This window comes from Aliiglaciecola sp. SL4 (genome assembly GCF_041538045.1).
Classification (GTDB): Bacteria; Pseudomonadota; Gammaproteobacteria; order Enterobacterales; family Alteromonadaceae; genus Aliiglaciecola.
Window position 1 is genome coordinate 1 of sequence record NZ_JBGOSE010000007.1, and the last position, 57671, is coordinate 57671.

Annotated in this window: 48 protein-coding genes (1 of these 48 running past the window's edge); 23 read left to right on the forward strand and 25 right to left on the reverse strand. The window is 40.8% G+C overall.

What is annotated here, in order from left to right:
- The coding region (locus AB6T38_RS11565) for a GGDEF domain-containing protein (RefSeq protein WP_372547464.1) at positions 1-741 on the forward strand (741 nt) is incomplete at its 5' end.
- A 217-nt stretch (positions 742-958) separates the two neighbouring features.
- Here the strand turns inward: AB6T38_RS11565 and AB6T38_RS11570 are convergent.
- From AB6T38_RS11570 to AB6T38_RS11580, 3 genes are all read right to left on the reverse strand, one after another.
- Positions 959-1429 (reverse strand): Dps family protein, encoded by a 471-nt coding sequence (locus AB6T38_RS11570; RefSeq protein WP_348491670.1) that lies wholly within the window; start codon positions 1427-1429, stop codon positions 959-961.
- A gap of 135 nt (positions 1430-1564) precedes the next feature.
- Positions 1565-1951, reverse strand: a complete 387-nt coding sequence (locus tag AB6T38_RS11575; protein ID WP_372547465.1) for a DUF6768 family protein — start codon at positions 1949-1951, stop codon at positions 1565-1567.
- 1 nt (position 1952) lies between these two features.
- The gene (locus AB6T38_RS11580; RefSeq protein ID WP_372547466.1) at positions 1953-2489 is read right to left on the reverse strand and encodes an RNA polymerase sigma factor; all 537 of its coding nucleotides are present in this window, start codon (positions 2487-2489) and stop codon (positions 1953-1955) included.
- A 266-nt stretch (positions 2490-2755) separates the two neighbouring features.
- On the opposite strand from AB6T38_RS11580, the gene AB6T38_RS11585 reads away from it, so the two are divergent.
- A complete protein-coding gene (locus AB6T38_RS11585; protein ID WP_372547467.1) occupies positions 2756-3577 on the forward strand; it encodes a spondin domain-containing protein in 822 nt (273 codons plus the stop codon).
- Positions 3578-3809: 232 nt separating this feature from the next.
- A complete protein-coding gene (locus AB6T38_RS11590; protein ID WP_372547468.1) occupies positions 3810-4637 on the forward strand; it encodes a LytR/AlgR family response regulator transcription factor in 828 nt (275 codons plus the stop codon).
- Between the two features lie 23 nt (positions 4638-4660).
- Here AB6T38_RS11590 and AB6T38_RS11595 read toward each other — a convergent pair whose 3' ends face one another.
- Both AB6T38_RS11595 and AB6T38_RS11600 read right to left on the reverse strand, forming a co-directional pair.
- Entirely contained in the window at positions 4661-5134 is a 474-nt protein-coding gene (locus AB6T38_RS11595) for a 3TM-type holin (RefSeq protein WP_372547469.1), read from the reverse strand.
- Positions 5135-5305: 171 nt separating this feature from the next.
- Positions 5306-5887 (reverse strand): paraquat-inducible protein A, encoded by a 582-nt coding sequence (locus tag AB6T38_RS11600; protein WP_372547470.1) that lies wholly within the window; start codon positions 5885-5887, stop codon positions 5306-5308.
- A gap of 193 nt (positions 5888-6080) precedes the next feature.
- Between AB6T38_RS11600 and AB6T38_RS11605 the strand changes: the two genes are divergently transcribed.
- The 3 genes from AB6T38_RS11605 to AB6T38_RS11615 are packed head-to-tail and all read left to right on the forward strand — an operon-like array spanning position 6081 to position 6836.
- The gene (locus AB6T38_RS11605; protein ID WP_348491456.1) at positions 6081-6326 is read left to right on the forward strand and encodes a DUF6868 family protein; all 246 of its coding nucleotides are present in this window, start codon (positions 6081-6083) and stop codon (positions 6324-6326) included.
- A 7-nt stretch (positions 6327-6333) separates the two neighbouring features.
- Positions 6334-6636, forward strand: a complete 303-nt coding sequence (locus AB6T38_RS11610) for a hypothetical protein (protein ID WP_372547471.1) — start codon at positions 6334-6336, stop codon at positions 6634-6636.
- 17 nt (positions 6637-6653) lie between these two features.
- Complete coding sequence (locus AB6T38_RS11615; protein WP_372547472.1) at positions 6654-6836, forward strand: hypothetical protein; 183 nt, start codon at positions 6654-6656, stop codon at positions 6834-6836.
- A gap of 442 nt (positions 6837-7278) precedes the next feature.
- On the opposite strand, the gene AB6T38_RS11620 is transcribed toward AB6T38_RS11615, so the two are convergent.
- The 3 genes from AB6T38_RS11620 to AB6T38_RS11630 form a co-directional block, all read right to left on the reverse strand.
- Positions 7279-7773 (reverse strand): hypothetical protein, encoded by a 495-nt coding sequence (locus tag AB6T38_RS11620; protein ID WP_372547473.1) that lies wholly within the window; start codon positions 7771-7773, stop codon positions 7279-7281.
- 11 nt (positions 7774-7784) lie between these two features.
- Entirely contained in the window at positions 7785-10313 is a 2529-nt protein-coding gene (locus AB6T38_RS11625; protein WP_372547474.1) for a hypothetical protein, read from the reverse strand.
- Between the two features lie 554 nt (positions 10314-10867).
- The gene (locus AB6T38_RS11630; protein ID WP_372547475.1) at positions 10868-13036 is read right to left on the reverse strand and encodes a M3 family metallopeptidase; all 2169 of its coding nucleotides are present in this window, start codon (positions 13034-13036) and stop codon (positions 10868-10870) included.
- Positions 13037-13404: 368 nt separating this feature from the next.
- Between AB6T38_RS11630 and AB6T38_RS11635 the strand changes: the two genes are divergently transcribed.
- On the forward strand, positions 13405-13974 hold the full coding sequence (locus tag AB6T38_RS11635; protein WP_372547476.1) for a hypothetical protein: 570 nt from the start codon (positions 13405-13407) through the stop codon (positions 13972-13974).
- A 14-nt stretch (positions 13975-13988) separates the two neighbouring features.
- Here AB6T38_RS11635 and AB6T38_RS11640 read toward each other — a convergent pair whose 3' ends face one another.
- From AB6T38_RS11640 to thpR, 3 genes are all read right to left on the reverse strand, one after another.
- Positions 13989-14591, reverse strand: a complete 603-nt coding sequence (locus AB6T38_RS11640) for a histidine phosphatase family protein (RefSeq protein WP_372547477.1) — start codon at positions 14589-14591, stop codon at positions 13989-13991.
- A 15-nt stretch (positions 14592-14606) separates the two neighbouring features.
- Positions 14607-15461: a formyltetrahydrofolate deformylase gene (gene purU / locus AB6T38_RS11645; RefSeq protein WP_372547478.1), complete on the reverse strand. Its 855-nt coding sequence runs from the start codon at positions 15459-15461 to the stop codon at positions 14607-14609.
- 99 nt (positions 15462-15560) lie between these two features.
- Positions 15561-16091 (reverse strand): RNA 2',3'-cyclic phosphodiesterase, encoded by a 531-nt coding sequence (gene thpR / locus AB6T38_RS11650; protein WP_372547479.1) that lies wholly within the window; start codon positions 16089-16091, stop codon positions 15561-15563.
- Positions 16092-16147: 56 nt separating this feature from the next.
- Between thpR and hrpB the strand changes: the two genes are divergently transcribed.
- The 3 genes from hrpB to mrcB all read left to right on the forward strand — a co-directional run bounded on the left by hrpB (position 16148) and on the right by mrcB (position 24057).
- The gene (gene hrpB / locus AB6T38_RS11655) at positions 16148-18619 is read left to right on the forward strand and encodes an ATP-dependent helicase HrpB (RefSeq protein WP_372547480.1); all 2472 of its coding nucleotides are present in this window, start codon (positions 16148-16150) and stop codon (positions 18617-18619) included.
- A gap of 174 nt (positions 18620-18793) precedes the next feature.
- Positions 18794-21589, forward strand: coding sequence for a M12 family metallo-peptidase (locus AB6T38_RS11660; protein WP_372547481.1), 2796 nt, complete (start codon positions 18794-18796; stop codon positions 21587-21589).
- A 167-nt stretch (positions 21590-21756) separates the two neighbouring features.
- Positions 21757-24057: a penicillin-binding protein 1B gene (mrcB, locus tag AB6T38_RS11665; protein ID WP_372547482.1), complete on the forward strand. Its 2301-nt coding sequence runs from the start codon at positions 21757-21759 to the stop codon at positions 24055-24057.
- Between the two features lie 33 nt (positions 24058-24090).
- Here the strand turns inward: mrcB and AB6T38_RS11670 are convergent, their stop codons facing one another.
- Entirely contained in the window at positions 24091-24906 is an 816-nt protein-coding gene (locus AB6T38_RS11670; RefSeq protein ID WP_372547483.1) for a hypothetical protein, read from the reverse strand.
- Between the two features lie 283 nt (positions 24907-25189).
- Between AB6T38_RS11670 and glnK the strand changes: the two genes are divergently transcribed.
- The 5 genes from glnK to AB6T38_RS11695 all read left to right on the forward strand — a co-directional run bounded on the left by glnK (position 25190) and on the right by AB6T38_RS11695 (position 29894).
- On the forward strand, positions 25190-25528 hold the full coding sequence (gene glnK, locus AB6T38_RS11675) for a P-II family nitrogen regulator (protein ID WP_216048856.1): 339 nt from the start codon (positions 25190-25192) through the stop codon (positions 25526-25528).
- A 21-nt stretch (positions 25529-25549) separates the two neighbouring features.
- The gene (locus tag AB6T38_RS11680; RefSeq protein WP_372547484.1) at positions 25550-26794 is read left to right on the forward strand and encodes an ammonium transporter; all 1245 of its coding nucleotides are present in this window, start codon (positions 25550-25552) and stop codon (positions 26792-26794) included.
- A 201-nt stretch (positions 26795-26995) separates the two neighbouring features.
- Entirely contained in the window at positions 26996-27127 is a 132-nt protein-coding gene (locus tag AB6T38_RS11685; protein ID WP_372547485.1) for a hypothetical protein, read from the forward strand.
- Between the two features lie 108 nt (positions 27128-27235).
- Positions 27236-28924, forward strand: a complete 1689-nt coding sequence (gene ggt / locus AB6T38_RS11690; protein ID WP_372547486.1) for a gamma-glutamyltransferase — start codon at positions 27236-27238, stop codon at positions 28922-28924.
- 46 nt (positions 28925-28970) lie between these two features.
- Positions 28971-29894 (forward strand): Dyp-type peroxidase, encoded by a 924-nt coding sequence (locus tag AB6T38_RS11695; protein WP_372547487.1) that lies wholly within the window; start codon positions 28971-28973, stop codon positions 29892-29894.
- Between the two features lie 149 nt (positions 29895-30043).
- Here the strand turns inward: AB6T38_RS11695 and AB6T38_RS11700 are convergent, their stop codons facing one another.
- The 10 genes from AB6T38_RS11700 to AB6T38_RS11745 form a co-directional block, all read right to left on the reverse strand.
- The gene (locus tag AB6T38_RS11700; RefSeq protein WP_372547488.1) at positions 30044-30397 is read right to left on the reverse strand and encodes a hypothetical protein; all 354 of its coding nucleotides are present in this window, start codon (positions 30395-30397) and stop codon (positions 30044-30046) included.
- Between the two features lie 578 nt (positions 30398-30975).
- Complete coding sequence (locus tag AB6T38_RS11705) at positions 30976-31533, reverse strand: hypothetical protein (RefSeq protein WP_372547489.1); 558 nt, start codon at positions 31531-31533, stop codon at positions 30976-30978.
- The gene (locus AB6T38_RS11710; RefSeq protein WP_372547490.1) at positions 31530-32543 is read right to left on the reverse strand and encodes a substrate-binding periplasmic protein; all 1014 of its coding nucleotides are present in this window, start codon (positions 32541-32543) and stop codon (positions 31530-31532) included. Before AB6T38_RS11710 ends, AB6T38_RS11705 begins: the two co-directional genes overlap by 4 nt.
- A 2-nt stretch (positions 32544-32545) precedes the next feature.
- Positions 32546-33835: a hypothetical protein gene (locus AB6T38_RS11715; RefSeq protein ID WP_372547491.1), complete on the reverse strand. Its 1290-nt coding sequence runs from the start codon at positions 33833-33835 to the stop codon at positions 32546-32548.
- Positions 33836-33853: 18 nt separating this feature from the next.
- Complete coding sequence (locus AB6T38_RS11720; protein WP_372547492.1) at positions 33854-34084, reverse strand: hypothetical protein; 231 nt, start codon at positions 34082-34084, stop codon at positions 33854-33856.
- A gap of 331 nt (positions 34085-34415) precedes the next feature.
- Positions 34416-35516 (reverse strand): adenylate/guanylate cyclase domain-containing protein, encoded by a 1101-nt coding sequence (locus tag AB6T38_RS11725; protein WP_372547493.1) that lies wholly within the window; start codon positions 35514-35516, stop codon positions 34416-34418.
- A gap of 66 nt (positions 35517-35582) precedes the next feature.
- Positions 35583-36872 (reverse strand): glutamate-1-semialdehyde 2,1-aminomutase, encoded by a 1290-nt coding sequence (gene hemL / locus AB6T38_RS11730; RefSeq protein WP_372547494.1) that lies wholly within the window; start codon positions 36870-36872, stop codon positions 35583-35585.
- A gap of 5 nt (positions 36873-36877) precedes the next feature.
- Complete coding sequence (locus AB6T38_RS11735; protein ID WP_372547495.1) at positions 36878-37888, reverse strand: aspartate carbamoyltransferase; 1011 nt, start codon at positions 37886-37888, stop codon at positions 36878-36880.
- 103 nt (positions 37889-37991) lie between these two features.
- Positions 37992-38417 carry a hypothetical protein gene (locus AB6T38_RS11740; RefSeq protein WP_372547496.1) on the reverse strand — a complete coding sequence of 142 codons (426 nt, stop codon included), beginning with the start codon at positions 38415-38417 and terminating at the stop codon, positions 37992-37994.
- Positions 38414-41065 (reverse strand): reprolysin-like metallopeptidase, encoded by a 2652-nt coding sequence (locus AB6T38_RS11745; protein ID WP_372547497.1) that lies wholly within the window; start codon positions 41063-41065, stop codon positions 38414-38416. Before AB6T38_RS11745 ends, AB6T38_RS11740 begins: the two co-directional genes overlap by 4 nt.
- 450 nt (positions 41066-41515) lie before the next feature.
- On the opposite strand from AB6T38_RS11745, the gene AB6T38_RS11750 reads away from it, so the two are divergent.
- Entirely contained in the window at positions 41516-41953 is a 438-nt protein-coding gene (locus tag AB6T38_RS11750) for a RidA family protein (protein WP_372547498.1), read from the forward strand.
- On the opposite strand, the gene AB6T38_RS11755 is transcribed toward AB6T38_RS11750, so the two are convergent.
- Positions 41950-42612: a TetR/AcrR family transcriptional regulator gene (locus AB6T38_RS11755; RefSeq protein WP_372547499.1), complete on the reverse strand. Its 663-nt coding sequence runs from the start codon at positions 42610-42612 to the stop codon at positions 41950-41952. The two genes, AB6T38_RS11750 and AB6T38_RS11755, sit on opposite strands and share 4 nt — an antisense overlap.
- Positions 42613-42736: 124 nt before the next feature.
- Here AB6T38_RS11755 and AB6T38_RS11760 point away from each other — a divergent pair, with 124 nt between their 5' ends.
- From AB6T38_RS11760 to AB6T38_RS11770, 3 genes are all read left to right on the forward strand, one after another.
- A complete protein-coding gene (locus tag AB6T38_RS11760; protein ID WP_372547500.1) occupies positions 42737-43900 on the forward strand; it encodes an efflux RND transporter periplasmic adaptor subunit in 1164 nt (387 codons plus the stop codon).
- Positions 43901-43902: 2 nt separating this feature from the next.
- Positions 43903-47064 (forward strand): efflux RND transporter permease subunit, encoded by a 3162-nt coding sequence (locus AB6T38_RS11765; protein WP_372547666.1) that lies wholly within the window; start codon positions 43903-43905, stop codon positions 47062-47064.
- A 263-nt stretch (positions 47065-47327) separates the two neighbouring features.
- Positions 47328-48065, forward strand: coding sequence for a DUF2982 domain-containing protein (locus AB6T38_RS11770; protein WP_372547501.1), 738 nt, complete (start codon positions 47328-47330; stop codon positions 48063-48065).
- Positions 48066-48073: 8 nt separating this feature from the next.
- Here AB6T38_RS11770 and AB6T38_RS11775 read toward each other — a convergent pair whose 3' ends face one another.
- Complete coding sequence (locus tag AB6T38_RS11775) at positions 48074-51136, reverse strand: 7TM diverse intracellular signaling domain-containing protein (protein ID WP_372547502.1); 3063 nt, start codon at positions 51134-51136, stop codon at positions 48074-48076.
- 308 nt (positions 51137-51444) lie between these two features.
- Between AB6T38_RS11775 and AB6T38_RS11780 the strand changes: the two genes are divergently transcribed.
- The 4 genes from AB6T38_RS11780 to AB6T38_RS11795 all read left to right on the forward strand — a co-directional run bounded on the left by AB6T38_RS11780 (position 51445) and on the right by AB6T38_RS11795 (position 57598).
- On the forward strand, positions 51445-52566 hold the full coding sequence (locus AB6T38_RS11780; protein ID WP_372547503.1) for a sorbosone dehydrogenase family protein: 1122 nt from the start codon (positions 51445-51447) through the stop codon (positions 52564-52566).
- A gap of 151 nt (positions 52567-52717) precedes the next feature.
- Entirely contained in the window at positions 52718-55024 is a 2307-nt protein-coding gene (gene parC, locus AB6T38_RS11785; RefSeq protein ID WP_372547504.1) for a DNA topoisomerase IV subunit A, read from the forward strand.
- 18 nt (positions 55025-55042) lie between these two features.
- Complete coding sequence (locus tag AB6T38_RS11790) at positions 55043-55480, forward strand: hypothetical protein (protein ID WP_372547505.1); 438 nt, start codon at positions 55043-55045, stop codon at positions 55478-55480.
- A 156-nt stretch (positions 55481-55636) separates the two neighbouring features.
- Complete coding sequence (locus AB6T38_RS11795; RefSeq protein ID WP_372547506.1) at positions 55637-57598, forward strand: ATP-dependent DNA helicase RecQ; 1962 nt, start codon at positions 55637-55639, stop codon at positions 57596-57598.
- A gap of 50 nt (positions 57599-57648) precedes the next feature.
- Here the strand turns inward: AB6T38_RS11795 and AB6T38_RS11800 are convergent, their stop codons facing one another.
- Positions 57649-57671 carry the 3' portion of a DUF1338 domain-containing protein gene (locus AB6T38_RS11800; protein WP_372547507.1) on the reverse strand. Its footprint extends 790 nt past the window's final position, so the window shows 23 of its 813 coding nt (coding positions 791-813); the start codon falls outside the window, past its right edge — the gene reads right to left on this strand; the stop codon is at positions 57649-57651.

The window sequence follows — 57671 nt, forward strand, 5'->3', positions numbered from 1 at the left end:
AGTCAATCCGCAAGATTAAACAGTGAGTTTAATTTAGCCCAACAACAATTGGAAAATCAGTTCTTAGATGAAAAGAATAATTTATTACAGACACAATTAGAGCAACAACGACAATTACAAGAAAGGCAACAATGGATAGTGTTTGGGCTTATTGTTTTTACTATTCTAATAATGCTCTTCCTCGGCATTATATTTAATCTCTACCGTAAAAATAAACGTCTAGCAATTTTAGACAACCTGACCGGATTGCGTAATCGCAGAAGTATATTAGATGCGGGTGAACAAGTATTTACAATTAGTCAACGTTACAAACAAAACTTGTGCGTTCTTATGTTAGACGTGGATAATTTCAAATTAGTGAATGACAATTATGGTCATGGTGAAGGGGACAAGGTACTCAAGTTCGTTGCATCAGTTTGTGAAGGAGCGCTAAGGGCCTCAGATTACGTGGGACGAGTTGGTGGAGAAGAGTTTATTTTTATTCTACCTAATAGCGGCGAAAACGAAGGTAACCAATTAGCAAAACGACTTTTTCAGAGCATACAGTCAAACTTCCCCAAAGCAGGTTTAAAAGTAGAAGGTGTCACGTTTAGTATTGGTTTAGCAGCAAATCTGGAGCAATGTAACGATTTTAACGAGTTGGCTAGTTTTGCAGATACCGCACTATATGTGGCAAAAGCCCAAGGCAAAAATCAAGTGCAAACTTATAGCGCTGAAATGCAGTTTAATAACCAAGGCTAGACACACTTTAGATATCTAACTTCAATCCCAGTGAAAATTATATCTTTAACTTGGAGGTATTGCTGATAATTGAGGATTCTACTTTTAACGCCTCGCATAACGACCTATAAAAAATCCGCCTTGTCAGCTTAAACCATAAGTTCAAGTTGGCAAGGCGGCCTTTACAATGTTCGATAGTTTAATTGATACTAGAGGCTACTCTAGGGAATGCACTCTCTTATCTAAGAGTTGCTCTAAGCATCCAAGCTGTTTTTTCATGCTCACGCATTCTATCAGATACTAAAGCTGCAGAAGATTCATCGTCGGCGTCTTGAGCTAATTTAAGAGCATCTCTACAGGTTTTCACTACCTGCTCGTGCCCTTGAAGTAAGATTTTAACCATTTCTTCTGAAGCAGGAACACCATCAACTTCTTTGATTGCACTTAATTTAGCAAATTCTTTATACGTTCCAGGAGCAACTAACCCTAATGTACGAATTCGCTCAGCAATATCATCTACCGCTACTGCTAATTCGGTGTAGTGCTCTTCAAACATCAAATGTAATTCTCTGAATTGAGGACCCGTTACATTCCAGTGGAAATTGTGAGTTTGCAGATACAAAGTGTAACTATCTGCAAGTAACTTTTTCAAACCATCCGCTATTTGATTACGATCTGTTTCATTAATACCAATGTCAATTTTCATAATATTTCCTTGTTATCTAAAGAATCTTTTAATCAGTATAGTTGATTAGCATATTTTTTATAATTAGTTTTATCGATTGAGTATATCGCTTCGCTATATCAACCTATAAGAATATAAACGTGTGAAGCCGAAAAAAGTTCAATCATTAACAGTATCTTTTGAATGGAGTTGATTGGCTATCAATGATAATTGGAGTTCAACACGTTTGACTTCTCTGAGTACAGATAACCGATTTAATTCCATAAACAACCATAAACGCATCGATGCAAAAATGATAAAGGAAATTAGGGTGCCTAATAGCCAATGTAATTTAGTATCAGTGCGTTCTTCATCAAATAAATTGATCCCAAAGTAAATAGCTAAACCAATAAAGATTAATTGCATGACTATGATGGCTATAGCAGTGAACTTGAAAGTTCCTCTGAAACTCCGACCTATGAGTTGAAATGTATTTGCTTGTTGTTCTGATACTTTTTCAGTTTCTTGTTGCATGGCCGCTAAAATTTTTTGATTAATATCGCTCATTTTATTGTCCTTTGTTGTTTATTTTAAGTTTCTGCCGAATCCCATGGAGCCTAGATTTCAAGGTACCCACTGGAAGTCCGACCATATGACTAATTTCGGCTAGGGAAAACTCTTCAAAATAGTGTAAATAAAGCAACTGGTATGAATTAGTATCCAAATTAGACAAATTTAGTTCTGGTTTACTTTCCGTTGTTTCAACACTATTGGTTGTGGTTACTAAATTAGCTTCTAGAGCACTAATTTTTACTCGCTCTTTTTGAATATGTTTGATGGAATCTGCACACTTATTTTGTAAAACTCTAAACATCCATTTAGGAAAGGCTGCAGGATCTTCAACGCTTTTAATTTTTTTACACATATCCAATAATGCGCTTTGAGTGGCATCATTTGCTAAGTGTTCGTCTTTTAATAGTTTCGTGGCATAGCCAATTAATTTCGGGTACCAAATACGAAGCAACTGATCGAGGGCTTTTTCATCGCCCATTTGAATGTTGACAACTAACCATTCTGTTAAAATTGTTTCGCTATTTCTTTTCATACTTTATAGGTCTGCTTTTACGCTTAAGCGGTTCACTCTTTTTTAATCTTTCGTGATTAGACTGTGATACTTCTGTGATAAACCAACTTTAATCTTTCCCATGCTAGTAGTTATCCCATTTTGCTTTATGTGTAGTAATGATTTTATGCATGTGACTGCCTCTAATTTTAATATTGATAATGCAAACGCAAGGGATATAAGCCGCGGGAGCGTTTTCAGCTTAATGTTGATATCGCGTTTACTCAGAATATTGGAAGATCATAATTATGAAAACATTTAACAAAGGCATTATTACTATTGCTTTAGGAACGTGCTTAACCTTCTCGGCCAATGCTACCAAGATTGAAGTGCAGGTCAGTAGTTTATTTGACGATGGGGGCTTGGCTATAACACCAGTGTGGTTAGGCTTTCACGACGGTACTTTTGATTCATTTGATGCTGGCTCGACAGCCTCATCATCATTACAAAACTTGGCAGAGAATGGCATGACTGCAGGCATTGAATCCGATTTCTCAATGGAAAATCCTATGGGGGTTCAAACTGTTTTAACTGCACCTTCTGGGTCTGCCCCTGTGTTCGAACCTGGAGAAACAGCCACATCAAGTTTGCTAGAAATTGATGCCATGAGCAGTGGTTATTTTAGTTTCTTATCAATGCTCATTCCCACTAATGACGCTTTTATTGGAAACGAAGACCCTTTGGCGTATTCGTTATTTAATGCTGATGGAGATTTTGTTGGCTTAGATATTTTAGTTTTGGGATCTTCGGTTTGGGATTCTGGTACTGAACTTAACAGAGGGTACGGGGCGCCTTTTCTTCAAGGAGCTAACGCTGAAGCTCGTCAAAATGAAAACGGGGTCGTCACTTTCCACAACGGGTTGGAAGTACTTCCTGGTGGTTTAGCCATTATTGGTGGAACGGCTGCAACGGGCTATACGATAGATCAAGCTGCCGCTGATTTCACCGCAAATGGGTTTGAAGTTGCGCGCATTACGGTATCTCAAGTTCCAGAACCAGCTACTTTAGGCTTTTTTGCTATTGGTATTTTAGGGTTAATCGCTCGCCTAAAACGCAAAACAACGCATTAATTGGACTCGCCTTATTAGTCACCACGTTTCTCGGTGGTGGCTGTTACACTCATAGTAACGAACGACCTTTCGCTTCACACATGAGTTGAATTTACACTACTCCCTAACAGAATCATCACTTAGCCTATCAAATACTCGTAAATATGTATCAACACCTTGTTACATATAGAAGTTGCAGGTTATCAGTAAAGCTCCACAATAACATTATAGGTAATTGACACGAGAAAATGGGATGGAAAGTATTTCAGCAATGGTCATTGAGGACGTCCTAGATACTGATAATTGCTTGACGACAAGACTAAAAAATTTAGACAATTTGAAGATGTTATTCAGTGGTGAAGAGGAAATTTGCAGTGTTACTGCGGTGCTAAATAATCAACCTGACGTATTATTTGTTGATATGCAAATGTTAGGAACCCACGTATTAGGGTTGCTTAAAGAGTTAAGCAAGGCAATGGAAGCCCTGCCTAAAATAGTATTTTTGGCAGATTCTAGTGATTTCGCTATGCAAGCTTTTGAACACAATGCTTTTGACTACCTCATCAAGCCTGTTTCTGATGGCCGTCTAACGACTTGCCTAGATCGGCTTCGAAATGCGGTGTTAGAAAACCAAGCTTTGTTAGCACAGAGTAAACTCAATCAATTATTGTGCACTAAAACCGGAAAATCATTGGATGGTTTTATGCAATGTTTAGAACATTCAAAGCAGGCCAATATAACGGATTTGCAACAAACTATTTCCATTAAGAGTGGGACTCAATGGTTACGAATAAAACTAGAATGTATTTTGTGGATCCAAGCTGCTGGAGATTATATGTGCATCCACACCGAAGATGAAACACACATTGTGCGTAAAACCCTACGTCAATTTGAAGTTGAATTGGATAAGACGTGTTTTCCAAGAATTAATCGTTCAACTATCATAAACCTGAGCAGAATTACCCACCTCACTCCTAATTCAAATGGCGAATATATCGCAAGACTAGACTCTGGGGTTGAGCTCAAAGTAAGTAGAAGGTACAAATTGAAAATGGGGAGGGAACTCAAGACCACATTATAAACTAACGTGGCCTTGCTTAGTGACTATTTATGCACGGATTCTACGCCAGGCTGTTTGCGCATTGATTGTGCAATTTTTTCACCGCTTCTGCCCACAACATATCCGCCTACGCCAACGGTTAATAACGTAAATAGCTCCTCTGGAAGTTCCAACATCTTAATTTTGTCTGTAAATAGACTAAGATAAGGAAACAGAATGTAATTGTTCGCAACGATGAAAATGATGACCATCATTAATACTGGTCGCCAATTTCGCTGTATCCAACTCTTACCTTGGGCTTCAGCTATTATCACAGCTTGTTGCGCTTGAAGCAGTTTAGTTTCGTATTCAAGAACCTTATGTTCCAACTCAATCATCTTAAGTTGCACACCTGAACTAATTTCATCCAATTGTTTTTTTAATATTAAACGCTCTTCGTCTGAAGTATGTACATTATCAATTAGATCCGCTGCTGGTTTAAATATACCACCAATAAATTCCATAATTCCAATAGCCATAATGACTCCTTTCCATAGTAATGGGGAAATTTACGGGTTATTTACTGCGACAATTTATTTATTTTACAAAGGTAAATTGTCTTAACCTGTTTTGTTATGCGAACCCCTTTTAAATTCGCATTGCTGTATTTTCATACAATTTTGGGTTTTGTGAAAGGTAAAAGTGAATATTCAGCTAACAAAACTGTCGCGGCTTTTGCTCTTTACGCCCTTAATAGAAAAATGAGTGCCTAATAATGACAACAAACAATACCCTGCAAAATAGTAAAAACCTTGGCCTGCGTTAGACAGAGTTTGGGTACTAATTTCTAGAGACATTTTAAATCCGAAGACTGCAAAAGTATGGGAGTCTGTTGTTTCTGCATGATTTGTGGATAAGATGGCTAAAAAAATGGCGACTACAAATACATCGGCCATGGACCACTTTCCGATATTAGAAACCACGCTCAAAAAAATACGTTCTAGTTTGTGTCCAGGAAGAAAATAAGCAATACAAACCATAGTTGTTTTCAGAAGTGGGATCCCCACTGAAAAAAGTAAAATGAGACTTGCCACTAAAATTCTTTGGTCGTGCCATAATTCGTCAATAGTGGCCATTATGGAAAGTTCTTTGTCGACAATATCAGAACTCAAAACAGAGCCTCCTAGGGATGCTGCTAAATCCATATCTAATGAAAACATAGGTAGCAATATACCCGGAAAAAACAGACCTATAGCAAGAATATTTAGAGCAAAACCAATGTGACGTTTCAAAACATAATCCTGTGATTTTTTAATGTGGGACAAATATACCTTAATCGTTCTTGAAGCTGGAGTATCTTAAATAATGTTAGATACTGTCCAAAACCAAGAGGTCTGAAAGCCGTGTAAAATATCCGGTCATTGGGCTTTTCAGCTATTAATGAGCCATACTGACTAAAAGACTAAAAAATTAGAGTAATTCCATATGAGTATTATACAAATAACCGAGCTATTTGGTTGGGCTTCAATAATTAATATTGTCTATTTAATGCTTGCTACATTAATTGTTACACTCAAACCTGAAGTCATATCTTCAATCCATAGTAAAGTGTTTCAAGTTGAAAAAAGTACGCTGCCGCCTTTATATATTAACTTTCTGAGTATTTATAAAGCCATGACGTTGGTTTTTATCGTTTCTCCGTACCTTGCATTAAAAATAATGGGGAGTTGAGCGCTAAATGAAGAAGTCTGTTTGCATGTTGTTAGCATGTGGGGCATTTTTTATTATTAAAAATGGTTTAGGGGACGTTGCCGTTCAATTGGCAAATCAGGAAGATTTATTGGTTGCCAAAGGTGAGCCCGATTCCCAGCATGAATTTGAAGATCAAGGGCAGCTTTTTGTTCAGTACTACTATCAAGCTGAGAATGAGTCCTTTCTGGTAGATGTTGAAACCGGTAATGTTTGCAATGCTTATAAAGGCAAACAAGTTCGCAGTTGCTTTCCTTGTACTGAGAATGAAGTTTCTCCCCAATGTCCTTAATAAAGGAAGAAATTGTTATGACGAAAATAACTAAATATTTATTATTAGCTGCTTTATTTTGTTTAGCTGTAGTTTGCTACTATGTAGGAAATGTTATCGGGGCCATTGCATTTATAGCCTTGGGTTTGCTTTTGGAAATAGCATTATGGGTAGGCATTTTTCAGTCTTCTAAAAAACACATCTCCAAAAATCTCAAATAAACAAACTCAAAACGTTAAAGCAAAGTAAGCGTCTAGTAAACCTCATTCTTCCAAGTTAATTCCAACGTTGCAATCCCATGTAAATTCAAAGGTATTAAACTTGTTTGAAGACAAGTTATGTGGGTTTTAGGAAGTCCATTGTTGGTCTTATTAGCATTGTTGAAAACAAGTTTGCTCGACCTATATATGCATGAAGGCACTATATGCCATGCTAAATGAGATTATAATCAAGCAACCTATGATTGCGGCTGATGAAGTCACGCTAAACGTGACGAAAGAAGACAAAGCTACGAAATATATGTGGCAGTTTTGCCCAGCAAGTGTCTCGCTTAAAAATAAGCCAGTTGACACTGACATTTCTGATATTGTGTTACAGGGATGCAACACTATCTGAGTGAGACAAAACTTTTTTGTAAATTATCAATAGGGATGTCAAAAGGATTCAAAAACTTACGAAGCTCGATACTAAAACGAATAAGTGCAAAACAATAAATACCATGGGGACATACATTTCCACATGAGTGAAGGGTAAATAAAGTTTGCTATCTTCGCCTCTGCCCACAGCTTCCCATTCTGCGTCGAAAGGAGATAAGGGTAAACTCTTTTCTATCTCATGAATCACTTTAAATTTAGCCGTGTTGAGGTCGCGGTATGAGCGCACTAAGCGATACCACATGTAGCATATTGCTATTCCAGCAATAGATACTAACCAGAATATGTTTGTGGTTTCTGTGTGACCTATGTTGAGATAGGAGATGAGTGACACCAGCACAGTATTGAGGGTGACAAAAAAACTATTGGCGCTTTGTCGACGACTACTAATAGTATCGGCTGAGGCTAAATAAATTTTATACTGTTCAAATAACTGCTCATTGTAATTATCCACACCAGTTTTACTACCCGCGTATAATGTTTTGTGTATTCGATTCGTCTGCATCTTAATATCCGCTATCTACGCTCAACGGGGATGTTGTTGGCATAGAATGGTACACGAACTTCAAGCATATTAGCTAGCTGTATGATTTCCAAGCTTATGTTTTTGACTGAACCAACGGAGAACGTTTTATTGAAGGACCGCTTTTTATTCGCTCCGGACCCCATTGAAACACTACTACTAGATGTCGCACTAATGCGGGTGCCATCGGAATCTAGGAAAAATATTTTGCTATTTTGAGGGAGCGGATTTTCAAATGAAACTAATAGGGACTTGGCGTCGGGATAATATTTATAAGTACATAATCCGAGCGACTCAAAGCCTTTAATAGTAAATGATTGTGAAACTTGAATGTTTTTTAATTCAATTTGTACTACCTGAGCTGGGTTAGGAAGTTTTAACAGCAGTTCGCCGTCTATATTGTTTACGATATTAACCGATTTACTATCCTCGAACTTCAGCCAAATTCGAATTTGGCCTTTGGGATGCGTTTTTGTGGAAGTGGTAGTTCCATCCGATGATACATTTGTAATTGATCCCCGTTTAACTGGAATTATTGCGGTTAACAAGTTCGGGCTAAACAAGCCTGTATTGATTTCGCTTATGTTTATTGCTTGATTGTCAGCAATCGACTCAAACACCTTTACCAAGCCCATCTCCATAGCGCTATCTGCATAAGGTGTATTAATATCTAATCGAACAGACAAACCTTTCCAATTGGTAAATGCGTAATGGTCCAATACTTCGACGGATTCTGTCGGTCGTTCAAAATCTACGGGGGAACTAATGGGCTTGTTTATAATAGGTTGTGGTAAGGGTTCTAGGTCTGTCTGGTTTTGAGTCAGATGATTGGTTTGTGTGGGTAAGGAATTTAGTACAGCCATAATCCGGACGCTAAATAGACTTATCACTATCAAAAATATAGCAGGTATCACCGCGTAAGCTAAAGGAGGTCGCGAAATAATCATGTCAATATATTCGCTAATTACGCGCCACATTTGCATGGGTTTTGCCATGATAATTTTGAAGCGTTGCCATACACTTAAGGTGTCAATGATATAGGAGAAGTGTCCCGGGCCTGGCTTTGCGGTAGCGCTTGCGAGCATTGCAAGTAGTCGTTCCGTGTCGCGAATCTCGTAACGACTTGGCTGATATATATTTAGGTTAATCTCGCTGACATCGCGATTCGGAGAGTTCGCTGACGCTAACGCTACTCGTTCTCTAATTAAATCTGTAAGTTGATGTTGTTCTGCTTCGTCATTGATCAAAAAAACCACGTTATGCAGCGCCACACTGTGAATAATTAAATCCAACTCATATAAGCTGCCCGCTCTGTCTGGCGTGAGTCCTCTTAAATCCATCAGGATTACTGTACTTATATCAAGCAGGCTACTAATAGCTGGTTTCCAAGCATTGCTGTGGCAATATAATGAGATATCTTGATACACACCGTCGATTGATACAGCTTCGTTATTGATCATCGTTAAATTGGTGTTCAGATCATCTTGACTAGCTATAAAACGGCGCTTCAAAATAAAAATTAATGGCAACAAGGCTAATGGAATAAGTATTAGCCATGCGAACATACCCAGTAATTCGATTCTGACCTGATGTGAAATTCCCCCCAATCCAGTAACTTGTCCATTTAAAAGACTTATTCCACCAATAGCTAAACTGATTAAGGTTAAGAGCCCTGATACGACAAACACAATTCGCATGAATCGTAACTTACTGCGAGGGTAAGAAAGCGAATACCGAAAGCGCAAATAAGAAGGGTCGACAACGGTGATCGTGGAACCAATAAAGCGCCAAAAATGACTGATATCACCAAACGTAAAGGCGGTATTTTTATCTGAGTCAAACACCCGTAAAATCAATAATCGATTGTTTTCATCTTCGCAGTTTTTAAACCGTTGCCTTCTGTATGCTGTGAAATAATATAACAAACTAAGCACGCCGGGTAAGGCACATACAAACCAATTTAACTCATATACTGGGGCAACTAAAAGCGCACACAATGAGATCATTAATAGCCACAAAAAACTACTGACAAAAGGCACATAACCCAATAAATAACGTTTTGCGCCATTGAGTACTATGACAATTAATAGCAGGAAACCGAAAACAAAGGGTAACATTCCGGCAAGTATGGGGTATCGGGCTAAATCTGGAGGATGTTTGACCCCATAAAATATTAAAAATGACAGAATAACCGTAAACAATGCCCAAGCTTTAACGAATCGCCACCAACTGCTACTTCCTGATTTAAGTGCTTTTTGCCATCTATCATATTGCAAGGTGTCAGTGGGGGAAATGCTGAAACGTGAATTATAAACTCGACTGTTCAACGAAGTTCTATGTGCGTTACCTCTTGTAAACTCGCACGGTTGCGACAGCTCTGACTTTGCTTTTTGCATCATAAAATATAACACAGCCCGCACCGCAGCGGTTCGCAGTAACAAATACGCCAAAAAAGCCGGTAACCAGACAATAGCATAGTCCAGCATTTGCAAGATAAGATCAGGATCAGTGTCAGAATACATTCTTCAACTCCATGTTGTAAGAATCATTATGATAGGGACATACACACTATTTAAAGAGTCAGACTTAAAAGAATGTAATAGATTTGACGAGAAATGCTGTTAGCGCCGTTTTATTTACCTTAGTTCAATTAAAAAATTAATCAAATCCAAATTGGCAAAACAGGTGAGTTGCTGAGGTGAGAATAAAAGGTTTGCATTGAGTGTGGTAAAGAACAGTTTGCTTGTGCCAATACATGGCCCAGGCTCTTAAATTGTGTTGTCATTGTTTATGTATGTCTAGTCATTGAGGGGGCTCGCTGGTTGACAACCATATTTCAGACTTTTGAGAAACGAGTTGTTGTCCTGTTACTCACAAAGTGAACGGGCTAACACCATATGGCTACGAGAATAATATGCTAGAGAAAATCTCTCAAGTTGATGATTATTAGAAGAAACCGTTATCATGGCATGGTTCTGGTTCATCGGTGGTGTCGATGAATACTTGCAAAACCAAGACAAAAAAATAGCACTTAAAAAGTGCTATTTTTGATGACTAAATTAGGCTTAGGTGCCGTTTATTTCACTGGAAATCCACGGTCGCGCATCAAGGCTTCAACATTTGCATCTCTACCTCTAAACAAACGATAAGCTTCTGCAGGATCCATTGCGTTACGAATGGCGAATAAGTGCTTAACTAACTTTTCACTTAGTTCTTTGTCGTAGAAACCTCCAGGTGCTTCAGCAAAAGCTTCAGCTGCATCCGAGGTTAAAACTTCAGCCCACATGTATCCATAATAACTAGAGGCATAACCTTCACTACTAAAGATGTGACCAAATTGAGTGCTGCGATGACGCATTACCATTTCTTCCGGCATACCCATTTTCACAAGTTGTTCTTGTTCAAATTTCTGAGGGTCAATAGTGGCTGGATCTGTTGTGTGGTACAACAAATCCATAATTGCCGATGCCATATACTCAGTTGTTTTGAAACCTTCATTGAAAGTAGATGCTTTTTTAATTTTAGCAACTAGCTCTTGAGGAATAGGCTCACCAGTTTTGTAATGAACAAGATAGTTGTTGATAACTTCATCTGTAATCAACCAACGCTCTAATAATTGTGACTGGAACTCAGTGTAATCGCGCACCCCTGAATGTGAGGTGGGGTAGGCTACTTTAGCTGACAAGAAATGCAAAGCATGACCAAATTCATGGAAGTAGGTTTCTGCATCATCCCAAGAAATTAGAGTCGGTTCGCCTTCAGGGCCTTTCACGAAGTTTGAGTTATTCGAAGAAAGTACGGTTTTCTTACCATCAAACGTGGTGTAACTGCGGTACGTTGTTGCCCAAGCGCCAGAGCGTTTACCTTTGCGAGAAAATGGGTCTAAATACCATAAACCAATATGTTTTCCAGAAGTGAGGTCGGTTACTTCCCAAACTTTAACATCTGGGTGAAAAACAGGAACTTTGCCTTCTTCAATAGGAGTAAACTTGAAGTTGAACAAACGACCGGCAACGTAAAACATTGCTTCGCGAAGTTTGTCTAGTTGCAAGTATTGTTTCACTTGGTCAGAGTCTAGATCGTATTTTTGTTTACGCACTTTTTCAGCGTAAAAACGGTAATCCCAAGGCTCAATAGTGATATTTGCATTTTCTGCATCTGCCACGGCTTGCATGTCTTTAACTTCTTCATCAACACGAGCAATGGCTGCTGGCCAAACTTTTTTCATTAACCCCATGGCATTTTCAGGGTTTTTTGCCATGCGATCTTCGAGTCTCCACTGAGAGTAGTTGTCATAGCCCAATAGTTGAACGCGTTCGTGACGCAACATTAAAATTTGTTTAATCAGCTCATTGTTGTCAAACTCGTCGCCATTATTCCCGCGGCTATAATAGGTTTCCCATACTTTCTTACGTAACTCACGCTCTTCAGAGTAAGTAAGGAACGGATCCATTGAAGAACGCGTGTTAGTAATCGCATACTTACCTTCATGACCACGTTGAGCTGCTGCTGATGCTGCTGCTGTAACAAATGATTCAGGTAGGCCAGAGAGTTGATCGGCATCGATGTAAAGCACATAATTTTCTTCATCTGCCAAAACATTGTTGGCAAATTTAGTTTGTAAGCTTGCAACTTCTTGATTGATCTCTGCGTAACGTTTTTTAGCTTCACCTACCAAGGTTGCGCCATTGCGTGCAAAACTATTGTAAGTTAGCCAAGTTATACGTTGTTGTTCCGAATTAAGCTGTTTATATTCTTCACTTTCGTATACCGCTTTAACACGAGCAAAAAGATCTTGGTTTTGATTTATTTTAGAGCTAAATGCTGAGATTTTAGGAACCATTTCTTTTTGAATTTCACGAAATTCAGGGCTGTTTCTATTTGAACTCCAAATACCCCAATAAGTGAATACTCGCCCTAATGCTGCACCAGATTTTTCTAATGGAACGATGGTATTTTCGAATGTTGCTGCTGCAGGGTTATTCGTAATCGCTTCTATTTCGGCCAAATTAATTTCCATTCCTTTTTCTAATGCGGGAATGAGCAAGGCTAAGTCCATTTTATCAAAGGCAGGTACACCGCCATAAGGACCTGAATATTCAGCAAGGAGAGGATTGGTTTGTTGTTGGACTTGATCAGCCATAGAGATATTGTCTTCAGTTTGTGAGGAGCTCGTACTTTGCGAGCACCCACTTAGCGTGGCAATTAGCATTGCACTTGTTAGTGTCAGAGCAAATTTTTTCATTTAATTTTTACCAATTATTTAAGAGACGGTTCTGCTGTTATTTTTATTGTTATACGTTTTATACTCGTATGCGAGTATTGTTATTAATACTAATCCTTAGTAAGAAAACTACAAGCATCAGCGCTAAATCAACTTTTAGTAATCGTCTACAAACCCTTACAGAACATAGTCCTTGATTCTTTTTCAACAAATTTTTTGAATTGCTATTCACTCACTTTTTACCTAAGTGGTTGAAAAGTTTCATTTAGCATTTAGAAAAACCGATAACAGGTATTTAATTAAATACTTAATGTCAGTTAATGTACGTTATAGACAGCCTTTTTTGAGTAATATTTAAACACGTTAAATCACTCCTAAGAGTTCACATCATGTTCAAGTGCCTATGTTTGTTTATGTTGCTATTTGGCAGTACTTGCCAAGCACAAGAGCACATCATCTCTAAAGGAGTGAGTTGGCTAAATAGTATAATACCTGAAACGACCAAAATTGAGTTTAATAAACTACGTATAAAATTTGATGGGTGTCGACATCGAGAATATGAGTTGAGCTTTGTGCATCCCGTTAATCAGCGTTTATCATTTGAAGGGGGCATGAGCTATGCAAATGGTCGATTAGAATGGGGTATCAATAATCAAAAAATTAGTCTCAAACGATACGCATTATTGCCCCGTTATAGCCTGAGCCGAGAAATGAGTTTCAGTGCTGGTGTGATATTGCAATCTGCTCCTGAATTTAGAACGTCCCAAGGGCTGGAATTAGCTTTACCTAAAAGTAAAATCTTCAAAATAAGCAGCCGTTTTAAAGGCGTAAGAGATGACCACCAATTGGATATAGCATTGAGTAGTCATCATTGGGAGGCGACGGGCGAGTTTGGGACGCTATTTAACCGAGATATGATCGACAATCAGGTTAACGTTAATTATTCAGCGTTTTTCTAACTTTAAGAATGGGATTAAATCACTGCTCCTTTGACCACTTCTTGACGTAAATGTGCAATATCACATAATAACTTAATGTTACTGAAATCCTGTTTGTCGATTTGAGTTACACAGGTATTTTCAATTCCAGCACGTTCTAAACTAGCCTCATCAATCTGCAAAATATGTTGCAGAATATAGCGCAATACTAAACCATGGGTGATTACCATTAAACTCTTTTCTAGTTCGTTAGCCTGCTTAACAATTTGTTGCCATGCAAGCTCCACACGCTGGCCAAATTGTGGCTGACTCTCACCATTTTCAGGATGATAATCGGCGGCTAAAAAGTCAAAATCAATTTGTTTCCAAGGCGTTCCCCTGAGCGCACCTAAATTCCGTTCCTGTAATAGTTCAGTTAAAACCAATTCGCAGCCTAACAGCTGCTGCAAAGGTTTTGCGGTTTGTTGGGTACGAGTATGATCACTGCACAATATTCTTGAAATTTCATGATTTTGATAAGCATCAGCCAATTCTTGTGCTTGCAGATGACCATGGGCAGATAATGGCGTTTCCGGTGTTTGTACAATGCGATTCCGGTTACCGTCTGTTTCACCGTGGCGAACTAGATAAATAGACATTAGTTAGCCCTTACCTTATGCAAAAACAACGGTTTTGTTTTTGTGAATGAGCACTCTGTCTTGCAAGTGATAACGAACGCCATTGGCTAACGCGGCTTTCTCACAGTTTTTTCCTTTACGAACCATATCTTCGGCAGAGTCACTGTGGCTAATACGGATTACCTCTTGCTCAATGATGGGCCCTTCATCTAAATCTTTGGTTACATAGTGACAGGTTGCACCAATCAATTTTACGCCTCGATCATAGGCTTGTTGATAGGGTTTAGCGCCAGCAAATGAGGGTAAAAAGCTATGGTGAATATTAATGGCTTTGCCCGCTAACTTTTGACATAGGTGGTCGGGAACAATTTGCATAAATCGCGCAAGGACAGTGAGGTCCGCCTGATACTCTTCCAATAAAGCTTCAACTTGAGCAAATGCGACTGCTTTGTCTTGATTTTTAAAATCCACCCAATGGAAAGGTACTCGATACCAATCAGCAAATTGTTTCATCTGAGGGTGGTTGGCTATGATGCAGGGGATTTCACATTCCAATTCGCCACTATGCCAGCGGTGCAAGATATCGATGAGACAGTGGGATTCATGGCTAGCAAGCAAGGCTACTTTTTGCTTTTGCAATGAGTCAGAAACTTTCCATTTCATTGAAAATTGTTGTGCAATAGGTTCAAACGCTTGTTTGAAACTTTCCAACGTCAGTTTTAAGGTGTCAGTTTTTATTTCGTGGCGCATAAAAAAGCGACCAAGTTTAGCATCTGTATGATGGCTTGCTTCGACAATAGTGGCTTGCTGATCAGCTAAGAACTGACTTACAGCGGCGACTAATCCCACTTGATCTGGACAATCAATTACCAGTCTAAAGGTTTGTTGCATGAATAAATTACCCTCTTAAAATCGAACTCACTACTAATCTTCTTATTGTGCTGCCGGAATAGGCCCGAGGTAAAGCATTTATTGGAATTACATAAAAGTTTATCGAGGGCGAATGGAAGGCGAAAGGAACCAACTCTGCCGAATAGGATATTGCACACCATTTTTTCCACTTACTGACTCAAATAAATGTAATTGTCCGATCTTCAACTCAAAGTCCGGAGCAAACAGTGGAGCCGGAGGATTACTTTTAGCGTTTCGGACTAACGTAACATGAGGAATATACTCTCTAATTGGTAAATTTAGTCCTGCTTGTTGGGAAAATTCAGTTAAGTGTTTGTTGATCTGCAACATTTGTTGCGGTATTCGCGTTCCGCCCAACCATAAAATCTTGGGTTTCGACCAATAACCTAAGGTATTAATTTGCAGGTTAAAGTTATGAAACTCGCTGTCCTGTATGGCACCACAAAGGTGATCTAATTGCTGCTCTTTAACTTGTCCTAAAAATACACTGGTGATGTGAAAGTTTTTAGCAGGAACAGCACGTTCAAACTTAGGCAAGGCTTTGTCACGCCAATCATCTAATGCAATTTTTGATTTGGCATCTAAATCAAATCCTAAAAAGTAGCGCATTGAAACTCCAGCAGCGATAGAATGAGCTGATTATAGAGGATTTTTGGTTTGACTGCGTGTTACCTGTAGAAACTTGCTGGCCAGCATTAGAAAAAGAGATAGAAGATCAAGATGTGATATTAGTCGCTCCTCCTGGCGCGGGTAAATCCACCTACTTGCCATTAAAACTGCTTCAACACCCTAAATTTGCAGCTCAAAAAATTATTATGCTACAACCACGGCAAATCGCCGTTACCTCGATTGCTGCCTATTTATCTGAGCAGTTAGGTGAACCTGTAGGTCAAACTATTGGTTATCGCATGCGAGGCGAATCGAAAGTAAGTGCTAACACTAGGCTAGAGATTGTGACCGAAGGTTTGCTTACCCGTCTGTTGCAAAACGATCCTGAATTAGCCAATGTGGGATTGATTATTTTTGATGAGTTTCATGAACGCAATATACATTCTGATTTTGCCTTAGCTCTATGTTTAGAAGTGAAACAGGCAATCCGTGATGACTTACGATTGTTAGTTATGTCTGCGACTTTAGATGCGGCTGCGGTGACAAAGTTATTACCGGATGCCAAACAGCTAGAAAGCCTTGGCCGCAGCTTTCCGGTCGCCGACCATTATCGACCAAGAACGAAAAGCCCTTTGGAACAAGATGTTTTTCAGGTAATTCGAGAGGCTGTGGATAGCCATGAAGGCGACCTATTAGTCTTTTTGCCCGGGGCCAGACAAATACTGGCTACACAGCAACTTTGTACAGATTATTTCGCTAAATATCATGCGCCAGAGATTGAAACTCATACTTTGTTTGGTCAACTGGATAAACACAAACAACGTTTAGCAATTCAACCCGCTAAACAAGGGCGACGTAAAATTGTGCTAGCTACGAATATTGCCGAAACCAGCTTAACCATTGACGGTATTAAAGTGGTAATCGATTCGGGTCTAGAGAATGTTGCCAACTTTAATTGGCAGCGACGTATACAACAACTGTCCATGAAGCAAATTTCTAAAGCCTCTGCGATTCAACGGGCTGGACGAGCCGGGCGATTGTCGCCAGGTGATTGTTATCGATTGTGGTCGAAGGAGACTCAGCAACGTTTGATTGCTCAGCGTGCGCCGGAAATATTAGAAACGGATATTAGTGGTTTGTATTTGGATGCAAAAGTTTGGGGCAGCGAGTTATCTGAATTACCTTTATTGGATCATCCAACGTCATCACAACTTGATTACGCAAAATCAGTGTTGTTGTTGTTAGGTGCTATTGATTCTTCCAACAAACTAACAGCTCATGGTAGAGCACTGAACAGTTTTGGTTGTCACCCAAGATTAGCCGGACTATTGGCGCTTAGTCAACAAGGAGATAGCTTCCAAAAAACACTCGCCTGTTTATTGGTAGCTTTACTCGAATTTAGACCCATCAACGAGCTACGAAGGGAAACAGAATTACGACAACATTTAGTATTCCTTATTTCTAACCCTTCGCATCCCATTTGGGTCCAAGGGAAACGTTGGGCAAAACGCATTGGATGTTCTTGTGATAGTCGTTCAGTGAATCTAGAAAAGGGTAAGTTAAGTCAATTACTAAGTTCAGCTTATCCGGATCAAATCGCTCGATTGCGGGATAATGGTGCTTATCAACTCGTCAATGGAACTGGGGCAAAATACTATAATCCTAATGCGCAATCCGCTGCTATGTTGAGTAAATGGATTATAGTGACCAAATTAACCGTAGGTGAGCAAGCCGATGCCATTATTCAATTAGCCGAACCCATTGATGAAGCGCTGGTTTTTGGTCTATTCAAAGACCATTTTGAACAGCAGTGTGAATACACTTGGTCGCAAACCTTAAATAAAGTTGTGGCGCGAGAAAAACAGAGCTTCGGCGCAATAATTTTACGAGAAAAACAAGTCGAAGCCGCCGACCCCGCAAAATGCGAAGAAATAGTGCTCGACCAAGTCAGACAACAAGGGCTGTCGTTTTTAACTTGGCACGATAGGATATGGACATTCATTCATCGAGCAAGTTTAGCCCGTAAAGTCGAAGGAGATTGTTGGCCTGATTTTTCCGAATCCACTTTATTAGCAGAGCTTGAACAATGGTTGCAACCCTTTCTTGATGGCATAGAGAATGCCACTAAGCTACAACAACTGGATTGGTCAACAATTTTGAAAACGCGATTAACTTGGGATCAGCAGCAATATTTACAAAAGCATTATCCGGTTAAAATAAAGGATGCAACTGGACAAGAATGTAAACTAGTATATTCAGCTGATGGTCAAGTTGAAATGCAAGTGAAAATGCAGCACATGTACGGCTACGATAGTTCTCCCAGTGTCGCCAATGGCAAAGTGCCAATCACCCTAACTTTATTATCACCAGCCGGCAGACCATTGCAGAAAACCCAAGATCTTACTGGATTTTGGCAAGGTAGTTACGCCGATGTTCAAAAAGAAATGAAGGGGCGTTATCCCAAGCACTTTTGGCCTGACAATCCCGCAACAGCGCAAGCAACCACCCGAGTTAAGAAGTATATGTAGTTTTAACTTGTTCTGGCGATGATTTGCGGAAATTAATTTATCTGTAAATTCATCTGTTTAACATTTTACTCACATATAATGCTGGAGGTGCGTATAAATTAACCGATACAATAGAATGATGTTGAACACGGCTTGCCCTTTCTGGGCTGTGTTGGTCACTAATAGGTAGCAAACATGCAAACTATCCACTTTTTCCAGCGCTCAATCTTAACCATTTTTTATATTCTAATTACCTTTAGCCTTTCGAATGCAGATGCCAAGTCTAAGCATGATCTAACTATTTCCCACGTAAGCGAAGCGCAGTTTAATTTTTTAAAAATAGACAGTGAGAATTCTCAAACTAGGTTGGCTTTAAATACCAACTCAGAGGAACGAACATTTAGTTTAGTCGAGAATAATCAACTTTTATCAGCAAGTTTGAGGCTCAAATTACATTCTACGATTGCTTTGTATAAAGGAAAGCTGGACGGTTCTGAAAATTCTTGGGCCAGATTCAGTTTTGTTGAAGGAAAACTTAGTGGGGCATTTTATGATGGTCATGATTTATATTTCGTGAATTATAAAAAGCAACTCGAGGCTGAATTAAATTTGGTCGACACCCTTAGTGAACGCACTAATGATTTGGTGGTTTACAACGCAAAAGACGTGAGTCATAGCGCTACTTGTGCTCTTGACAATCATGCAATTCAATCTGCTTTTAATTATTCCAGTTACATCGACGAACTAGCTGAAATGGCAAGTGAAATGGCTTCTAAGGAAATTTTAGTCTCACTGGTAGCGGATGCCGAGTTCGAAGCTGGAGATCCCCTGGACGCGGCGACGGAAATGCTCATCGAAATGAATGTAGTTGATGGTATTTTTTCAGAACAAGTAGGCGTTCAGGTTACCGTGGATGATATCCGCGTATTAGAGGATAACGGCACATTAACCATGACGGATGCCGAAGATTTAATCGTGGCTTATCGCACCTACGTTGCCGTGAGTTATAATAATCCAGGTCTAAGTCACTTATTTACAGGAAAGGATTTAGATGGAGGGACAATTGGTATCGCCTATGTTGGCGCTATTTGTAATAGCTACTCAGTGGGTGTAACTCAACGTTTCGGCTCTAATACTGCACTAATTACTGCCCATGAAATAGGGCATAACTTTGGTGCTCCCCATGATAATCAATCGGGTTCGGCCTGCGCCGCAACTAATGGGGGCTTTTTAATGAACCCAAGTATTAATGGCAGTGATCAGTTTTCAGATTGTAGTTTGTCGCAAATGGATGCATTGGTCAGTTCTGGAGTCTGTCTTGCTGATATATCCCCTCCATTAATTATTTCTACTCCTAATACAACTGCAACCTCTGGAATAGCTTATCAATACGATGCCGATAATCGAGTTGATGCAGAAGGTTCTGAGCTCTTAACATTTAATTTGGATTATGGTCCAGAGGGAATGACTCTCTCTGAAGATGGGCTAGTTGCATGGACGCCTACGTCCAGTCAGCTAGGAGTTAACTTAATTCAATTTAGTGCAAGCAATGATTATGGAACAGATATACAAAACTTTGAAGTTGAAGTGACAGAAAATCCTTCAGGTGAATTTTTAAACTTCAATGATTTACCTTACTCTTCATTCACTAGTGATCAAGATATAGAGGGGGTTGTGACTATTGATGACGCTGGTTCGAGTATAACCCTTCAAGGTAATCGATGGATTAAAGTAAGTTTAAACTATGAAATTCAACCAGATACAGTATTAGAGTTCGATTTCATCAGTACATCATTGGGTGAAATTCATGGTATTGGATTAGATAATGATAATCATATGGAAGAAGCTAGAACATTTTCATTGGCGGGCTCGCAAACGTGGGGAATAAATAGTACAAGTTATACAGAGCTTGGTGAAGTACAGCATATATCTATTCCGGTTGGGCAGTTTTATACTGGTAATGTTCAGTATCTCTATTTTGTCATGGATAATGATGTAGAAAACTCCACAGCCAACGGAACCTATTCAAATGTCACAGTATACAACTCTGCCGACGATGATGCTCCACCCACTGAATTCCTTGATTTAAGTCAGTTCACCATCTCCGATTTTGACCCTACACAAAATCCCGTTGGTTCAAGCTTTAGTGATGTGCTCGATGGGGGAGAGACGTTGCAGCTGCAAGGTAATTTATGGAGGAAAATTGATATAAATCAAGTTATTACGGAAAATACAATGATGGTCTTTGATTTCAAATCTACTTCACAAGGGGAAATTCACGGAATTGGCTTCTATTCTGATAACTTAGCAGATGGCACTAAAGCCTTTCAATTGTATGGAACTCAAACCTGGGGGGTAAGTGACTTTAGTTATTCAGGCAGTGGTGAGTATCAGTCATTTACTATTCCTGTAGGCCAATATTTTGAGGAGGGTATATATCCGTATTTAGTATTTGCAATGGATAACGACATACCAGACTCTGTTGCTAACAGTCATTTTAGTCGTATTTCTATTTTTGAAAATACCGATGAAGAGCCCATCCCAAGTGAAGGGTTAAATTTCAATGAATTAGGTATTTTTGATTTTGATCCCAGTCAAAATCCAGAAGGTGATGGTACGCTGACGATTTTAGATTCTGGTTATACATTGCAACTTCAAGGAAACTTATGGCAGAAAGTAGCAAGCCCTACAATTATAACTGAAGACACTGTTTTAGAGTTTGAGTTTAAATCAACAGCAGAGGGAGAAGTTCATGGTATTGCTTTTACCAGTGATGAAGTCGTAGATGAAAGTTTAACCTTTCGTTTGTTTGGAACCCAAATTTGGGCAAATCACGACTTTCAATATACTGGAGATGGGGAATATCAAACCTTCGTCATCCCCATTGGGGAATACTATACCGGTGCCTTTTCTTATATCGTTTTTGGAATGGATAATGATGTAGAAAATCCAAATTCAAATTCGGTTTTTAAGAATGTTGTGATTCGGTAAGTTAACTGAGTGTTGGTCAGTCACTATTTGTTGATAGAGCATCGGCAAGTAGTGACAACAATATCCAAATATTGTCATATTTTTGGAATACTGGTTTGAGCCAACTCGTCGGCACTGATAGACTGCTTATCTAAAAACAACCCCAACAAAGATCCTCTTAATCAACCATGTCAGTAGCTCAAAAATTGAACCCCTTACCTTGGTTTCGCAAATATTTCTGGAAAATGTTTCTGGTGTGTATCGTTGCTATGACCGCATACATGGTTTACTTAGACGCAGTGATTGCCCATCAGTTTTCTGGCAATAAATGGCAAGTGCCGGCGCAAATTTATGCGCGCCCATTAGTGTTAAGTTTAAAAGAGGAAATTACCAGTAAAGAAATTATTGAAGAGTTAACACTGTTGGGATATCGACGGGTAGCTAACGCCAGCCGAACAGGGGAGTATCAATACAGTAACAATCATTTTGAAGTGTATCGTCGGGCTTTTCATTTTCCCGATGGTTTTCAAGGGGAAACAGCTCTTTCGTTAACCGTAAAATCAGGCCGTGTAGCAAGCATTGTTAACCTTAACAGCGGTAAACAAATCAGTAGCTTTAGGTTAGAACCATGGCTAGTGACACGCTTGATTAGTGACGGCAAAGAAGACCGTATGTTGGTATCTCTTGGACAAGTTCCTAAAGAGTTGGTTGAAGCGCTGGTCTTGGTTGAGGATAAGGATTTTTATGAGCATCATGGAATTGCTCCCCTTTCCATTTTAAGAGCCTTGATAGCAAATATTTCAGCCGGGCGCGCTGTGCAAGGTGGTAGTACCCTAACTCAGCAATTGGTCAAGAATATGTACTTAACCAATGAAAAGTCCATAACCAGAAAAATCAAAGAAGCCTTTATGTCCATACTAATCGATGCTCGATATAGCAAAGATCAGATAATGGAAGCTTATTTAAATGAAGTGTTTTTAGGACAAAGTGGGAATACCGGTGTACACGGCTTTGGTTTAGCAAGCTACTTTTATTTTGACCGCCCGCTGAACGAGCTTAACTTAGAAGAGATGACTACTTTAGTCGGTATAATTAAAGGCCCCTCTTACTACAACCCAAGACGTCACCCTGAACGTGTTTTGGAGCGACGTAACCTGGTGTTGAGGCTGATGTTTGAAGGTGGAAAAATTAATAAGTCGACCTTTGAAACATTGTTGGACAAGCCAATTCAAGTGGCCACAGGCGCAACGCTGGTCAAGGGTAAACATCCCGCCTTTATGGATAGAGTGGGGCGTGAATTACACACTATTTTAGATAATCCAAATATTCGTGACTCGGGGGTGAAACTGTTCACCACCCTTGATTCAAATGCACAACGTAAAGCAGAGTCGGCACTAGCAGGTGGCATAATAAGTATCGAAAAACAGCGTAAATTAAAAAACTTGCAAGCCGCAATGGTGGTAACTGACATTGATAGCGGTGAAATTCGTGCAATGGTTGGGGATCGTAAAACAGGCTTCAGTGGTTTTAATCGGGCGTTAGACGCTAAACGTTCCATCGGTTCTTTAGTTAAACCCGCAATCTACATTACTGCTTTAGAGCATCCAGAAGAATATAACTTAGCCACTCCTTTGTTCGACAATCCCATTCAATTACCTAGTGAAGGCGGGGAAACGTGGGAGCCGCAAAATGCCGATAAAAAGTTTCGTGGTCAAGTTCCCTTGTATACTGCATTAACCCAATCCCTCAATGTTCCCACTGTAAGTTTAGGTATGGAATTGGGATTAGATAATATAACACAAACACTTAAACGCCTTGGCGTAACTGAACCTATTACCCAATATCCTGCATTGACTTTAGGTGCCCTTGATTTATCGCCTATTCAGGTTAATCAAATGTACCAAACCATTGCTAACAATGGCGTGCAGATCCCTCTTCATACTGTGAATGCTATTATGTCTTCTGATAATCAGTTGATGTACTCCTTTGATGCCCCAGAAAAAAGAATTATCGATGAAAAAGTCGCTTATTTAATGAATTATGCTCTGCATAAAGTGACCTTAGAAGGCACCGCCAAACAAGTTCGCCGACGTTTTCCTACTATCAATATGGCGGGTAAAACAGGCACAACCGATGACTACCGTGATAGCTGGTTTAGTGGTTATGACAAAAATATCTTAGTTACCAGTTGGATTGGGACAGATGACAATAAGAGTACTGGATTAACAGGGGCCAGTGGTGCATTGAGTTTGTTTTTAGATTTTCAGGCCCTGCAAGCGCCAAAGTCACTGGTTCGGCGTTTTCCAAAAGGTTTAGGTATCGCCCATTTTAATCCACAAACCGGAAGAGCCACCCAAGCGGGCTGTCAGACCAGTATGAGTTTGCCTGCCATATTAGAAGTGCTGCCCAAACGAGCGGATAAATGTGACACCAAAAACCCAAAAATTCAAGAGCGTAAAAGCTTTTGGGAAAGACTGTTTGGAAATTAGGTTTACAAGCTTAATGAGCCAAAAGGCGGTTAATTAGCGTCTATCTTTTGGCTTAATGGGCTTTTTGACATGCTTATCGATGTAAGGCTCAAAATCTTGAGATTTACTGCAATCCATAGTGCTTCCAGTGGTATATTGTAAAACCGTGAGCAGTGTTTTATTTACCGCTGAACTGCAATCTACCCGGATAGTATTTTCCTCCATCAACTTTTCATCTTCGGTTTTATAGGGATCAAATTTAGGTAAATTCAGATCCGGTGATTCCCTTTGTTGACGATAGCGCTGTGCTTCTTGTTCCGCCATGCGTTGATTGGCTTGTGCCGAGTGATCTAATAAATGTTTTTGGGCTAAATTACGAGAGGTCGCAACCGGCGTCTCTTCGTCAGATTTGCCTGGATAATCAATCGAAGGTAAATCTTCACGTCTAGTGTCATTTTCTATGGTGGGTAGCTCGGGGGTAACAGGTTCAACGATATCAGGTACATCCTTTGTCTGAACCTCTTGTTCCGCGGGTATCGTTTCTGGGGCTTCGTCTACCACTACCTCATCGACATGAAGCTCTTCAACCACGGGGTTACTTTGTTCTATTTGTTCTGCTGGAGGTTCAGGTAATTGTTCCGCAGCGTCAGTTTCAACGGTATTTTCCTGCACTTTCGGTGGGGTAAAAAAGATTAATTTAGCATTGATAGCAGAGGTTTCCTGCTCTACTTTTGCAGGAACCTTTATGCGCTGTTGAGACAAAATCCACCAACCGATTAAAACGTGAGCAAGTACAGAAATAAGCAGTACTTTTTGCAAAGAGTGTTTTTTCGTTTCTGGGGGAATATATTGTTGGCGGTCAAAATCCAAGGTGCGCGCTATCCAGCATATTTATTGTCTAATTGATTCGACAGTAGACTTGCCGCGTCTCTTTTAGTTCCCTATTAGCAACGCTTTTCGATTATTGTGAATCTATGCACCATTTGTGTGCGAAATTTGCCTTTTGCTCGCTATTGGTGCTTTAATTGTAGGTTCAATCCATTTTTTCTAATCTAAGTAATTGATTTTTATGCGTAAACATTAGTGGCATAAGACTTGTTTTAGGAATAGAGCGTTTCAATAAAAACAAAATTAAAATATCGGGAGTAACACAATGAAATTAGTAACTGCGATAGTTAAGCCTTTCAAGCTTGATGATGTTCGCGAAGCCATTTCAGAGATTGGCATTGATGGTTTGACTGTCACTGAAGTTAAAGGCTTTGGACGTCAAAAAGGTCATACCGAATTGTACCGTGGTGCAGAATACCAAGTTGACTTTTTACCAAAAGTTAAATTGGAAATTGCGGTGCAAGACGATCATGTTGAACGTTTAGTTGAAGCTATTGTTAGCGCAGCAAAAACGGGCAAGATTGGAGACGGAAAAGTATTTGTATATGACTTAGAGCATGCAGTACGTATCCGCACGGGTGAAACTGACGGCGAAGCCATTTAAGCAGCAGGGCAGGAGAAAATCATGGAAATTACATTTGAGCTTGGGTATGCACTAGATACCTTTTACTTTTTGATATGTGGCGCATTAGTCATGTGGATGGCTGCTGGTTTTACCATGCTAGAAGCCGGTTTAGTGCGTGCTAAAAACACCACTGAAATATTAACTAAGAATATTACCTTATACTCTGTAGCTTGTATCATGTATATGATCTGCGGTTATTCAATCATGTACGGTGGCGGTGAATTCACTTTATTCCTTGATGGAATAGTTGGCGATGGTGCTACTGATGTAGCTGAACCAGCAACTTATGCCCCGTCAGCTGACTTCTTCTTCCAAGTAGTCTTTGTTGCTACAGCAATGTCAATCGTTTCAGGTGCGGTTGCTGAGCGTATGAAATTGTGGTCGTTCCTTGCTTTTGCAGTTATCTTGACCGGGTTTATCTATCCTATGGAAGGTTCTTGGACTTGGGGTGGCGCATCTGTATTCGGAATGTATACCCTTGGCGACTTAGGTTTCTCTGACTTCGCTGGTTCGGGTATTGTTCATATGGCTGGTGCAGCTGCTGCTTTAGCAGGTGTATTAGTACTTGGTGCTCGTAAAGGTAAATATACTGCTGACGGTAAAATCAACGCGATTCCTGGTGCGAACTTACCTTTAGCGACTTTAGGTACATTCATTTTATGGATGGGGTGGTTCGGTTTCAACGGTGGTTCTGTTCTAGCGACAGCTACCGTAGAAAGTGCTAACGCTGTTGCCGTGGTATTTATGAATACCAACGCTGCTGCTGCAGGTGGCTTAGTTGCTGCTCTTGTTCTAGCTCGCGTGTTATTCGGTAAAGCTGACCTAACTATGGCCTTAAACGGCGCATTAGCTGGTTTGGTTGCGATTACTGCAGAACCTTCAACGCCAACTCCTCTACAAGCTACTTTATTCGGTGCTTTAGGTGGTATTTTGGTTGTTGGAAGTATTGTTGCTTTAGATAAAATGAAAATTGATGATCCAGTTGGAGCTATCTCTGTTCATGGTGTGGTAGGTCTACTAGGACTTCTACTAGTACCTTTTACAAATGACGGTTCTTCATTCTCTGGTCAAATCATTGGTGCACTAACTATCTTTGTATGGGTATTTGTAACCAGCTTGGTCGCTTGGTTAATCCTTAAAGCTATCATCGGTATTCGTGTAAGCGAAGAAGAAGAGTTTGAAGGTGTAGATATCGGCGAGTGTGGTTTGGAAGCATACCCAGATTTCACCGGTGGCCGTTCTTAATATCTAATATTTAAGGGAACAACTAGGGCGATAAAGAAATAATAAGAACAAAAACAAGAACAAAAACAATAACAAGGTCCTAATGTTGTTAAAAAGTCAAAACCCCGCTTACTAGCGGGGTTTTTTATTGCACGAAAACAAGCCATTCACCTACTTCTTCAACTCACTCTAAGTTGTTGATTAATACCTATGTGGAACTACATGGCGTTAAGTTGTAATATCTCTGATGATCCGGAAATGGATGATGAAGTGAGCTTTTTAGAGGTTAAAGAAGTCACTATAGACGAGAACAAACCCGAGGGCAGCGTCGATCTTGAGGAAGCTTATGAATAAGGATTAACGGTTAGAAACGAAATTTATTTGCTAGTTTCTATATTTTCTTTAAACCAGCGGGCGCACAGCGTATCCTCTAAGGCATCTAATAGTATAAAAGGTGGTTTAATGAGATTTCTGCCGTGTATCTTCGCTTCATTAATTGTATTTAGTCAATTCAGTTCAGCCTATGACCGTATTACTGGTGAAACCTTTGCTTCTCGCTCTGAGGTGATAGCCACTAATGGTATGGTTGCCACCAGCCAGCCATTGGCTACCCAAGTCGGGTTAGATATTCTTAAACAGGGCGGAAATGCCATAGATGCAGCCATTGCTGCCAACGCTATGTTGGGGTTAGTCGAGCCGACAGGTAATGGTATTGGTGGAGATTTATTTGCGATTGTGTGGGATGCTAAAACCAAGCAACTTTACGGGTTGAATGCGTCAGGTCGTTCTCCTCAATCCCTCACGCTTGAATACTTCAAACAAAATGACATGGAAAAAATTCCTTCCCATGGCCCGCTACCAGTTTCCGTTCCTGGCGCCGTTGATGGTTGGTTTGAGTTGCATGGTAAATTTGGCTCATTACCTATGACCGAGATTTTATCACCGACAATTGATTATGCGAAAAAAGGCTTTCCTGTCAGTGAGCTCATTGCTTGGTATATGAATCGCAGTGCACCGATTCTCAGCAAGTATGAGGGATTTGCTGAAACTTATATGCCCTATGGGGCAACACCGAAAAAAGGAGAAGTGTTCGTTAATCAAAATTTAGCTGTTACTCTTGAAAAAATCGCTACTGGTGGCCGAGATGCATTTTACAAAGGCGATATTGCCCGAACTATAGCGGCATATATGAAAGAGCAAGGTGGATTTTTGAGTTATGAAGATTTAGCCAGTCATACGTCAACTTGGGTGGAGCCGGTATCGAGCAATTACCGTGGATATGATGTGTGGGAATTACCACCCAATTCTCAGGGCATTGCGGCGTTACAAATTTTAAATATGCTTGAGCAATTTGACATCGAAGGCATGGGTTTTGGCTCAGCTGAATATATACATACTTTTGTGGAAGCGAAAAAACTCGCCTTTGAAGATCGTGCCAAATATTACGCCGACCCTGCATTCAATGATATTCCCACTGACTGGCTGATTTCCAAAGAATATGCGCGACAAAGATTGAAATTACTTGACCAACAACGCGCATCTAAGCGCATCGATGCTGGACTTAATGAAGGTGATACTATTTATCTCACCACGGCTGATAAAGAAGGTAATATGGTGTCCCTTATTCAATCAAATTATCGTGGTATGGGCTCGGGCATGACACCCACTGGCTTGGGCTTCATTTTACAAGATCGTGGCGAGTTATTCTCGTTGCAAGAAGGTCACTTTAACCTTTATGCACCAGGCAAGCGTCCGTTTCACACCATTATACCGGCATTTGTAACTAAAAATGGTAAACCGTGGTTGAGCTTTGGTGTGATGGGAGGCGGCACACAACCGCAAATGCATGCGCAAATTATTATTAACTTAATTGATTTTGGGATGAACTTGCAAGAAGCGGGTGATGCACCAAGAATATTGCACAGTGGCTCTAGTCAGCCCACAGGCACCTCAATGACCGATGGCGGTTATGTGAGCCTAGAAAGTGGTTTTTCCGCTAAAACTCGACGAGAGTTAGTACAAAAAGGGCATGTTTTACGAGATGTGTCGGGAAGCTATGGTGGTTATCAAGCTATTCTCAGAGACCCTAAAACTGGCGTATACTTTGGCGCTTCTGAAAGCCGCAAAGATGGGCAGGCATCAGGCTACTAATGCCATTTTTATTGCTAAAATACTTAAATTAAAAGAACAAAAAAATATGACTGAACCTCAAAAAGGCATTTGTGCGGAACCTAATTTACACGCCCAATACCTGATGTTTAACGTTATCGATGACGATGCGCAAGTTATACGTGCAAAACTCGCACATATCCTCAACATATTTGAACACTATGATGAAGAACATTATGAAGCCATGGTATCTGGTGTAATTGCCATAGGAAATAGTTATTGGACCGATTTATATCCAGGCTTAATTCCCATGGAACTTGCTCCTTTTCCGGATATGGAGTGTGATGACCGCAATGCTCCGGCAACACCTTGTGATTTATTTATTCAAATTCGCGCTGACCGTGCTGATGTTTGTTTTGCCATCGGCAGTGAAGTGTGTGAATTACTTAAGGGACACGTGGAGTTATTTGAAGAAGTTAAAGGCTTCCGATATTTGGACGGTCGCGACTTAATTGGTTTTGTTGATGGGACAGAAAACCCCAAAGGTATGCACAAACGTAAAGTGGCCATAGTAGGGGATAAAGACCCTGATTTTGCTGGTGGCAGTTACATTCATATTCAACGCTATCGGACTCACATGGACCGTTGGCAAAGACTACCGGTTAAAAATCAAGAAGACATTATTGGCCGCACTAAAGAAGACAATGTGGAATATGCCAGCGAAGATAAACCCGCGTTTTCTCATGTCAAACGTTCGGGAATTAAAGATGCCCAAGGTAACAGTCTAGAAATTTTACGCCAGAGTATGCCCTATGGCGATATGGTGGTGAAAGGGCTGTTTTTTGTATCCCTAGCGAATAGTCCAAAACCCTTTACGCAGATGTTAAGCAGCATGGTATTTGGTGACGAAAATGGCGTTTATGATAGATTGTTAGACTTTACCGTGCCAGAAACCGGCGCTGCATTTTTTGCACCTTCTTTAAACTTTATTAAAGGTAACAAAGATAAGTAAGAGGGGAAGGTAAAAAGAGGTTGATAACTAAGGTGTCGAACAGAAAGTCGACACCATCAAGTGCTATGATAATACTCTTTTGTTTTTAGTCGCACCAACTTAAATACTGTCATTTGATTTAACCCAGAAGTAAGTTGATAGCCAGTGCTTTAGTTTGAATCTAAATTAGCATCCAATCTATTTGCGAAAGGTTTCTTAGAAAATCCCATCCGTAACGCCCCATAAGCTAACATAAGAAAGGCAATGCTGATGGCCACCATAGCCGCAAATACCTGTTGTTCGCCGTTAAATACATTGGCTGTAACTAATACCACTGAAATCACCACAACAAACACGGAAATGATGTATTTCGCATGAGACTTTATGATCTCAGATTTGCTTTTGTATATGGCTACAATAGAAAGTAACGCAATTAAGGGAATAATGATCACCTGCTGTAGCGCGAATATAGCAAGCAAATAAGCGCCCAATCCCATGAGTTTTAAACGTTTTGCAGCCTTCATAATAATCACCTTTGTTTGGATTTTAATCAGGATGTCATTGGCAACCGTAGCAAACAATAAGACATAGGTCGTAGGCGGGAGCTTTAGCCCCGAGAATGTGTTTGGTTTTTCCATGGCCTAAAGGCCATGCTACGGGGGAGCTGTAGGCGGGAGCTTTAGCCCCGTGGTTGTGTTTGGTTTTCCATGGCCTAAAGGCCATGCTACGGGGGAGCTGTAGGGGGGCGCTTTAGCCCCGTGGTTGTGTTTGGTTTTCCATGGCCTAAAGGCCATGCTACGGGGAGCTGTAGGCGGGTGCTTTAGCCCCCGAGGATGTGTTTGGTTTTTCCATGGCCTAAAGGCCATGCTACAGGGGAGTTGTAGGTGGGTGCTTTAGCCCCGTGGTTGTGTTTGTTTTTCCATGGCCTAAAGGCCATGCTACGGGGGAGTTGTAGGTGGGTGCTTTAGCATCTGGTTGTGTTTGGTTTTTCATGGCCTAAAGGCCATGCTACAGGGGAGTTGTAGGCGGGCGCTTTAGCCCCGTGGTTGTGTTTGTTTTTCCATGGCCTAAAGGCCATGCTACAGCCCCGCCCAAATAACAACTAATCTATTAAATGGGTATTGTCCCGTTGACGCAAAGCCCCATGAATAGATATCAACGCCCAAATCACTTCTAAGGTGAGTACCGGATAATTTTTATCCATCCATAACTGCGGCGTTAATGCCAATGCGGCATACACATTTAAATACAAATAGGTTTTTTGCGTCATTTTCTGAGCGCAAAATAACAAATAAGCAGCGCCAAAGACTAAAGCGGATGTCCAACCTAAAAAGCGAATGCTCAATTCAAATTGATAAAACAAACCGAAAAGAGCGGCAACCCACATACAAGCCACTGTAATTGCCATCATTCGAAATGTAAGCGGGGTATTTTTTAACGGGATATTGAGCAGCAATAACAAACTAATAACTGCCCAAAAGCCATTTATGACAACGGCTTGCCATGAAGAGACCAATACCGAATTGATTATCAGGCTAGTGGCAGCTATTAAATTTCCAGCATAATAAACCCGTGGAGACCAGTTCGTTACCAAAGACAGATAGGCGTGGTTGAGTAAATATAAAACCGTGCCTATCCAGCCTAAACCTATAATAATCATGGTTCTAACTGAATATGCATGTTTTTAACCCGCAGTTCTTTTCCCACATGGGGACCATTTAAAATAACTACGTTGCTGGTTTCCATCATATTCTTGTAAATTCGATCTGAATGGGACGGATTTAAAATCTTTGAACTCCATTGCAGAACTATCACCTTGGTACCGATGGGAATTGTGTAGTAATCAATACTGCCGTTTTTGTTGGTAAATTCGCCTAAAATGGCAGGGAAACCTTCAGATGTCACTAAGGTCGCCAAATCTACTTTTTGTTGTAGGTTTTGAGTGGGTTGAAGTTGCGCGTCTTCACCATTTAAGCGCATGGTGATTGCCTGATCAAATTTTTCAATGAGAGCCTTACCTTCAGGCGTTTTACTGGCAATAATGTGTAGACTGGATTCGTCTTTCACATTGTCTACGGGAATAATTAACTGCTTTTGCTCGTCGTAGCGGGTATCCAATAAATTATTCATTACCCCTTCGGTCATAGGCAGTATTTGTACTTCATTGTTCAATAGTGCGATAAGTGCATCTTCTTCGGTTTCGTATTGTTGTGCATCGGTCACGATATTATCGATTTTTTCACCATAGCTGTAACCGGCCACTTTGGCTATCTTGAGGGATTCTAAGTTGTTGTTGGCTAACTTAGAAGACACAAAATGACGATTAAAATAAAGTCGACTGGTGAGGTAAAATATAGGTTTAGAGTAGTAGTGTTTTTCAGCCCTTTTTTGGGTATAAAAATAGGGGTAACTAAGATGCGCTTTTTGCTTCTCTAATAACAAGGCTGCGTCACGATAGGGCACATAACGCCAGTTAATGTTGACTTGTGCATAGGCCGCTATGGTATCTAATACTTTCGCCGCCCGTCCCATTGGCTCACTTTGTGGATTAATATAGGGAGCCCAAACATCTGTTAGTACTTCAATTGAGGCGTCTTGTGCATAGCCTCTTGCGGTTTGAAACGTGGCGCTTAAAAGCAAAGCCATCAATAAGAATAGTTTCTTGCCCATGATTACAATTTCCTTTTGGCAACAGACATATAAATGAAAGCAAGGGCTATCATTAAACCTATACCAATACCAAACATGGTATCTGCATCTAAACTGGCGATTAACGTTAGGATCCAAGAAGAGCTTTCGTCGTTGTAATCTAGCGCGGGGCGAGACATGACCTCTCTACTGTGCTGGGATAGAAATATTAATAACTCGAAAATAGTGAAAAGACTGATGGCAAATAGAATTCTATCGGTTTTGATACTATTGAGTTTGCTTTGTTTAGAGTTGGCTTCTTCAATCTTGTTTGAACAAATCTCTTTCATGTCATCGCCGTTTTTGATCAACAAATCGAATTCCCATGATGCAAAGATCTCGTCCAAATACTTTCTTTTTTGTCGCGTTAAATACTTTTTGTGTTCATTTATCGAAACTTGATGGAGTTTGGATTGAATGCGACTGTCTTCTAGTTGATTTTGCGCACCTAATAAATTTCCATCTATATAAGCGTGGGCAATGGCTTCGTGTAATCGTAAATTACACTTTTCTTGGGCGGTGTAGCAGTATTGAGCAAGTATCATAGTGTCGATTCGAGGATCACTTTTTGCCCGTTTGTCGACGATTACATAGTTTAGCCAAGTCATGGATTCGGTTTTAACGGGATCAAAATCATTGGCGCTAGCTGCGTTGTCATAGTTGATCAAGTTACAAATTTTATCTGCATCTTCTGGGCATTCTGTTTCCGCTAACCACTGATGTATTAACTGACGGATTTGGGTATCTTCAAGTTGGGTGCGCTTAACATTCAATGAGCGAGCAGTCCAATAAAGTCGTGTTGAACGCGACCTTGGTTTGATTAATAAGGGATTATTGATCTTACTATAAATGTCTTTTATCACGGCTTCTAGGGCCGGTAATGATTGCTGAATGGCTGCTTCCGCCTGTTGTTGAACTTTTGATTCCATGGTTTTAACGTCAGTCTGAACTGGCAGAATTAGTTGGCATTCCACTACTGCAAGTTCATTTGGGAAAATATGAAATTTCACTTCAACATTTTCCCACTGTGTCTTCCATAAGAAAAATGACATAGAAGATACATCACTATCTAGGTTCACATATTCTGGTCCATCATTTAGCCAGGTTACACTTTCAATATCTTCCCTTTGACTCAGTGAGGACATGAGCTTTTTAAAATTATCAGATTTGCGGTTAAACCCTCTGATAAGAGAAAAAGGCACGTCTATAGGGGAAATTGTTGTGAAACAAAGTCGATTGTTAGAAGGTTCTTGCTGGGGGGAATGTGAAATCACGACTGGCTCTCCTTACTACTACTGAAGGCAATATAACAAACCTGTAAGTGAATGAAAATCATTGGAAAATAAAGTCTTGCTGTGATGACGGTTGGTTTTTCCATGGCCTAAAGGCCATGCTACGGGGGAGTTGTAGGCGGGTGCTTTAGCCCCGCGATTATGTTTGCTTTTTTCATGGCCTAAAGGCCATGCTACGGGGGAGTTGTAGGCGGGTGCTTTAGCCCCGTGGATGTGGTTGGTTTTTTCCATGGCCTAAAGGCCATGCTACGGGGGAGTTGTAGGCGGGTGCTTTAGCCCCGCGGATGTGTTTGGTTTTTTCATGGCCTAAAGGCCATGCTACGGGGGGAGTTGTAGGCGGGTGCTTTAGCCCCGTGGATGTGGTTGGTTTTTTCCATGACCTAAAGGCCACGCTACGGGGGAGTTGTAGGCGGGTGCTTTAGCCCCGTGGATGTGGTTGGTTTTTTTCATGGCCTAAAGGCCATGCTACGGGGGAGTTGTAGGCGGGTGCTTTAGCCCCGCGGATGTGTTTGGTTTTTCCATGGCCTAAAGGCCATGTTACAGGGGGCTTTAGCCCCGTGGGTTACAAATCGGCGGCCCCATCCCAATCGAGGGAAACTAGGGAGCTTTTTATGGAATGACACTGGGCGATATGATGGGCAACTAAATGATCATCTGGATTCAACATCCGCGCTTTTTCAAAACAATTTAAAGCTTCATCCCATTGTTGAGACTTGCGATGTTCCACTCCTTTTTCAATCCAAGGTGCGGTTTTCATTCGTAACACGATAGTTTCTTCGGGAAGGTGATTGAGTATTTCATACACTTCCACAGGATTTTTGCGGCCTTTAACTCTGACCCAATCGAGAAACCTGTAGCTAAATTTTTCTTTTGCTGCCGCAGTTTCCAATAATTGGGAACTGACTATAATGTCAGCCCCTAATTTAGGTGCTAGGGATTCTAAACGGTACGCTATATTAACGCTATCGCCAATCACAGTGGTATCCATTCTATCATCAGAGCCCACGGTGCCAATAATTACGGGCCCAAAGTGAATGCCAACACCGATATTGACGGGCGGATAACCACTGTTGTGTCTGTGTTGATTATAAACGTTCAAGGCATAACGTAAATCGACAGCCGCTTTGAGAGCATCAATGGCCTTATCTCGATTTGTGCCTTTGGGATGGTCAAATAACGCCATGATCGCATCACCAATAAACTTATCAATGAACCCCCCATTTTGATGAATAGGGTCATTCATTCGTAAGAAATAGGAATTGAGAAACTTCATCAACTCTTGCGGTGTCATATTCTCCGATAAACCGGTAAAACCACGAATATCGGAAAACAGAATAGCCACTTCATCTTCATCGGCACGACCTAACTCTAAGGTGTCTGAACCATGCTTAGCAAAATGCTCCACAAATTGTCGAGGTACAAATTTTTGAAAGGTTTGCGTTAAGCGTAAGGCTTCATCTGCTTTAGATAAAAATCGTTGATCTGCTTCGTTGGCGCGCAGGGTGCTCTGCACCTGCGTCTCCATTTCAACATGGTTTTGAGCGGATTGGTTTGGATTAGTTTGCTGTTTTAAGATTCGTTTTAGACGCAACAATGCCGCAGCCATAATGATTATTATAATCACTAAAACTAACGGCAGAGGTTGTAAAATTTGTTGCAACATTTTTGCGTCTTTTTCTTATTATTTTGTGAATGTTGTATTCAACCTAACACAGCATCTCTTTTAAACCTACTCGGCTGTTAATTCAGCGAAGACTTCTTTGGTAATTTGCAATGTCTTTTCAACAATATCCATATCATGCAATGCAGACACAAATCCTGCTTCATATGACGCTGGAGCCAAATAAACTCCTTTGGCTAACATGCTATGGAAAAAACGATTAAACATCTCGGTGTCGCAATTAATCGCTTGTTGATAATTAGTCACTTTCTCAATGTCCGTAAAGAAAATCCCAAACATACTGCCGGCATAATTCACTGTCATCGGAATACCATGTTCCAAGGCTAAGGACTTTATTCCTTCCGCGAGTGTTTTGGTTGCAAGGGTGAGTTTGTCATACAGGCCAGGCTCTTGAATTTGTGTCAGAGACGCCAAACCAGCCGCCATGGCAATTGGATTTCCTGATAAGGTGCCCGCTTGATATATAGGGCCTGTTGGGGCTATTTGTTGCATAATTTCTGCTTTGCCTCCAAATGCGCCCACTGGCATGCCACCACCGATAACTTTTCCTAGGCAAGTTAAGTCTGGAACAATGGAATATAACTCTTGAGCCCCACCACGACTGACTCTAAAACCAGTCATAACTTCATCAAATATTAAAATACTGTTGTGCTGGTCACAAATGTCTCTTAGACCTTGTAAAAAACCGTCAACTGGTGGAATACAATTCATATTGCCGGCAACGGGTTCTACGATAATACAAGCAATATCATCACCAAACTCGGTAAAGGCTTGTTTCACGCTGTCGATATTGTTGAATTCCATGGTCAAGGTATGTTGTGCCACATCTGCAGGTACACCAGGGGAGCTAGGCACACCTAGGGTTAAGGCACCCGATCCGGCTTTAACCAGCAATGAGTCTGCGTGACCATGGTAACAGCCTTCAAATTTAAGAATTTTGTTTTTGCCCGTTACCCCTCTGGCTAGACGTATGGCGCTCATGGTCGCTTCTGTACCTGAGTTCACCATACGCAACATTTCCATTGAAGGAACCAATTTATTAACCATTTCCGCCATGGTCACTTCTGATTCCGTAGGAGCACCAAAACTAAGGCCATTTTCCGCAGCGTCGATAACAGCTTGACGTATTTTCGGGTTGTTATGGCCTAGCACCATAGGTCCCCAAGATTGCACATAATCGATGTATTGTTTGCCATCTGCATCGTAAATGTATGGTCCATCGGCTTTGACGATAAACGGCGGAGTGCCACCAACGGCTTTAAATGCTCTTACTGGGGAGTTAACTCCGCCTGGGATGTGCTTTTGTGCTTGTTCGAACAATTGTTGTGATTTTTGCATGTAATTTATAATCTCTTTGAACTATACCAATGAACGTCACGATCGTATTTTGACACTAAATTCTCTACTCCAAGGGTCAGTGCAAACAGCGCCATTCTGACTAATACGCCGTTATCAGCTTGTCTGAAAATGGCTAAATTGGGGTGTAAATTTAGGTCATTGTCTAACTCATTCGCGTCGGCTCGTGAGTCCCGTGGAAGTGGGTGCATAATGACGGTTTTGGATTGGAAATGTTTAGTGTAAATAGTTTGGTTTAAACGAAACTTTCCGCGATATTTATCTGCTTCAGCTTGAGTTTCAAAACGTTCTTCTTGAATCCGAGTTTGATAACAGATGTCGGCATCTACACTGCCCTCAAGCTGATCTGTTACTTTAACGCTATGACCTGCGTCGCGGATCACCTGTAAAATTGCCTCAGGCATGGCCAGCTCTTTGGGGGAAATCAGAGTGAAACGAACATTCTTAAATAAACTTAATAATTTTGATAATGAATGCACCGTACGACCATATTTTAAATCACCAATCATGGCAATATGAATACCGTCAATTTGTCCACCGTGATATTGCTGCTCTTTACTAATAGTGTATAAATCTAACAGAGCTTGGGTCGGGTGTTCATTGGCGCCATCACCGCCATTAATCACTGGAACTCGACTGCCTTCTGCAAATTCAGATACTGAACCTGATTGCGGGTGACGCATGGTAATAATATCGGAATATCCGCTTAATACTCTGGCGGTATCAAACAAAGATTCGCCTTTGGCCAGCGCCGAACTACTCATGCCGGTGGTCTCTCGCACTTCACCGCCAAGTAGATTAAATGCAGTACCAAAGCTAACTCGTGTTCGTGTACTGGCTTCAAAAAATAGGTTGCCCAAAATCGCTCCGTCCAACACTGTTGTACGTTTTTGACGAAGCGCATAGGGTGTCATCTTATCAGCTACATCGAATATCGCCTGAATAGAATCACGGTCGAACTGATTAACCGAAAGAATGTGCTGACCTTTAAAATTCATCGCATACCCTTATGTTTAATAACAGGAAAAATGATTAGGCTGAGAATAGCGCTTATCCTGCTGCTGGCACGAGAGTCTATCAAAAATTTGCTGTCGGATAATCTTATTTCTGATTATTTTTATGAAATGCTTGGCAGCCTTTCAAGACAATTAAATTATAGGTTGTGGCATATTTTTTAAGGGCTTTTCTGGACGCGGTACTTTCCCCCATTTTTAATGTATCACCACTACCTGCTAAGTACTTAATGCCACATTGTTGTTCAATCACCGCCAGAGGATAGAGATCCATATCTATGCCAGGAAAGCTAATCACTCTGTTAGTAAAGGCTAATAACCTAAAGTTCCCTTGTTTAACTGCAACCTTTGCATCCGCCTCTGCTTGTTGAATTGAACTCAATTGAGACTGAGATGCTGAACCAGCTGCAGATTTGTTTGCTGAAATATTTGAGGTAGAACTGACATTTTCTGTAATACAGCCAGATAAATTAATCACTGCCAAGGTTGCACAAGCCACTTTCAACACATTCATTTAGAACAAACCGCTAATCTGCCAACTGTTATCCTTGTAGCTGCTAGTAACAACATGAACCAACCCAAACTGCCGCCGCCAGAAGAGTCGTCTGCGGGAGGAATGGGTAACGGGGTGACATTTTCTTGGTTCACCGTAATATCGATAGTTGCCGAATCCGTGGCAAAGCTGGGATCTTCAATACGATAAATAATGCTGTCGCTGCCAAAAAAGCCATTGGCGGGGGTATAACTAATTTGCCCATTATCAATCGCCACGCGTCCAGTGCCCACATAGGTGACCTCGGAAATAATCAACGAGTCTTGGTCGGCATCTGTATCATTACTTAATGCATCTATGCTGATTGTCCCTGAATCTTGCTCTATCTCAATACTGTCATCCACCGCAACAGGAGCATCATTAACGGCTTCAATTTGCACAACAAATGGGAACACATTGCTATCACTCACCCCATCATTTACTGACAGGTTGACCATTAAGCTACCTGAAAAATCAGCATCAGGGGACACGTTGCCATCACTAGCAACATAGTTTGCGCCGGGAAATAAATCTAAGCTGAAGTTGGATGGATAGCTAGAGTCTGGGTCATCTACGATTAAGTCAGAAAAGTTAATCACGAAACTTGTATCTTCTAATTCGGTTCGCTCGGTTTGTCCTGTAATTAACGGCGCTACAGGCTCGCTACCGGGCACAATTTCAAAACTTCCAGGATTCACTGCATAAAACACATTATCGGAACAGCTAACTTGTAAACGCGCATTGCTGGTATTGGTACTTGGAGAGACAATACTTTGTAGACCATCATTTGCGGTACTGGCTAAAATGGTCGATTCAAATACACCATCTCCGTCAGCATCTAAACTAATATCTACTGATGCACAGGAAATCGGCGCGGTATTTGTGCCAGCCACCTCCCATTCAACCACATGACTTTGCCCGCCAATCCAGCGTGCGTCTGCTAAAGGTTGTGACACCGAAAATGGCTGGTCAGTGGGTTGTATATTGATATTTGCCGTTTGTGTGGTCACGCCACCGTTGCCATCCCGGACAATAACCTCAAAGGTAAGTTCACGCTCAGTAGTTGCATAGGTCTCCCCAAACCCCACTGAACCCATTAACACCTCAGAAAGCTGTGGAAAATAGCGAGTCGATGAATTTGCTGGTGGATAAGATCGAAACAAAGGGTTAAAGCCATTGTCCTCAGACATTTCTGCTAAGGATTCTGTAGCTCCTTCAAAACCACCAGGATCTATCTGATCCCACGCATAGTTCAAAGTATCATTATCGCTGTCGTTGGCCTGAGCAGTGAGCACAAAAGGGGTATTTGCGGGGATCGTATGGTTTATTTCGGCGCTGCTAATAATCGGAATACTATTGCCATTGGATTCGGTTGTTCCGCAATTTCGGCGACTTAGAAGTGATTGAATTTGCTCAACTGAAAAGCTGTGAAAATAATCGTCTGAGTCATCTTGAATATTTTGGCTAGAACATAGTCCTGCATAAGACATTATGCTAGAGCCACTGCCCGGTTCAACGGCAGAATTTCTTGAGCGCTGGTCTTCGGTACAACCTGCTGTGTTGGAGGCATTAAAGGTATGTTCAGCACCTAACTGATGGCCAAATTCATGAATAACTAATTGGGTGTAGAAGCTTTCACCGAAAGGTCTGTTGCTACCTGTTTGCCCTCGGGCCTTAAATCCGTCGATACAAATACTTTGAATGGTAGCCAAGCCGCCTGAGTCGGTATTTAATAAATGCCCAATATCATAGTTTTCAGAGCCAATGAGATCATCTATAACGATTTGATTGGCCTCCAAGTCATCACTGGCATCATTCACAAAAGGATCAGTACTGCTATCGGTGTAGATGATTCTGTCATTGTTTGCCACGAGCTCAAACTGAATAGAAAAGTCAGTGAGTAGAATCTCATTGATACGATTAATCAATATTGCTAACTCTGCGAGGGTGCCCGCTTCTCCGCCATTTCGCGCGGTATATTCTCCGCTAGTACTGATGGCTATGCGATAAGTAGTAATGGAATTTCCGTTGGCTCTAGCTGCATCGGTGTTTGCGGTAGCAACTTTTTTCAATTCTGTTTTGATGGTAGAGGGTAAAGTTAAAAAATCCTGCGGCTGCGAGAGTGTCGACTTGTGCGTGTCTGGGGGAATTTCATCTTTTACCCAATAACTTACATAATCTTCAGGGTGACCTCGTTTATCGTAGGTTAAAATTGCCCATTCATTGTTTATTCTAAACATTGCAGACAGCCCATTTGCTGAAATGTTAAAGCGCCCAATACCTTTAGGGTTATCGAGGTTATAACCAGTAAATGATCGGATCAACGGATACTTAGTTGCCAGTGCTTCAGCCATTACTTGAACTTGACTCAATTTAAATATGAGGTAATCACCTTCGGGAGTAGGGATGACAAGTTGAAGCTCGGTGGCTTGATTGTTTACCAAAGACAGGAGCTCGTCAGGATTAATTGTTAGCTCGTATCCTTTTGCCACAGTTTGCCCAAAGCGCAAATCGATTTGAGTGCTTGCCTTGGCTGGTTGCCACAAAGAATGCACTTCATTTTGCGCGGTGGCTAACAAACTAATGCTAGCTAGAAAAAGCGTGATACAGATACGGAGAACAAATGTCATTAAAGCCCCATTTTTAGATTGATTATTTGAGCAAAAATATGCTCCGACTAACATAAACTAACAAGTCTACTTTAGTATGAATTGCCTATTATTTCTGCACTTTATGGGTATTTTATTTTTTGCATATGCAAAGCTCTAAGCATAGAAAGTAGGGAAAGGGTGGTGATAAATTTAAGTTAATTACTATTAGGCTTTAAATATACGTGTTTTAGCCGATTTGGGATTTGTCTTTGTTGAACCGATTTTTTGGTTATGGGAGACTAAATATTGAACAGGTTGAGAGATCAATATAAGCATGTTCAAAGAACACTAAAAACAGCTTTTAAACCAATGGTTAGATAATGACACTAAGCTGTTTTTGATTTGCACAGCTTAGCATGTCGATGTATAGAGTTAGTTGATAAACCGCAGTATTAGTAGTGAAAAATCATTAAAAAGGAAAACTGAGATATGTTAAAAATGACTAAAGTCGGAATATTAAGTTTGTTGTCATGCACACTTTTTAATAGTTTTGCCGAGGTTAAGTATTACCCCGCAGAAAAACAGAATATGCCTTTTTCTCAAGCTACTCAGGTTGATAATATTGTGTACTTGTCTGGTCAAATTGCCAGTGATGAGAAAGGCAATTTAGCTGACAATATTACAGATCAGTCTCATCAAGTAATGAAAAACATTGCCGCCACATTGGACGGTTTAGGGTTGACGATGGATGATGTGTTTAAGTGCACTGTGATGATCGAAGATATTGAAAAATGGGCAGATTTCAATAAAGTCTACATCACTTATTTTAAGCCTAAAAAACTACCGTCACGAAGTGCATTTGGTGCAGATGGTTTAGCCATGGGCTCCATGTTGGAATTAGAGTGTTGGGCGTACGCTAACAATTAATTTTCAGCTTTAATCATTTGCATTACATGATTCACTGTTTGTTTGACTAATTCAGTTTGTTTTACTTCAGATTTACTAAACGGTAAACCTAGTAAACTCGGCAAATAGAAATCACCTTTTAACATATTAAAAAATGTATAGGCCCAGTATTTAGCCTTGGTTTTGTCTAGTTTGAGCTGCGAGTTTTGTTGGAAAAAGTTGCACAAAATCTCGATACCATGCAGTGGGCCTGCCATATAAAATAGTTCTGCTACACGAGGGTTGGTGGTCAGTTCACCAATCACTATTCTATGCATGGCTATTGACTGTTCATCTTGTAATAAATTAATAATTTGGTTTCCGTAGGTGAGTAGGGCCTCTACGGGATCTTGCTCCACATCCCCCATATGCTCTTCACCTAATTGGTACTGGGCACATTTATAAGTAATAACTGCCGTATACAAGGCTTCTTTATTGCTGAAATGCGAATAAACGGTTTGTTTAGAGACTTCCGCTTTTTTTGCTACCTGATCCATAGAGGTAGATGAAAACCCTTGGGCTAAGAACAGATCACTGGCGGCCAACAAAATATTAATTCTCTTTTCTTCGCTTTTAGGTCTGCCAGCTTTAGCCTGTGCTTTCAAACAGTTCGAACTTATTTCAGGTTTAGAATGGGACACTTTTTCACTCTTGTTTAAATTAAAATTTAATTATCAAACTAGACGGTCTAGTATTTATATATTATTCTCTATACTAATACAAAACTGTGTTAGACAAAATAACAATCTGAAATAGGCTTGAACAGTGAATAAAGCGTCATTTAAAACATTACTAATCCCAATTGCACTTATCTTGCCGTTAATTGCAGTAGTGGGATTAATGGTCGCAGCAGGTTCTGGGCAGGTAACCCCACCTCCTTCAGAAGCAAAAATTCACCAAGTAGAAGTTGTTCAACTCTCGCCTCAAGACAGTTACCAGTTAGAGCAACTTGCCTATGGCCGGTTGGAGTCTGCAAATCTTTCAAATCTAGGGTTTGAGTTAGCCGGTAAAGTGCAGCAAATTTTAGTCGATGAGGGCGACCAAATTGTAGCTGGACAGCTCATTGCTAAACTTGATACCCAACGCCTCGATGCATCCATGAAAGAGTTAGATGCAGCCTTACAATCTGCCACGGCAGATTTGCGTTTGGCCAAACAGTCACAACAGCGAGTGGTTGAGTTAGTTAATAGGAATTTAGAGTCTACACAACGTTTGAATGAAGTGGATGAAAACACTCAAGTCGCTAAAGCTGTGGTAGAGCAAACTCAAGCACGGATCAATACCTTGCAGGTGGAAATTGAAAAGTCTGAATTAAGAGCATCTTTTGATGGCACTATTGTGTCTCGACCAGTAGATCCGTCAACCGTTGTTAGTGCTGGACAACCCGTGGTGGTGGTCCAACAAACGTCGGCTTATGATGCGCGGATCGCGATGTCTAGTGATCAAGCCTTTGGTTTAAGCGTCGGCCAAAAACATCAATTAATTGCCAATGGTATTAAGTTGACAGGGATAGTGAAATCTATCGCTAAAACCCGACAGATGGACACTCGAACCATCGATGTGATTTTTTCCGTAGAAGCCAATCAACATAGATTGCTTCCTGGAGATTTAATAGCCTTGGTTTACAGTAAACGGGTTGAAGAGTCTGGTGTATGGGTGCCTAAACAAGCTCTTAGCAGCGGTATTCGCGGGTTATGGACCTTGTTTACTGTGTCTGATAAAGGTCAACAAAAAGTCACATCCCGTTCCGTTGAAGTCTTATTTTCAGGTAAAACTCACAGTTACGTTCGTGGTGCCCTAAAAGCAAATGACTGGATGGTTATCAATGGTGCCCATCGCCTTGTTCCTGGGCAGATCGTCAATGCTGTGGTTGCGAAAAAATCCGCTGAGATAGCAAGTGACCTTGTTTCCCACCAAGGTAAGCTGTAATGATGGATAAGCAACCAGCACACAACACAGCTAGCGGGCCTTGGTACACCCAATTTTTTAGCAATGGTCACTTACTAGCCCTAACTATCATCATTTTATTAGTGGCAGGTATTTCAGCGATTTCTTCACTACCTAGACTTGAAGACCCGCGAATTGATACCCGTAATGTACTGGTTATTACGCCTTATCCAGGGGCGTCTGCCGAGCGGGTTGAAGCGCTAATCAGTGATGTTCTTGAAGATGAACTACGGCAATTATTTGAAATTAAAGAGATTAATTCTACCTCTCGGGCAGGTATATCGGTTATCAGTATTGAACTTCAAGCTTGGGTCGATAACAGCAATAACGAGCAAATTTTTTCAAAAATTCGTGACAGTATTGCCGATGCCAGTCAGTTATTTCCCGCTGGAGCTGGAGAGCCTGAATTAGATGAAAAGCGCGGTGCTACATCGTTTACTCTGTTAGTTGCACTGGGCTCCCCTGAGGGGTATCAAACCCCCATGTCTATTTTAAGTCGTATGAGTGATGAAGTTGCTGACCGGCTTAGAAATGTTCCAGGTACTGAGTTGGTCAGAATATACGGGGAATTAGACGAAGAAATCGTAGTTGAAGTTGACCCCCATAAACTTTCCAGCGTGGGTTTAACGGTACCCCAAGTCAGCCAATTAATTGCCAATGCCGACCCTAAATTGCCTGCAGGTGTGGTACGTACTAATAGTCAAAATATTCGTATTCAAGTTGCTCAGGAGTTAACCAGCTTAGATGTGATCCGCAATATTCCGTTGTCGGTGTCGACTAATGGTCAGTTTTTGCGGGTACAGGATGTGGCTAAAGTCTACCGAGGTTCACAAAATCCGCCCAACGATATTGCCTTAGTGAATGGGCAGCAAAAGGTGTTTGTGGCGGCGCGAATGCAATCAACTGTGCGTGTCGACAACTGGACAGCCAATAGTAAAAAAGCGCTAGAAGACTTCAATTCACTCTATCAAGGTAGCGTGGCCGCGGATATTATCTTCGAACAAAACCAATACACCGAATCAAGATTGGTTGATCTTACCCAAAACTTGTTGATGGGGTGTTTAGTGGTGATGGTCGTAGTATTTCTCTTTATGGGCTTTCGTTCCGCTTGGATTGTTGGGATTTCATTACCTCTGAGTGCCGCGTTTACGCTCTTTTCGCTAAATCTTTTCAATGAACAAATTCACCAAATGTCGATTTTCGGAATTATTATCGCAATTGGTTTGTTAATTGATAACGCTATTGTGATAACCGATGAAATTCGAGCTAACTTGCTGGATCGTCAAAACTCCCGTTTGGATGCATTAGTAAAAAGCGTACATCACTTATTTAGTCCCCTTTTAGCGTCAACCTTAACCACTATTTTAGGGTTTATGCCGATCTTTCTGTTGCCAGGTAACATTGGTGATTTCATTAGTTCCATTGCCATTAGTGTGGTGATGGCGTTAATCGGTTCGCTACTCATTTCCCTTACAGTTATAGCTTCATTGGCGGCCCGCTTTTTACCGCGCCCAGATACTGAAATAACGGTTCAGCACTGGTATCAAGGTGGCATCCAATTTAAGGGCCTGACAGATTGGTATAAACGCAGTATTAGTCGAGCCATTCAGCGACCGTTTTTTTTACTTTTAGTGACGACAGCTTTGCCCATTGCTGGCTTTGTTCTGGCTGGGCAATTAGGTAATGTCTTTTTCCCCAGTGCCGACCGCGATCAGTTTGAAATCCAAATGTGGTTGCCTGAAGGCAGTTCACTACAAAGTACCAAGACAGTGGCGATGCAAATGGATGAACACATACGTTCACACGATGGTGTTAATCAAGTAACGTGGTTGGTGGGAGCTTCCACACCGTCGATTTATTACAACCAGGTAATGAAACGGGATAATACGGCGCATTTTGCTCAAGCGGTAGTGACCACTGAATCCGTGTCAACCGCAGCAGCGCTTATCTCAGAATTGCAATTAAGTCTGGATCAAAGCTTTCCACAAGCGCGGGTAGTGGTAAAAGCATTTGGACAAGGACCGCCCATTGCTGCACCTATAGGTGTGGAAATTTATGGTCCGGATTTAGCGATTATCGAGGAATTGGGACAACAAGTACGTTTGGTGATGTCACAAATACCGGGGGTTACCAATAGTGTGGCTACTATTACCTTAGGTGAGCCAGAGTTTATTTTTGATGTGACCCGCAATGAGTCAGCATTAGCTGGATTGTCATTGAATGAAATTGCCAGCCAACTGCAAGCTTCACTGGATGGGCAAATAGGTGGTTCAGTATTAGAAGGCACCGAAGAAATTCCGATTCGAATTAGACTGCCCGAGTCTCAACGCAACAATCTTGAAAAATTAAATGCCATTCCACTATTAACCAACTCATTGACTAACCAACAGCGCTGGGTTCCGGCGTCAGCTTTGGGTGAGTTTAGGTTTACCTCTAGCATCGCAGGTATCACTCGAAAAAATGGCGAAAGAGTGAATATTGTTGAAGGCTATTTAATGCCCAACGCTCCCGCCGTTGATGCGAGTAAATTATTGGAAGTAAAACTGGCCGAATCGGGCTTTGAATTACCTAAAGGTTATCGAATTCGTATTGCTGGTGATGCCGATGAGCAACAAGAAGCGTTAGGGCTGCTAGCTGCTTATGCTCCGGTGTTACTGGTATTGATGATAACCACTCTTATACTCACTTTTAGAAGTGTCAAACTGGCAGCATTGATTGCTTCAGTGGCGGTATTATCGGTTGGTTTAGGGATGTTTAGTTTGTGGTTATCTGGTTTACCTATTGGTTTTAACCCATTATTAGGTAGCGCTGGGTTAATCGGTGTGGCAATTAATGGTTCTATTGTGGTGATCGCTTCAATTAATGCTAACCCAGCAGCAAAGTTTGGGGATATTGAGGCTATTGTAAAAGAGACTATGAGCTGTAGCCGACATATTTTATCCACAACTTTTACTACTGTGGGGGGCTTTATTCCGCTTCTTATTTTCAGTGAAGGAACCTTTTGGCCACCTTTGGCAGTTGTACTGGCCGGAGGCGTTGGTTTTTCGGTTATCTTATCTTTGATTTATACTCCCATAGTGGTGGGCCGTTTGGCTATTCGCAGAGGTAAGAAGGCTTCATCCCATGAGGCTGTGTTGGTAAGTTAAGCATACAATTGAGTCTACTTATTTGCGCATGCTAGTTAGTTGAACCTTTTTATCGCATTCGAGTATATAATAAGCTCAGGGAAGCGTGTTTATTGCCGCTTCTAATTGGTCTAAACTGAGGTATTCTCACCCACCACAGCTAACCTAATGGCAACAACGAATGCGAAAATTGATGAAACAATTATTTAGTACCGATTGTGCGTTTTGCCAGCGTTTTAGACTGATTGTGCTCTGGGGCGTTATTATGATGGTAGTGTATTTTTATGTCTGGCAATGAACAAGCTGAGCAACAGAAAGCGAAACTCGATGGAAACGTCGAAGGTGAGCAGTACAGTATTAAAATAAAAGGGGTTGCCAAACGAAATGGCTTAACCACTTTTTTGTGTGGTGTCGCAGCCTTGTTTTTAGCAATTATGTTATTGGCATATCTGCCTAACTCCCTTTATTTAATTGGTGTGCTTGCCCTTAGCGCATCCATTGTCACTATGCTTATCGGATGGTTCAAGGTGCGCGAACCAGTGCATAGCATTGAACTCACTAAAACTCATATTTTATATCATCATCGTCACGGAAAGTGGACGTTAGAATGGTCTAATATCCAACGTGTCGATGTGCCGAAAGTTAGTCAGGGTGTTGAGCAAATACACTTAGGTATGGTGGGAATTAAAATTAAGCAATATGAACCTTTGTTAAAAAGTATTTCACCTCGCTTGGCTACCAACCTGCTATTAGAACAACGTCCATTGCTTCTACAAAATAACCAATGTGTCGGTGGTGGTTGTTATAGCAATACGTTAATTGAAAATGATACTTATAAAACCTCTGAGGGGAAAACCATCAAAGGTATACCTGCCATGTTAGCTAATCGAATGAGTAAACTTAGAGCTGGCTTGGGATTTGATATCTTTATCTCAGTGAGCGAGCTCGATCGCAGTAGTGATGAGTTTGTTGGTTTGCTGCGGGAGTGTTTGGAAAGTGTGAATCGTCCCCCAATTGATTAAGCATTGCCTTAAACGAAAGCTTCACTATGCTCAATTACGTTTTGAGCCTCTTCAATTAAAGTTGGTAGTCGCAGTTTTACAATACTCATTTCATCTAATTTTATTGCGGTTTCTAGTTCGTCGCATAAATCTAAAAGCATAGGTACACCGGTATACAAGCAAGCACCATGTAGTTTGTGTATAAGTTGTTTCAGGTTTTGTTTGTCCGTCAGTTTCCATGCGCTTTCTATTTGCGTGACGAGTTCAGGCAGTTCTTTAACAAACGCGTTTAACATATCCTTAGCAGCAGCTTCGTTTTGGTTTGCTATTTTTAAAGCCATTGTCCAATCCACTGCAGAATATTCCGTTGAAGTGTTATCAGTGTTACACCAACGTTTGATCAGTTCGATTAAATCTTCTAAATCTATTGGTTTAGGCAAGTAATCATCCATACCTGAAGCCAATAACCTTTCTTGCTCGTCTTTTAGCGCATGTGCCGTTACCGCGATTATTGGGGTGCCTACATTTAATTGGGTTTTGCGGATTAAGCGAGAAGCCTGCAAACCATCCATAACTGGCATTTGAACATCCATCAAAATAATATCAAACTCTTCCTCATTACATAAACTAACTGCCTCCTCACCACTATTGGCGAGACTTAATTCTAAATGTGAAGGGTTTAACCAAGTTCTCAGTAAACGTAAATTCATGTCCATATCATCAACAGCAAGAATTTTAATTTTAGGTAACTCAAGTAAGTTTTGTACCAATTGACTTTGATTTGACTCGCTGGAAGATTCATTCAGACTAACTAATTTACTCAGTGTTAAAGGTAAACGTAGTTCGGTGGGTTTGGTTATGTTTTGTCGCTCACCAAAAGAAATTCCTTCTCCAGAGTAGAGTATAACAAGGTTACTCATTTCACTTTTGGTTAACTGGTGCAGAATATCAGTGTGGCTGCTTAAATATCCTTCTGGGAGGCACGCAAATAGTGTATCCCAGTCTTTTTGGGCGGCAATAAACTCACCAATATTTTTGGTAACTGATACTTGCGCGCCTGTGTTTTCAAGCATCTTGGCTGCTGACTGAGTCGTCAATTCGTCGGTTTCTAGCAGTAGAACTTTTTTCTTTCCCCAGCCAATTCTACGTGCAAATTCATCAGATTTATTCAGAATGTTTATGCTAATAGTGACGCTAAAACAACTGCCTTTTCCCGGTTCGCTGGTTAAGGTGATTTTACCTCCCATCAAATGCACTAGTTGCTGACAAATCATCAAGCCTAAACCAGTACCTTGATAGGTTCGGCTGGTGGAGTCTTCTAGTTGTGAAAATGCGTTAAATAGTTTTTTACGATCGTCTTGGCTGATGCCTATCCCAGTGTCCTTAATATTAAAGTTAAGTTCGTACATATTGTGAGGAAGCATTTTACCTTTAACCAACAGGCTAATGTGACCACTAGGAGTAAATTTCAATGCATTGCCAAGCAAGTTAGTTAAGATCTGTTTAATTCGTTGGGCATCGCCTACTAGCTTTTGTGGCAATGGCGTTAATTCATAGATAAATTCCAACTTCTTATTGTGTGCAGACCTAGCCATCACACTCACCATCTCTTCGAGCATATCATTGGGGCAAAATGGTTGATTGTGCAACTCCAATTTCCCCGCCTCTATTTTCGAAACATCCAACACATCGTTGACGATATTTAGCAAGGTATCTGCTGCAGAGTTTATGATGCGCAAATGTTCTTGCTTATCAACAGGCAAGGGGGTATGAATAAGCTCTTTACTAAAACCTAAAATAGCATTCAGTGGGGTGCGGATCTCATGGCTCATATTGGCCAAAAACTGAGATTTTATGGTACTTGCGTTAATTGCATCTTTTCTGGCGATATCTAAACGGGCATTTTGCTCTTCAATAAATTCCATATTATTGCGCAAATCATTGGTGGCTTGTTGGATCTCACGTTCTAACTGATTATGGCTTTTATCCATCATCGCTATGGAAAATAAACCGGCTTGGACAAATAAACCTACGTGCAAGCAATAGGTTGTGAAGATATTAGTTGGCAGTATTCCAGTAATACTCGTCATACTCACTAGCGCACTTATAAATAGTATTAGCCATGCTGCTATAAAATATCGTGCGGCAATAAACTTGTTTTTATAACTTTCAAATCCTGCGAATAAAAAACTAAAGATTGCAAATAAGGTAACTAGATAAACAATGGCATTTTGCCATGCCGCTGGAAATAAACTAATTAACGAGCAAAACCCCATTGTAATTAGCATTCCAATATTAATTTTAATAAAGGGAGCGGTTTTATAAGCAGTTCTCTTCGCTTCTAAAAACGTGTATGTAAAGACGCCAGATGCGATACCCACAAAAACGAAAATCAAATCTGTATGACTGGTTAACCACAAAGTTGCCTCAAAAGGCAATAATAAAACTGAATGACCTCCCCACACAAATTGCCAAGTAATGACAGCTGCAATATAGCCCACAAAGGCTAATAAACTGTACTCTTTGTTAATCAAATATAGGACGAGGTTGTATAACGCTAAAATGATTAAACCACCATAGAACAACCCCCAAATTAGGTTATCCCAGAAAACCATTCGCATATATCTTTCATAAGGTTGAATATCTAACGGAGCTATAACTTGCATATTTTGAGATTCAATCCGAACGTAAAGATCGACTTTTTTAGCTAAAGGCAGTTTCACCTTAAAAGCAGGAAAACGACTAAATTGCTCACTCGATAGCTTGCCTTGTTTATTCGAGGCAATTAGTTTGTCACCATCAAATAAATAGAAATCGGCGCGGTCCATGTGAGCGAATCCGATATCAATTACCCACTCATCTAAGTCGCTTATTCGGTTTAAACTAGTGCGTAACCATACACCGCTTGTATGCATTCCATAATTGGGGTTAGTGGAAGAATGCCAAGAAAACTCATCTTTTCGTTCACGAACTTCGTCGATGGTTAGTTGAATATCGCTTTCCGCTAAAATTTTGACTTTGTCAGACAGGTGAGTGGTTTCATCAGTATTAATTAGCTGCAAAGTTGACTGTGCTAAGGCTGGTAATGCCATAAAAATTAGGAATAGCCCTAACAGTAAGCTTTTTAGCGAGTGCATGATGAGTTATTTTTTCCAAGTATTTGAAAAGTACAAATATCATTAAACCCTTTGGCATCGGGTTTTTCAATTTTAAAATTGTGAGTTTGTTTATTTAGCGGCTATTTTTAGATTGACTGAAGGATAAAGTTCGAGGGCAAAAGAAGTAAAGTATCTAGGTTATCTTCGTGTTCATCGTATTAGTCTAAATAGTTCGATTAAAAACAAAGAAAAATGCGTATAGTTAAGGTGCTGATCAGATTACACCACATAAGGATTTTTAGATGAAATATATACTAGGCGTGTTCACGCTGCTTTTTACTGTTTTGTATTCCAATTTGGGACACACGTTACCACTAGAGAAACTGATCTTGCCCGATGGATTTAAAATTGAGGTGTACGCTGAAGATGTAACCAATGCTCGGCAGATGGCTATGGGGCAGAGCGGTATTATTTATGTGGGCAGTCGCGGAGAAGGTAAAGTGCATGCCGTGGTGGACACTGACAAAGATGGCAAGGCTGATAAAGTTGTCGTGGTTGCTGAAAACTTAACTATGCCTACGGGTATTGCATATAAAGACGGTGATCTTTATGTAGCAGCCGTAAGCGAAGTTCTGAAATTCGAAAATATCGATGATGTGTATGCTAATTCACCGAAAGCAGAAGTTGTGATTAGTGGTTTGCCCACAGAAACGCATCATGGTTGGAAGTATATCGATTTTGGCCCTGATGGTTGGTTGTATGTGCCGGTAGGCGCGCCTTGTAATATTTGCCAAACAGTGGGCGACGATAAATTTGACGATCCCAGATTTGCCAGTATTTTAAAGTTTGACCTAGTCACTGGCGAAATGAAGTGGGTCGCTAAAGGTGTTAGAAATACCGTGGGTTTCGATTGGCAGCCTGACAGCAAGGAGTTGTGGTTTAGTGACAACGGGCGAGATTGGATGGGAGATGATATTCCACCTTGTGAGATTAACCGTGTCACTGCTGATAATCAGCATTTTGGTTATCCTTATATTCACGGTGGAGATATTATTGATCCAGAATTTGGTAGTGGTAAAAACCCTGATGATTACACTAAACCTGAACTTAAACTTGGTGCGCATGTTGCGCCATTAGGTGTGCACTTTTATCAAGGTAAACACTTCCCTGCCACTTATAATAAGTCACTATTTGTCGCCGAACATGGCTCTTGGAATCGGTCTGAAAAATCCGGTTATCGGGTTATGCGAGCAAATTTTGATGGCGCTGAAATTGGTTCTTATGAGACTTTTATTGAAGGATTTCTAAATTCGGATGATACAGTTTGGGGACGTCCCGTTGCTTTTTTAACTTTACCTGATGGTAGTATGTTGATATCCGATGATTTCGCTAATGTGATTTATAAGGTAACCTATCAAAAGTAGACAGTTTAAATGAGCTTTTGAACATCACATAAGCTACTCTGTTATTCAGTGATAAAGTTGCCCGAAAGGGCAGTGAAAAATAATAAAAAATACCGACCATGAATAGTGTGTTTATTCTGGTCGCATTGAAAATGGCCCGCACAAATATACTATGAGTGAAGATACAATTATCAATAAAGATGGCTCAGAGCAACTCGCACTGAGTCGTTTTACCGAAGATGCATATTTAAATTATTCAATGTACGTCATCATGGATCGCGCTTTGCCTCACATTGGTGATGGCCTAAAGCCGGTGCAACGACGAATTGTCTATGCCATGTCTGAATTAGGCTTGAGTGCTTCTGCTAAGTATAAAAAGTCAGCAAGAACCGTAGGGGATGTGTTAGGTAAATTTCACCCTCATGGTGACTCTGCATGTTATGAAGCTATGGTATTAATGGCGCAGCCTTTTTCCTATCGTTATCCGCTAGTCGATGGACAAGGAAATTGGGGGGCTCCCGATGATCCAAAATCCTTTGCTGCTATGCGTTATACGGAATCACGCTTATCCAAATTCAGTGAAGTATTACTTAGTGAACTCGGTCAAGGGACGGTTGATTGGCAACCTAACTTTGATGGCACTATGGATGAACCTAAGGTATTGCCTGCTCGTCTTCCGCATATTTTACTCAATGGTGTTACCGGCATTGCCGTGGGTATGGCCACTGATATTCCTCCTCATAATGTACGAGAGGTGGCAAATGCTTGTGCGCTCTTGCTAGATAATAGTAAAGCTGAATTGCAGGATGTTTTGGCCCATATTCAAGCACCTGATTATCCTACAGAAGCTGAAATTATCACGCCTAGAGAAGATATCGCTAAGCTTTACGAAACTGGGCGTGGCTCCATAAAAATGCGTGCAGTTTACCATGATGAAAGTGGTGATATCGTTATTACCGCATTGCCTCATCAAGCCTCAGGTGGAAAAATTCTCGAACAAATTGCGAATCAAATGCAGGCGAAAAAGCTGCCTATGGTGAGTGATTTACGGGACGAGTCTGATCACGAAAACCCTACACGCTTAGTTATCACACCGCGCTCAAATCGTGTGGATGTTGAGCAGTTAATGCAACACTTATTTGCCACTACAGATCTCGAAAAAAATTACCGCGTTAACATCAATATGATTGGCTTGGATGGACGTCCACAGGTCAAAGATTTACGCACTATTTTAAGTGAATGGTTAGTTTTCCGCAAAGATACTGTGGTTAGACGTTTGCAATATCGTCTCGATAAGGTTCTGGCTAGATTACATATTTTAGAAGGTTTATTGATTGCCTTTTTAAATATTGATGAAGTCATTCGTATTATTCGTTATGAAGATGAGCCTAAACAACAGCTAATTAAAACCTTTAACTTATCTGATAAACAAGCCGAAGCCATTTTAGAGCTTAAGTTACGTCATTTGGCGAAACTTGAAGAATTCAAAATTAAATCTGAACAAGAAGAGCTGGCTAAAGAGCGTGATGAACTACAATTATTATTAGGCTCAGATCGTCGTCTTAAAACACTAATTAAGAAAGAAATCCTCGCTGATGCTGAAAAGTACGGCGATGATAGACGCTCACCATTAGTGCAGCGAGAAGAAGCAAAAGCGCTGTCTGATAAAGAGCTAGTTCCATCTGAAGCAGTAACCGTTGTGTTATCTGACAAGGGATGGGCACGCTGTGCAAAAGGTCATGATGTGGATGTCGAAGGCTTAAGTTATAAAGCTGGAGATGTTTACCTTGCCAGCGCCAAAGGGCGCAGCAATCAGCAAGCTGTGTTCTTAGATAGTTCAGGGCGTACCTTTGCCTGTGATGCTCACACCTTACCTTCAGCACGAAGCCAAGGAGAGCCCCTCACCGGACGCTTCAGTGTTGTCGGCGGAGAAACCTTCCAGCATGTAATAATGGCTTCTGATGACCAGAGATACTTAATTTCATCCGACGCCGGATATGGTTTTGTCGGTAAATTTGCTGATATGGTTAGCAAAAATAAAGCGGGTAAGGCCTATATTTCGTTACCTGTAGGTGCAAAAGTAATTAAGCCGCAAACAGTGTCTAATATAGAAACTGATTGGTGTATGGCCATATCCAATGAAGGTCGAATGTTAATGTTTCCGTTGCGTGATCTACCTAGCTTAGGCAAAGGTAAAGGCAACAAAATTATTAATATTCCTTCTGCTAAAGCAAAAACCAGAGAAGAATATGTCACTGTTCTGACCGTAGTACCAGATGGTGCGAGCGTAAAAATTATTGCCGGTAAACGCAGTATGACGCTAACTTCCGCTGACCTAGTTCACTATCAAGGTGAAAGAGGTAGGAGAGGAAATAAACTTCCTCGTGGATTACAAAGGGTAGATAATGTTGAAGTTGAATTTGACGCTTCAGCCGCTGAATCCGAGTCAGAAAATCTCGGAGCTGAAGATAACAGTTAAGGTGAAAAGGAGACAGACATGCAAGAACCGCAAATGAATCCCGCCCCGAAATGGTTTTGGATTGTTGCTAGCATATTGTTACTTTGGAATTTGTTAGGTGTAATGGCTTTTATTCAGCAAGTAACAATGAGCCCCGAGCATATAAACTTGATGCCACCTGAAGAGCAGCGTTTGTATTTAGAGCAACCTTTCTGGGTGCTTTTGGCATTTGCCTTTGCTGTGTTTGGTGGAACCTTGGGGTGCCTTGCTTTGTTGGTTAAGAAGTCCTTCGCAAGAATCATTTTTTGGTTATCGTTTATTGGCGTATTGGTGCAAATGGCCCACTCCTTTTTTATATCAAACGCCTTAGACGTTTATGGGCCTGGCGCTGCAGTTATGCCCATTATGATACTGCTGGTTTCTGCCTTCTTAATTTGGTTATCCAGTAAAGCGATTGTCAAAGGTTGGATTGTATAACCCTTTCATTGGTGCGGTTGATTTTCTGTCACAAGTACAGATTTTTGACCGCAAATTGCATTTCTTTGTCGCCACTCCTAATATCAAATTAAGCTCTCATTCGCCTATGAGATGTAACGCCATCAAAAACGACAAAACAACTTATAAACTACTAGGATGTCTCAATTGAAACAGCACTTAGCCTCGTCGCTCAAGCAACACTTTGGTTTTGATGATTTTAGGCATGGTCAACTTCCTGTGATTGAGACTATATTGCAACAACACTCTTGCTTGGCCATATTCCCAACTGGCTCAGGAAAGTCTTTGTGTTATCAATTTAGTGCATTGCATTTACCACACTTAACCTTGGTAGTGTCACCATTACTGGCTTTGATGCAAGATCAATTGGATTTTTTACTGGCGCGCAATATTCCAGCTGCAAAAGTCGATTCAACCTTAAGTTATGCACAAAACCAGCAGGTGATGGAAGATGCCCGTAGTGGCGTGTTAAAGATATTAATGGTGTCTGTGGAGCGCTTTAAAAATGAACGGTTTCGGCAGTTTATTGAATCAGTAGATGTGTCTTTATTGGTGATAGACGAAGCCCATTGTATCTCAGAGTGGGGGCATAACTTTCGACCCGACTATTTAAAGTTACCCGCTTACCAAAAAGCATTGAATATACCACAGGTGCTTTTGCTCACCGCCACCGCCACGGCAAAGGTTAAGGAAGACATGGCGAAGAAGTTCGCAATTCAACCCCAGCATATTGTGCAAACCGGATTTTACCGAGAAAACTTAAACTTAAATGTTTTACATGCGCCAGAAGAGCAAAAAGCTGAAATATTAGTGGAGCAACTTAGCCATCTTGATGGTGCCGGAATTGTGTATGTTACTTTGCAAAAAGAAGCTGAAGAATTGGCATCATTATTACGACAGCAAGGTCACAATGCCGTACCTTATCATGCTGGTTTAAAAGACCAACAACGGCTATCCACCCAGCTACAATTTATGGCTGATGAGGTTGATATAGTGGTGGCCACTATTGCCTTTGGCATGGGCGTAGACAAGTCCAATATACGCTTTGTTATTCATTATGAATTACCCAAATCAATAGAAGCCTATAGCCAAGAGATTGGCCGGGCAGGGAGAGATGGTCTAGCCTCAGAATGCATTACTTTAGCCAATTTGAATAACTTGACTCGTCTGGAGAACTTTGTGTATGCCGATACACCAGAGCTAGCGAGTATTGCCAAAGTTATCCAAAATATTAAAGATCTTTCCAGTGTTTCTTCCAACCCAGAAACTCGGTGGGAAACTCAGTTAATCCCCTTATCTAACGAAACTAATGTTCGTCAATTACCCCTCAAAACCTTGTTGGTACAATTGGAATTGCGACAAGTCATTACCCCATTGTTTGGGTATTTTTCAGAAATTCGCTTTCGTTTTAATCAAGATACTTCGGCAATATTAGCGCGCTTTAATGGTGAAAGACGACAATTCTTAGAGGCCGTATTTGCTGCTAGCCCCTTGAAAAAAGTGTGGGCAACGCTGGATCAAGAAGGGCTACAAAGAGCTTACCCGCATCCCCGTAACCGTTTGGTAAGCGCGTTGGACTATTTGCATGGTCAAGAACTCATTGAGTTACAAAGCCAACGTCATACCGATGTGTTTAGTGTGGATGAGGAAAGGTTAGCGGCTAGTGATTTAATTGAGTCATTATATGCTTATTTTAAACAGCGGGAAGTCGCTGAAATTAAACGCATTGCTGAACTGGTGGACTTCTTTCAAAACAAACAGTGCCTTAGCCAAACATTAGCTAGCTATTTTGATGATACCAGCTTAAGCCATGCTTGTGGACATTGTAGTGTTTGTCTTGCTGGTGGTATTGATCTGCCTGAGGTGGTGGATGCTGCGCTACCTGATGAGCAGCAACTTCGAAACCTATATGCTGAGCTGTCTTATGTCTATACAGCCAAGTTCAATGAACCTGTATCTAACGTATTGTTTACACGTTTTTTGGCGGGCCTGACGAATCCTTATTTGACAAAAATAAAGGCCAGAAACCTCAATGGTTTTGGCCTTTGTCAGTCAATTCGCTATCAACAGTTATTGTCATTAGTCGATGCTATTTGTTAGCGCTTACTATCTTTATAATGACTTAAGATATATCGATTTTAAATACCTTGTTAGGATTTTTTGGCGTTAGTAC

Bases quoted from the DNA above. Each gene is read 5' to 3' on its own strand.
- AB6T38_RS11635 (WP_372547476.1), top strand. From the start codon at position 13,405: ATGTTCAAGTGCCTATGTTTGTTTATGTTGCTATTTGGCAGTACTTGC.
- AB6T38_RS11705 (WP_372547489.1), bottom strand. From the start codon at position 31,533: ATGATTATTATAGGTTTAGGCTGGATAGGCACGGTTTTATATTTACTC.
- AB6T38_RS11700 (WP_372547488.1), bottom strand. From the start codon at position 30,397: ATGAAGGCTGCAAAACGTTTAAAACTCATGGGATTGGGCGCTTATTTG.
- AB6T38_RS11605 (WP_348491456.1), top strand. From the start codon at position 6,081: ATGAGTATTATACAAATAACCGAGCTATTTGGTTGGGCTTCAATAATT.
- AB6T38_RS11740 (WP_372547496.1), bottom strand. From the start codon at position 38,417: ATGAATGTGTTGAAAGTGGCTTGTGCAACCTTGGCAGTGATTAATTTA.
- hemL (WP_372547494.1), bottom strand. From the start codon at position 36,872: ATGCAAAAATCACAACAATTGTTCGAACAAGCACAAAAGCACATCCCA.
- mrcB (WP_372547482.1), top strand. From the start codon at position 21,757: ATGTCAGTAGCTCAAAAATTGAACCCCTTACCTTGGTTTCGCAAATAT.
- AB6T38_RS11685 (WP_372547485.1), top strand. From the start codon at position 26,996: ATGGCGTTAAGTTGTAATATCTCTGATGATCCGGAAATGGATGATGAA.
- parC (WP_372547504.1), top strand. From the start codon at position 52,718: ATGAGTGAAGATACAATTATCAATAAAGATGGCTCAGAGCAACTCGCA.
- AB6T38_RS11625 (WP_372547474.1), bottom strand. From the start codon at position 10,313: ATGTATTCTGACACTGATCCTGATCTTATCTTGCAAATGCTGGACTAT.
- AB6T38_RS11795 (WP_372547506.1), top strand. From the start codon at position 55,637: ATGTCTCAATTGAAACAGCACTTAGCCTCGTCGCTCAAGCAACACTTT.
- AB6T38_RS11775 (WP_372547502.1), bottom strand. From the start codon at position 51,136: ATGGCATTACCAGCCTTAGCACAGTCAACTTTGCAGCTAATTAATACT.
- AB6T38_RS11660 (WP_372547481.1), top strand. From the start codon at position 18,794: ATGCAAACTATCCACTTTTTCCAGCGCTCAATCTTAACCATTTTTTAT.
- AB6T38_RS11620 (WP_372547473.1), bottom strand. From the start codon at position 7,773: ATGCAGACGAATCGAATACACAAAACATTATACGCGGGTAGTAAAACT.
- AB6T38_RS11735 (WP_372547495.1), bottom strand. From the start codon at position 37,888: ATGAATTTTAAAGGTCAGCACATTCTTTCGGTTAATCAGTTCGACCGT.
- AB6T38_RS11630 (WP_372547475.1), bottom strand. From the start codon at position 13,036: ATGAAAAAATTTGCTCTGACACTAACAAGTGCAATGCTAATTGCCACG.
- AB6T38_RS11595 (WP_372547469.1), bottom strand. From the start codon at position 5,134: ATGGCTATTGGAATTATGGAATTTATTGGTGGTATATTTAAACCAGCA.
- AB6T38_RS11720 (WP_372547492.1), bottom strand. From the start codon at position 34,084: ATGGAAAAAACCAACCACATCCACGGGGCTAAAGCACCCGCCTACAAC.
- glnK (WP_216048856.1), top strand. From the start codon at position 25,190: ATGAAATTAGTAACTGCGATAGTTAAGCCTTTCAAGCTTGATGATGTT.
- AB6T38_RS11725 (WP_372547493.1), bottom strand. From the start codon at position 35,516: ATGTTGCAACAAATTTTACAACCTCTGCCGTTAGTTTTAGTGATTATA.
- AB6T38_RS11780 (WP_372547503.1), top strand. From the start codon at position 51,445: ATGAAATATATACTAGGCGTGTTCACGCTGCTTTTTACTGTTTTGTAT.
- AB6T38_RS11640 (WP_372547477.1), bottom strand. From the start codon at position 14,591: ATGTCTATTTATCTAGTTCGCCACGGTGAAACAGACGGTAACCGGAAT.
- AB6T38_RS11750 (WP_372547498.1), top strand. From the start codon at position 41,516: ATGTTAAAAATGACTAAAGTCGGAATATTAAGTTTGTTGTCATGCACA.
- AB6T38_RS11790 (WP_372547505.1), top strand. From the start codon at position 55,043: ATGCAAGAACCGCAAATGAATCCCGCCCCGAAATGGTTTTGGATTGTT.
- AB6T38_RS11770 (WP_372547501.1), top strand. From the start codon at position 47,328: ATGTCTGGCAATGAACAAGCTGAGCAACAGAAAGCGAAACTCGATGGA.
- AB6T38_RS11590 (WP_372547468.1), top strand. From the start codon at position 3,810: ATGGAAAGTATTTCAGCAATGGTCATTGAGGACGTCCTAGATACTGAT.
- AB6T38_RS11710 (WP_372547490.1), bottom strand. From the start codon at position 32,543: ATGGGCAAGAAACTATTCTTATTGATGGCTTTGCTTTTAAGCGCCACG.
- AB6T38_RS11575 (WP_372547465.1), bottom strand. From the start codon at position 1,951: ATGAGCGATATTAATCAAAAAATTTTAGCGGCCATGCAACAAGAAACT.
- AB6T38_RS11680 (WP_372547484.1), top strand. From the start codon at position 25,550: ATGGAAATTACATTTGAGCTTGGGTATGCACTAGATACCTTTTACTTT.
- AB6T38_RS11610 (WP_372547471.1), top strand. From the start codon at position 6,334: ATGAAGAAGTCTGTTTGCATGTTGTTAGCATGTGGGGCATTTTTTATT.
- ggt (WP_372547486.1), top strand. From the start codon at position 27,236: ATGAGATTTCTGCCGTGTATCTTCGCTTCATTAATTGTATTTAGTCAA.
- AB6T38_RS11585 (WP_372547467.1), top strand. From the start codon at position 2,756: ATGAAAACATTTAACAAAGGCATTATTACTATTGCTTTAGGAACGTGC.
- purU (WP_372547478.1), bottom strand. From the start codon at position 15,461: ATGCAACAAACCTTTAGACTGGTAATTGATTGTCCAGATCAAGTGGGA.
- thpR (WP_372547479.1), bottom strand. From the start codon at position 16,091: ATGCGCTACTTTTTAGGATTTGATTTAGATGCCAAATCAAAAATTGCA.
- AB6T38_RS11580 (WP_372547466.1), bottom strand. From the start codon at position 2,489: ATGAAAAGAAATAGCGAAACAATTTTAACAGAATGGTTAGTTGTCAAC.
- AB6T38_RS11615 (WP_372547472.1), top strand. From the start codon at position 6,654: ATGACGAAAATAACTAAATATTTATTATTAGCTGCTTTATTTTGTTTA.
- AB6T38_RS11765 (WP_372547666.1), top strand. From the start codon at position 43,903: ATGGATAAGCAACCAGCACACAACACAGCTAGCGGGCCTTGGTACACC.
- AB6T38_RS11745 (WP_372547497.1), bottom strand. From the start codon at position 41,065: ATGACATTTGTTCTCCGTATCTGTATCACGCTTTTTCTAGCTAGCATT.
- AB6T38_RS11695 (WP_372547487.1), top strand. From the start codon at position 28,971: ATGACTGAACCTCAAAAAGGCATTTGTGCGGAACCTAATTTACACGCC.